Below are 54,070 nucleotides of genomic sequence, written 5' to 3'. Positions count from 1 at the left end.
TAGGAGGAATTGGCCGAACTGCAAAATCGGGTCAAGACGCCATCCCTGGAAAAAGAGGATGCCTCCGCAAAGCAGTCCAATCGCTGCGAAGAAGACGTCGTAGTCCCGAGCCAGGGCTGGTTTGAACGTCCGCATGAAATAGAGCAGAGCTCCGCCGACGGCCAACACGATGCCGACGATGCTGGCCCAGTTGAGACTGGCGTTAACCAAAACTCTGATCCCACTAGGGGCTCAGTCTACGAGGGGCGCCAGGGGCAGGTCAGAGTTTGCGGTCGAGACGGTCGGTCTGGCTCAGCAGGATCAGCGCGATGGTCGCGGGAACAACAACGATCACACCTCCCCAAACGAGGCTGCTCAGGAAGTTGGAGAGGGAGGGGGTCATGGGGTTGCTGCTGTCTGCATCAAAGCCGCGCTGATCCTAAGGAGCTATGTCGGCTTTCTACGATGACGGGACGATTTGCTTTGAGCTTTGTGACGCCGCTGCTGCTGCAGGTCCTGCCAGTTGTTCATCTTCTTCTTGGTCTGCTGTTGGCAGCCTGGACCCTGGCGTTTCTGCTTCGCATCGTGCTCACTTGGTATCCCCAGGTGGACTTGAACCAAGGCGCTTGGCCCGTGGTGGCCTGGCCGACGGAGCCTGTGCTGGCGCTCAGCCGCCGCGTGATCTCCCCGATTGGTGGGGTCGATGTCACCCCCGTGATCTGGGTTGGATTGATCAGCCTCGTGCGTGAGTTGCTCGTTGGTCAGCAGGGGCTTCTGTCTCAAATTCTGATGCACGCTCAGGCGGCAGCCTGAGTTCAGGGAAGCATCTCCTGCTCGACGAACTTGGTGTGGATGTCGCCGTTGATGAATTCAGGCCGATCCAGCATTTCGAGATGAAATTCCACCGTTGTCGGAATTCCGGTGACGGCACATTCGTTTAGGGCCCGTTTCATCCGGGTCATGGCGTGGTCGCGGTCTTTGCCCCAGACGATCAGCTTGCCAATCAAGGAGTCGTAGAAGGGCGGGATGTCGTAGCCGGTATAAACGTGGCTGTCGACGCGCACGCCTGGTCCCCCGGGGGGCAGCCATCCTGTGATTCGTCCAGGGGCGGGGCGGAAGTTATGGCGTGCATCCTCCGCGTTGATCCGGCATTCGATCGCATGGCCGGTGAGCTGGATCTCTTCCTGGTGCACGCTGATGGGTTCGCCACCGGCGATGCGCAACTGCTCGGCAATCAGATCAACACCCGTGACCATTTCGGTCACCGGATGCTCCACCTGGATGCGGGTGTTCATCTCCATGAAGTAGAAGCCCCCACTGCGATCAAGCAGGAATTCCACCGTTCCAGCTCCCTCGTAATTAATGCTGCGGGCGGCAGCAACTGCGGCTTCACCCATGCGCAGCCGCAGTTCTGGATCCAGGGCCGGGCTGGGGGCCTCCTCCAGCAGTTTCTGGTGACGACGCTGAATCGAACAGTCGCGTTCTCCCAGGTGCACCACATTGCCGTGGCGGTCGGCCAGCACCTGCACTTCCACGTGGCGGGGCCGGTCGATGAATTTCTCCATGTAGAGCCCAGGGTTGCCAAAAGCGGCTTCCGCTTCGCCTTGGGCCGCCTTGTACAGGCTTTCCAGTTGACTGGCGTCCGGCACGAGCCGCATGCCGCGTCCGCCACCGCCGGCGGTGGCCTTGATCATCACGGGATAGCCCATCTCCTCGGCAAGGGCCGCCGCCTGGTTCGTGCTGCTGAGCAGACCTTCGCTGCCGGGAACCGTGGGGACACCCACCGATTGCATCGTCGTTTTGGCGGTCGACTTGTCCCCCATCGAGCGAATCGCGTGGGGTGACGGTCCAACGAAGGTGAGGCCGTGATCACGGCACATCTCGGCAAACTTGTCGTTCTCGGCCAGAAAGCCGTAGCCGGGATGGATGGCGTCAGCGCCGCGGGAGGTGGCCGCCGCCAGGATGTTGGGGATGTTGAGGTAGCTCTTGCTGCTCAGCGCCTCGCCGACGCAAACCGCTTCATCCGCGAGCTGAACGTGGAGTGCGTCTTTGTCGACTGAGCTGTAAACCGCCACGGTGGCGATGCCGAGCTCGCGGCAACTCCGAATGATTCGGAGAGCAATCTCGCCGCGGTTGGCGATCAGCACTTTGCCGATGGGCATCCCGCAGCATCTTCAGGCCTGACGCCGGATCGTATCAGCGCCGACCGATCAAGCCGAAAGCAAAGACCCCGCCCGGTATGATCTGACGTCGACAGAGCCCGAGCGGTGAAGTCGACCACGCGGATGTGGTGGAATTGGTAGACACGCACGTTTGAGGGGCGTGTGGCTTCGGCCTTGCGAGTTCAAGTCTCGCCATCCGCACTTTTTCTCTTGGCCCGTCCCCGCGCAGCAGAACCTGGACCGGCCGTCGTTCTTGTTTCAAACGGTCCCGGTGAGCTGACCACATGGGTCCGCCCACTGGCGGAACGTCTGCATGCCAGCCTCCGCCTTCGTCCACGGTCCTCTACGGCCGCGGCGTCCTTGCATTTGGTCCTGGTTCCCTGTCCCAATGCCACCGGGCAGGAGCCCATGGCGGCAGAGCCCTGGGGCTTGTTTGAGCGCATCGTGCCGGCACGGCGTTTCTGGTCGCTGTTGTTGCGCCCGCAGCGGTACGGCCCCTGGCCCCGGCGGGGTGTGGTGGTGTTCCTGGGAGGAGATCAGTTCTGGACCGTTCTGCTCTCTGCTCGACTTGGGTATCGCCACATCACCTATGCCGAATGGGTGGCGCGCTGGCCGGGCTGGAACGACCGGATCGCGGCCATGTCGGAGGCGGTTCAGCGCCAGCTTCCGGTTCGTTATCAGTCCCGATGCCGTGTGGTTGGGGATCTGATGGCGGATTTGTCATCCTTCGCCCGTCGGGAGGATCCCCTGCCTGAAGGCCAGTGGGTGGCCCTGCTGCCGGGCTCCAAGCCGGCAAAGCTGTGCGTGGGCATGCCATTTCTGCTCGACACCGCCGACCGCCTGGCTCGATTGCAACCCGAATGCCGTTTCTTGCTCCCGTTGGCTCCCACCACAAGCGTGGCGGAGCTACTCCGTTTTGCCGGTGGATCCAATCCAATCGCTGCCCGTTACAGCGCTTCCGTCGCGTCGGTTGACCAAGAGGAGTTGGTCACCGAGTTGGTGACGGCGGCGGGGACGCGGATTCGTCTGTTGCAGCAGCATCCGGCCCACGGGGCCTTGAGCCAGTGCGCCCTGGCCCTGACCACCGTTGGTGCCAACACGGCCGAGCTTGGAGCACTGGCTGTGCCGATGATCGTGATTGTTCCCACCCAGCACCTTGAGGTAATGCAGGCCTGGGATGGTGGGCTCGGGCTGCTGGCGCGCTTGCCGGGCTTGCGGCGTCTGATTGGGGTCTTGCTGACCCTCTGGCGTCTGCGGAACAACGGTCTGATGGCCTGGCCCAACATCAGTGCTGGCCGCGCCGTGGTCCCGGAGAGGGTGGGGGCGATCACGCCGGAGCAGATCGCGCTGGAAGCATGCGACTGGCTGAATGCTCCCGAGAGGCTGGAGGGCCAGCGGCAGGATCTCCAGGCGTTGCGGGGGGATCCAGGGGCGGTGGCTGCCCTGGCTGCAGAGGTGAGGGCATTGCTCCCCCGCGAGCTCAGCTCTTCTTAGGCTGAATAGGCTGCTAAATCCGACGTCCATGACCCCGTCCAATCCGGTCGAACGCAGTGCAGAGGAGTGGAAGCAATCCCTGACGCCGGAACAGTTCCAGGTGGCTCGTTGCGGCGGTACTGAGCGTGCTTTCACCGGTGCTTATTGGAACAACAAGGCCACCGGGATGTATCACTGCATCTGCTGTGGATCGCCGTTGTTCAGTTCTGACGCCAAATTTGACTCGGGCACCGGCTGGCCGAGTTTCTGGGACGGTGTGAGTTCCGATGCGATCAGCACCAAACAGGATCTGACCCACGGAATGGTGCGCACCGAAATCAATTGCGCCCGCTGTGATGCCCATCTAGGGCATGTCTTTGCTGATGGCCCCGCCCCTACAGGCCAGCGCTACTGCGTCAACAGCGCATCTCTTGACTTCAAGTCGGCCTGATCGTCTCCCCGCCCTCCGGCTCGCTCACCAGGGGTCGTCCAGATCCTGGGTCCCGCGCTGAGGAGCTGAGTCTTCCATCGGTTCCACATCCAGGGGTTCACCGGACTGCTGAACAGCACGGCGGGAGGCTGGCATGGCGCGCCTGGGCGGCTGCTCCTGATATGCCGGCTCTTCCTGGTAGGGAGGCTGCTCCTGATAGGCAGGCTGCTCCTGATAAGCAGGTTGTTCCTCGTAACGCGCTGGTTCGTCGTAGGCGGGGGGTTGCTGCTGCTCGTAGGACCGCGGTCGTTCAGTGGAGCGGTCGTTTCTGACGTTGTCCCGCTCGTCGTACCGCGGCCGTTCCTCGTAGCGCCGCTCGTCATACCGCTGGGGCTCATCGAGGTAACGGCGTTGCTGCATGGCCTCCTGCCGCCGATCCTCCAGTTCCACGTATTCGAGTTCCGCATCAGTATCAAGCCTTTCAGCTTCTGAGGCCTGGAGGCGCCGTTGTTCCTGCTCCTGGGGTTGTCCAGAAGTGAGCTGGTTTTCCACGGGCACCAAGTTGACCCGATAACGCTCCCGCTCTTGCTCTTCCCAGCTGGGGCCACCGACTCCAAGTTTCTCCAGCACACCGCTGTTCAGCTGTTTCAGCTTGTCTTCGGCTCCCTCGTAAACAATGATCCGATCCGGGCCACTACTGACGATCTCCTCCACCGGCATTTCCCAGGTGCTCAGCACTCCTTCCCCCAGTAGGGGCACGCCGAGGGCTCCCATCACAAGGGTGGTCAGTTCTCCGGTTTCGATGTCGAAGGCGAAGCCGAGCACCCGACCCAGCTGCTCACCGGATTCGGTGATCACCTGGCAGTTAATGACCCGGCTGTATCGCTCGGGATTGAAGTTCTCACTCAGGGAGTCGGCGGAATCCACCAGGATCACGTCTCCCACCTGACGGATCCGGTCCAGCGGCATCCAGCGCGGCAGGCCGGGCAGAAAACGGGTCAGTGGATTGTCCCGCAGACCGACGGCGACCACCTCACGGCGGTCGATATCCACGATCACTTCACCGACCACCCCCAGGCGGCGGCCGGTGTCGCGGGTGATCACTTGGGTGCCCATCAGTTCAGAGCGCAACCAGAGGCGATCGCTGGGTACGCCAGTGGTGATGGCTTCAGTCGGGGAAGGGGTCGGGGTCAAGCGCGGGCCCTCGGCCATGGACAGTCAGGCCATTGTGGCGCAGGGGTTCCGACTGTCACGTTCAGGTTGCACAGCGAAAACGTCGATCGTTCAGGCGGCATCCGGCAAACCCACCACCTGGGTGTGGGCGCCGCGGGCCTGTGTCACTCCAATGGTGCGCTGGGCCGCGCCGATCATCGGGCGGCGATGGCTGACCACCATGAACTGTGCCGCCTCGGCCTGACGGGCGATCAGGGCGGCAAGGCGCTCCACATTGACGCCGTCCAGGAAGCTGTCCACCTCATCCAGGGCATAGAAGGGCGACGGCCGGAAGCGCTGCAGGGCAAACAGGAAGCTGAGAGCGGTGAGCGATTTCTCACCACCTGACATCGAGGCCAGGCGCCGTACGGTCTTGCCCTTGGGATGCGCCACCAGGGTGAGGCCACCTTCCAGAGGATCGTCCGGGTTCTCCAGCTGGAGGTGGCCATCACCATCAGAGAGCGAGGCAAAGATCTCGCGGAAATGGCCATCCACGGCGGTGAAAGCTTCCATGAAGGCGTCCTGACGCAGCGTGGCCACGGTTTCGATCCGCAGCAGAAGCTCTTCCCGCTCGCTGTTGAGCACATCGAGCCGCTCGTTCAGTTCGTTGAGCCTCTGTTCGAGGGCCTCAAGTTCTTCCAGCGCCAGCATGTTGACGGGCTCCAGCGCTTCCATGCGTTGCTGGATCGCCTGCAGATCGGCTTGTAAGGCCTCTAGGCCAGACAGTCGCAAGGCCTCCGGGATCTCAGGTCTGGGATCCGGCAGGGCCTGTTCCATCTCCTGGAGGCGCACCGCACCGCTGCGCTGCTCTTCGATTAACCCTTCCCGGTCTTCCTTGAGCCGTTCCAGATTCCACTCGGCCTGCTGCAGGGCCTGACGCTGCCGGCCCACCTCGGCTTCCGCGGCATCCCTGGCCCGGCGCTGGCTGCCAAAGCGTTCCTGCAGGTCGCTCTGCTGCTGCTCCAATTGTTGACGCTTCTGCTGAAGGTCGCTTTGCTGCTGGCGCCAGGCGCCATGGGCGCTGGCCAGGGCCTTCACAGCCTCCTGCAGCCGGGTCTCCTCTGCGGCCAGTGCCTTCTCCTGATCCCCCAGCCGTTCGATCGCCAGCTGTCTCTCGCGGCGGGCGTTCAGCAGCTGGTCCCGCTCGCTGCGGGCCGTCTCCAGCCGTTGGTCTGCGTCTTCCTGCTCCTTCTGTAGTTGGGCCCAGGCCGCGGCATCGTCATTGCTGCCGCTGTTCCGCTCAGCCTCATCCAGGGCTTGGAGCTCCACTGTCAGGGGGGCGAGCTCACGGCTGATCGATTCGAGCCGCTGCTGTTGTTCCGTCTGGTCCTGCTGCAGTTTGCTGAGCCTTTCAGCCCGCTGGCGGCTGCGCTCGAGCAGGGGACCGTGGTTCCGCCGGGCCGCATTGCGCTCGGCGATCAGAGCGGCTTGTTGCTGCTCGAGCTGGCGCAGCTGGGGTTTCTGCTGCTCCATCAGTTGCGCCAGCTTCGACTCCTCCCGCCGACAGGCCACCAGGGATTCACCCAGTTCCAGCAGGCGACGACGCAGGGGCTCGGCCTCGTCCTGATCACTGCTGCGACCGAAACTGAGGCTGCTGCTGCGCTGGGAGAAGCTGCCGCCGGTCATCGCGCCGCTTTTTTCCAGCAGCTCCCCATCCAGGGTCACAGCCCTGGAGCGGCCCAACTGTTGACGGGCGCTGGCCAGGTCGGAGAACACCTGGGTGTCGCCGAAGACGTAAGCGAACACCTGGTCGTACACCGGCTCGAAGCGCACCAGTTCCACAGCTCGACCGATCAGTCCAGCGCCGCTGTCCCCTCCCGGGCGTGCCCCCCTGGCAAAGGCGGCTGAGCCGCCCCCCCCGGGTGAGCGGATCTTGTTCAGGGGCAGGAAGGTAAGCCGGCCGGCACGGCGGCTCTTGAGCAGCTCGATGGCGCGGGCAGCGATGCGGTCGTCGTCGACCACCACCTGTCCGAGACGGGCCCCAGCCGCCACTTCAAGGGCGAGGCGATGGCGATCCTCCACCTCCCCCAGCTGGGCCACAGGGCCATGGATGCCATCGAGGCCGGCCTCCAGTAACAGGCGAAGGGCACCGGTGCCGCGGCTTTCCTGAAGGGCATCACGACGGCTCTCCAGACGAGCGATCTCCCGTTCCAAACGGGTTTGTTCCTGTTCAAGCCGGCTGCGGGTGCGCTGTTGGATGGCCAGGGAGTCGGCCGTTTGCTGGAGCTCCTGTTTGCCATCGGCAATGGCTTGAAGAAGGGTTTGCCAGGTCTCCTCCAGGGTCTCGAGTTGCTGCTGCACGGCGGCACCGTCGGAGCCGTCCTGCTGCTGTTCCTCGGTGAGCTCCTCAAGACGCTCCCGTTCCTGACGCAGCCGTTCCTGCAACTGCTGTTGCTCCTCCAGCAAGGGAGCGACGCTGCTCTGTAAGTCCTGACGGCGGCCACTGCGGCGCTTTTGTTCCTCCACCCAGGCGCCGGAGCGGCCGGCAACATCCGCCAGTCGGCGGCGGGACATCTCAACCGACGCCTCAGCGGCTTTGCAGTTGTCTTCAGCGGCGTTCAGGGCATCCTGATTGGGGTCGCGCTCCAGCTCCCGCGACTGCAGCTGCCACTGCTGGCGACGGGTGGCGAGGTCATGGCGCTGTCCCTGCAGTTTCTGGCCTTCGTCCTGGTGGAGGGTGGCCTGGCGTTCAAGTTCCCGGCTGCTCGTGTCGAGGCCAGCCAGTTCTGCCTGAACTGCAAGCAGTTGGTCTTCTCCCAGGGCCTTGACCTGCTCCTGCAGCAGTTCCAGTTCGGCCACAGCCTTGTTCAGTTGCTCCCGGCCACTGGCGATGGCCGCAGCGTCGCGCTGTTCCTGGGCTTCCAGAGCCTGTTGGCGCGTGGCCAGATCCTTCAGGGCTTGCTGGGCTGCCTCGAAGGCCAGCACCATTTCCTGGCGGCGTCCCAGCTGTAGCCGTTCCCTTAACTCCTGGTACTGGCGGGCCTTGGCGCAGTCCTTCTCCAACCGTTGGCGGCTGGTCAGCAATTCCTGCTCAATGATCCGGCAACGCTCTTGGCGCTCCTGCACGTCATCGAGCTTGCGGCGGGTCTGTTCGATCCGGGTGTCGAACAGGGCGACACCGGCCAGCTCATCGATGAGGCCGCGGCGGTCCCGGTTGCTCATTGAGACGATGCGGGTGACGTCCCCCTGCATCACCACATTGCTGCCTTCGGGATCGATCCGGAGTCGTCGCAACTGGGTCTGCAGCTGCTGCAGATTGCAGGACACTCCGTCAGCGCTGTAGCTGGAGCTATAGGAGCCACCCGGCATCACCCGCAGCTTGCGGGTCACCGTCCACTCGGTTTGCCCCGGTTGAATCCAGGGGCCTTCCGCCGGTGCGTCGAGGCCTTCCTCGGCGGCATCAGGTGACCAGTCGCTGAGATCGAAGCGAACACTGACGCTGGTTTCGGCGGCCTTGCCAGCCTTGAGCATGCCGCTGTTGACCAGGTCCGGTAAGCGGTCGGCCCGCATGCCGCGACTGGTGGCAAGGCCTAGGCAGAACAGAACGCCGTCGAGGATGTTGCTCTTGCCGGAACCGTTGGGTCCGGTCACAACGGTGAATCCCTCCTCAAGAGGGATTGTCATCGCTCCGCCGAACGACTTGAAGTGCGTAAGCCCAACCTGATTGATATGAACCAACAGGATCTGGGGCTGTCAGCAGGCCGAAACTAGCGGAGCTCACGAAAAGCTCAAGGGATCGTTAACGAGCAGTTTCCGTCGGCGATGCGTAGGCAGCCCTGAAGGTCGCCCTGGAGCTGCAGGGTTACGTCTGCATCCGTGGCGTTTGGAAGTTCGCCGCTGTAGCTCCCGGCATGGATCCGTTCGGCCCAGCCCCGGTTGCCCGAAACGGCGGCACTGCGTGGTTCCAGCCAGACCCGCCGATGTGGTGGCAGGGGAACCGCCGGTTGCCCCCCTGCGTTCGGGCGCGGCACGGTCGCGAGGCGCCAGGTTCTGCAGCTGTCCCCATGCTCAAGTAGCAGATCGATATGGCATCCGCTGGGGTCGTCCGGTGCTCCGGTGTGACGCAGTAGGGCGTATCGCGGCAAAGACTTTCCCTCAGCCTTCAGTCTCCCTACCCTTTTAGAGGTTTCTGCCACCGGTCTTTATGGCCTCGACACCGCCGCAGTCCAACGGCAGATTCGAGCATCACTTCCGTGAGCGGTTCGACAGCCTGCTCCCCACCATCCAAGAGCGTTGGCCGGATTTGGCCCATCACACCCTGGAAGCGACCCGGGGAAGTGTGGATGAGCTTGTTCGTCTGATCGAAGCGAATACAGGCCTAACGCCTCAAGGAGTGCGCGATCAACTTGAGGATCTTCTCCATAACGCGGGTGATCGCAGCCGCGACTGGGCCGACAGTCTTGACCCGCTGGAAGAGCAACTGGAACAGCTGCTGGATGAGTTGAACAGCACGCTGCGGCCAAAAATTGAGGCGCCTGTGCGTCAGAGACCGCTTCTGGCCGTCGGTGTTGCTCTAGGTGTTGGTTTGCTGCTGGGCAGCATGCTTCGTGGAGGACGGCGTTCCTGATGGCCGATCAGAACTCTCCGCGTGGATTTGGAGCAGCCGCCAGGGTCACGGCGCTGGCGGCGTCTGTCATGGACCTGCATGTGCGTATTGCTCTGCAGGAGGTGGATCGGGAAAAACGCCGATTGATCAGCGGTGGTTTGTTCCTCGCCATCGGAGGCACCGCCATGTTCCTGGCGTTGTTGGCGGGAGAAGCGTCGTTGCTGCTTTGGATTCAGGCCGAGTGGGGGCTGGATTGGATCCGCGCGCTGCTGACCCTTTCCATTGCCAATCTTGTGCTGGCTGGCATCAGTTTGCGCATCGGTGGGCAGGTTTTGAAGGGGCCTTTCTTGCCCCAGACGCTTGAGGGCCTGATGAAAACTGTGCGTGCGGTGATGGGGCGGGTCTGAACCGGCCCAGCGCGGTAGACGCATCGTCATCACTTCACCAGGCGATTAACGGTTAACGCACGGTTAATGCCAGGTTAACTTGTCTTGATTGTTCTTTTGTGATCGTTGCGCTTCCCCTTCAGGCGAAGGTTTCGGCAGGATCTTGTTCCTGATCAGCAATCCGATTCGCGTCTTGAGCTTGGCTCGGGACAGTCAACTCTTTTCTTGGTGGCCGGTCCCTGCGGATCTGGAAAGTCATCCGTCATCCAGAAAGCGGTCCAGGCTGATCTTTCTTTGTTCGGTGATGCACTGAGAGGTGAGTTTCTCGAGTCTATTTTGGATCGATCCGGTCGTGAATATGACGATTACAGCCTTGCTTTAGAGCAACATTCCTGTTTTCAGGCCAGTCATGTGAAGCGGTTATCGCGAGAGTCGGCCCTGCCATCTGGTCTATTGCTTCATCTTGATCTTTATCAAATTCTGCGGGGGATTGATGCGTCCTATTGGCCTAGGGGGCTGAAAAGAAAGGCACAGCGGCTTTCAAATGAGTCCGACAGATTGCCGAAACGATGCTTTGAAGATCTGCTCAAGCCTCGTCAAAATGATTTGATGATGCAAGCTTTTCTGGCCAAAAAACTGTTCCAACGTTTCACACAGGTTGCAGTTGCAACGGTTCATTGCAGCTTCGAGCGAAATGCCTCTCAGTTGGCGGCCCGCAAGCGTCGTTCAAGCGGCAAATGGATGAAATATTTTTCAGCCCCTGATCACATCGCCCGAGCGATTCATGCTGAGATTTATCGCTGCTGGGATAGCGCGTTGGACCAGATGTCACCCGTCGCCAATGTTTCGATCAATGTTGACTCCGATGATGGATTTTCTGTGAATGGAAGCTTTGTCTCCTACGACGACTGAAACCTGTGGGCTCGTGTTGTCGCATCAGCGAATGTCGTATTGCAACCAGCGGCAATCAATTCCGCCGTTGCTCACAGGAATCCGTCGCGATGCTTTGAGCCGTAGTGCACCCGTGAGCTTCGGATTGCCACTCAACAGCCAAAGCTGCCAGCCGGAGGCTTCTCGGCGTACAAATTGCCCCAGAGCGCTGTAGAGCGCATCGAGCTCCTGTTCGTCACCGATGCGTTGGCCATAGGGCGGATTGCACACCAGAACTCCCGGACCATCGGGCAGTGTTTCGTCTTCAAACGGGCTGGTGGAGATGCGGATGATTCCGCTCAGGCCTGCAGCCTCCACGTTGGCGCGGGCCTGATCAGCGATGGCGGGATCCGCTTCGATTCCAAGCAGGAGGGGGACTGTGAGGTCTCGCCGCCTGCGCTGCCTGGCGCGATCGACTTCTTTCTCCCAGAGTTCGGGCTGGAAATCGGCCCAGCCCTCGAGGGCAAAACGACGCTCCAATCCCGGTGCTTGCTGCAGTGCTGCCAGTGCCGCTTCGATTAAGAGCACTCCCGATCCGCAGCAGGGATCCACCAGGGGGCTGCTTCCGTCCCAGCCCGTCAGGCGAATCAGGCCGGCGGCCAGATTCTCTTTCAAGGGTGCGGCCCCCATGGCTGCCCTGTAGCCGCGGCGGTGCAGGCTCCCGCCACTGCCGTCGAGGCTGAGTTCGGCCACTCCGCGGCCAAGGTGGAGATGTAAGGAGAGGTCGGGGTCGTCGAGATCAATGGAGGAGCGTTCTCCCCACAGATCCCGTTGCGCATCCACAAGGGCGTTTTTGACCTGCAAGGCCGTGAAATGGCTGTGGTTTAGACCCGGTGCTGTTCCGGTCACATCCACCCGGAAGGTCATGGAGGGATGCAGCCAGCGTTCCCAGTCGAGGGCCTGGCGAATGCCGTCATAGAGGTCGTCCCGGCCCTGGCAAGGGAAGCTCGCCACCTGACGCAGCACGCGGAATGGCAGCCGAGCCTGCAGGTGCATCCTGTACAGACAGGCCATGTCTGCTTCGAAGCTGACGGCACGCCTGCCTGGCTTCACGGAATGGGCCCCGAGGTCGGTCAGTTCTTCGCTGCCGGCAGCCTCAAGGCCCTGGGGAAGAACTGCAACAGCAGATAGCCGGTTTGTTCGACCCAAGGGCGTTGTGCTCCAGGCCACCACTCCTGTCAGAATGACAGTGTCCGGCTTTGTCGGACTAGGTGATCCACACCAGTGTTTCGGACAGCGGTTCGATTCCGCTCAGCTCCATTCCCCCTTCTCGGGGCTGCAATGGTTTCGACGGGGCATGAGGAGGGTGACTGAAGCCTGCTCGGTGAGAGCAAACCCGTAACTGCGAACAACATCGTTCGTTTCTCCCGTCAAGCAGCCCCTGTTGCTGCCTGACCCTTAGGGGAGATGGGGTGAAGTCAGCCTTATCACCCAAATGACTCATGGGGGCTGGAAGGCCCCCTCAAACATTGCCCCAACAGGCGTTTCAGTCATTACGACTGAAGGTGAAAATTCGGCTGACGACAAATCGACGACAAATCTGCCATCGGTCTTGGCAGGTATGGAGCGCCACGAAGCACTGGCGTTCGTTTCCAAGCTCTATGACCACGCCAGAGCCGGACACAGCGTCTGGGGCGACAAGTTGCTGCTGCGCAAATTCCTTGGGCAGTGCAGCCGCACCAACAGTGCTGAAACACGCAACGGCTACATGCGCGAGCTGCGGCATTTCACACGTTGGCGTGAAGCCAACTATCCCGATCTGCTGCTTCGACAGATTGATCCCCACGTCATGCAGCAGTGGGTTGATGACCTGCGGCAGCGTGTTGATGCCGGTGATCTGAAGCCCAACAGCTACAACCGCAGAATCTCAGCGGTGTCTGCTTTTTATCGTTGGGCATCGGAGCCAGCGCGTTGCACGACAACAGGTGTTCCGCGGAACCCAGTGCCGCCACGTTGTTTGCTGGCGGCGCAGAAGACCACCAAATCAGTCAGCGAAGAAGACCTGGCAGCACTGCTATCAGTGATCGCACGATCATCTGTCGGCAACCTCAAAGCGCGCCGTGACTATGTGCTGGTCAAAGGCAGCTACCTGCTGGGGTGTCGCGTCAGCGAAATATCGAGGTTGAAATGGGGTGATGTTGAGCGTTTGAGCCATGGCGGCCAAATTCAACTGTTCGGCAAAGGTTCCAAATCAAGAGTGGTCCGCGTTAGCGGCGACACGATGGATTTGTTTGAGTCTCTGGGCCGCGGCGCACCATCCGACTTCATCTTCAAAGGGCAACGGCCAGGAACACACCTGACGCGCCAAGCAATCGCGTTTTCAATGCGGAAGTGGGGCAAGCTCGCTGACCTTGAGCTGCACCCGCACCGTTTACGGCACAGTCACGCGACACACGCTGTGCGCCGTGGTGTTGATGTGTTCACCCTGCAGAGCACGCTTGGGCATGCGTCGTCAGCAACCACCGGTCACTACGTTGCCGCCAACCCTGAAGACAGCAGTTCTCTTCGACTGGGTTGAGGGTTCTGAGGGAAGCACCCGCTTCCTTCAGTCGTAATCAGCCTTGCGTAAGCAAGACTGGGGCCAGTCTTTGAATAGCGACAATGAAACGAATTTTTCTGTTGTTGCCTTTATTGCTGGGTGGATTGTCTGCTTCGTCAAATGCTGAACCTACAGCTGATCAGCAATTGGTTGCCCCTGCCATAGAGCTGAAGCCTGTAGTGCATTTGGTGATCTCTCACTACCGTGGCAATGCAATGCACGGTTCTACTTCTTCCGTAGCAGTTCAAGTGTCTTCAATGGATCAATGCCAAGAGCAGGGAGCAAAAATAGAAAGTGAAAATACTAAGCATGTAAATACAGTTTTCTGGTGCGTCGAAGGAGTGAATTGAAAAGACTCTATCTATTGATATTTTTTCTGTTTTTGTCTTCGGGCTTCATTCCTTCAAAAGCTAATTTTGGAGACGCAGATTTTCCTGCTGGTTCGTTTGAAGGTGGTCCGAAGAGTTACCACGATGCTTGGTGCAGGAAAATCAAGCAGGAATGCCGGGTAAGATTTCAAGGTTCAGCGATGTGGGTAGAAGGGCAAGGGGGTATCTATCGAGATCAATATCTCAGCTACCGCTATGAAAAAGAGAGTAGAGAGTTTTATAATTATATTCACTACATAGACGATGCTGGAAGAGAGCGTGTGGCTTTATTCCTTTTCGCTAATGTCGACGCGCAGCGAGAGTTTATAAAATCATTTCTTCGTTGGAAGAAGCAAGCTGGCCGACCAACGCCCAATCTCAGGCTCCCTGCTAGCCAGGGTCCGCAAGACACACAAGGTCGCGACAAGAGCTATGGCGTCCCGATGAACCCATACGAACGACCCCCGATTACTGACTGGAAAGAAAAGACAACCCCATAGTCCAGTCGTAATTGATAATGCGTCAAAAAAACCGGGAAGGTTGTTGATGCCTTCCCAGAGTTGCCCACACTCGTAAATGCAGGGGTTAATCTCCTGCGCTAACAGTCTAAAATTGGTTGTACTTAGTAGTCAAATCGTGTCACTTTCTGTGCTCGGTGAAGCTGTTATGCGCGAGCTGAAGCGTGACGCGCAATTTGATAATCGTCAGCCTTGTATGCAACAGGATGATGATGTGACCAGCGCACCTGATCCGCTGTCAAATCCACAGTCACGTCGCACACCAACGGAGGTTCACTATGTCGCTTGAAACCGACATCCAAACGGCCTACGAAGAGCAGGAATCTGTTGAAACTGCAGCACGTGCGCTTGAAGCTCGTATCCGCAGGATTGACGGTGCTGCAAGGCTTATGCCAGGGCGTGCCTACGGTAAACCTATTGACCGTGACGCCATTGCAAAGTCGCTGACCCTTCGCAGTTTGATTGCGCAAAAAGATCGTCATCTTGCTGCCTATTTGGGAATCTCAATCGACACACGTAAGGCTGATGCTGAGATTGAAGCGGCCAAAATGCGGGCTGAACGGTTGCGCTTAGAAACTCAGCGTTTGCGTGAAAAGAACCAGGCTGTTGCGCAAGAGCGCCAACACCGTCAATCACTTGCACCGTGGCAACGCGGTTACCGGAGCTTCTGATCATGCTGAGCCGCCCCCATCCTGTTTTTGGTGACTGGTGTTATTGCCAGCCCGGAGACTCACAGCGCCTGCTGGATCGCCAGCTCAGCTACCGCGACGCTGCCCTGAAAGAAGATCCCAGCTTTTGCGGTATGCCGCCTGAATTTGAGCAGTGGTGCAAAACCAGCTGGCTGCCAGCCAACCTTGGGCGTGATTTTTACCGTAAGCAGGCTGAAACTCACATCCAGGGCCTAGCCAGCAAGATCAGCAACCTGCAGAAGGAGATTGAAGAGCGTGCTGGCAACTTGCTTGATGAACGTGACCGGATGATTCAGCAACGTATCTGGCTGCAGAACGAACTCGACAACGTTGGTGCTGGCTGAATGATCAGTTCTGAGCTGCAGCAGCTGTCTGCCGCGTTTGCGGAGACTACGGAATCAATGGTTGATGACGGCAGTTTTGCCAACGCAGCGTGTGATCTGATTCCGCTGCAGATGACGTTGCTGCACTACCTCCAGCGCGAAATCATCACCAACCACCTGCTGCGCGTTGAACCCGACTGGCCATGGGCAAAGCAACCAACGAGACAATAAAAACGCGCGTTGCTGCCCTTAAGGGATTGATCCTTAGCGGCTCTTCCAACAGCACCTGTGTCGAACATGCGGCACAACAGTGGGGGTTATCGCGTCGTCAGTCGTATCGCCTGCTGAAACGGGCATGGTCTGAAGTCCGCGAAGACTTGAACGCCACTGGTGTTGATCGTCAGGAAATGCTCTGCTGGACCATTCACCAGTTGATGGCCGCTGCTGGTGAAGGCGTCAAAAACAAGCAGCCGTCCGTCACTGTTGGCGCTTGTCGCGAGCTTGATGCGCTGCTGGGGTTAGGCGTCAATAGCTCACAACGTGGTCGTTTCGGCTGGCGGCGCTGACTTCCCGTAAAGCGTGTTGCGACCGTTTAGTTCAAAACCGATAAATCAATCTTGCTCGCATAAGTTATATCCACTTTTAATCCTTTGTTTGTCGGCAAGCTTAGGGTTATTGCTTGCCCATACCGCCATTGCAGGATTGGAGTTAAGATAGTCTTCCCAGCAATTTTTTTTCTTTGCTGCTGTCTTTGTCTGGCCAAGCCTTGAGGGAAGATTTTCTTTGGTGTTTGTGCTTTGGCTTTCTCCGGAGAATGCAGCTTCAATTTCATTGAGATCCCGTTCCTCTCCTAAAGCAAGCCCAGTAACAAGTGGTAACTCAGAGAGTAATCTTTTGACAGGCTTGCGATTGATGAAAAAGAAATTGTGGGCAATCTTTTCCCCTTTTTTGTTGTATCCAACAATTGTGAAATAACCTTCAAATTCTTTGCCTGCATCGGCTCCAGCAATTGCTCCACCAATTAGTCCACCTAAGAGTCCTATAGGGCCAAGCAATACTGCCCCTCCTATCGCGCCTGCAGTGGCTCCGCCAAGGCCACCTGCAACACCTTTGCCTGCATCGTAATCAGATGCCTTGCCAACATTCCACTGCGATATCAGGTCTGTGGGGGTAAAGCCCGCAGGGCTGCTTACCCCCTTCCCGCTTACTGAGATCTGGCATTCCATGTCTCCGCATAGAGCGTCATAAGTTCCTGCCAATGCGGTTCCAGTTCCCAGGAGAAGAAGGGTGGTGGCAGCAAGAATTTTCTTTTTCATTTGCTTGGCCTTCCTTTTGATTGATCGAGCATAAGACTTTGAACTATTCTGGTAAGTTTTATTGCTTTGACTTGAAATTAAGGTCTATCTATGATTTTGTTTTTGTCTTTGCTACCCTTTGAGCTGCTCCTGGACTGGCTTGACCATTTCGTGACCGAGGAAGAGCAGGACAGGCTGATGGGTTGGCACCTGGGGGTGAGCCTCTAGTCCTTTTGGGGGATGAAGTCCGCTGAATAAATCACACGGTTGGGGGAGGTGATTCACGGCTGGAACGGAGATGTTGTGTATGGGCGATTCCCTCCAATTGCACAAGATAAATGATCAGCGAAAGTCAAATCCATTTTGCATCGACAGCGTTTAACTGTCTTCAGAGAAAAGGCTCATCTTTTTTTCAGGAATTCATAAAGATCAATTTCGATAAAATTTCCGAGCTAGAGGTCCAGATTGCTAGCGACGAATCAAGCTTTCGCGGTTACAGCCTTGAAAGAAAAAGAATGATGATTAACACCTTTGCAGTTGGAATGCTCTATATTTCAACCTTATCCGAAGAGGATAAGAGTTGTATCGGCCAGGCGTCGCAAAAGCAGCTCATGCTTGAAAAAAAAAGAATTAAGAGTGCAATTTATCTTTAGCGCTGCCGCATGTGCACCTCAAGTCTAGAGAGTCGTCGAGCAATCATTTACAGCCAGAGACCCTCTCACCACGTTCTCACTCAACTCACCACTCAGGCCAATGTTTAGATAGGAAGTAGTCTGCATTATGGAAAAAAGGGGTGCAAGCCCTTCCTTTTTAAAAATCAAATGCAAGCTAAACGACAGTATTTTGAGCGTATCAAACTTCTCACTCAGGCAGGCAAGCACCTTGAGGCTCAAGCCCTTTATGAGCAGTTGATTGATCGTAGAAGCGAAGAATCTGCCATTCAAACTAGCTAGGTCGCCATGACTGATGGAGCAAAAATCTAGGCTGGTTGTTAAACAGAACGATTAAACCAGTGAACTTTTGATTGAGGCCATCCATTTTCCGATAAAACCTCACACACACCACCCCCTCAGCAGTGATGGGGTTTTTTCTTGCTTACCCAGAGCGGGGAAAACTCAACGCAGTTACGTCATGACCCATGACCTGCCGCTTCCACCGTGGCTAGTACTTCAGAAGTTCAGCTGCTCAATGGGCCTAATGAAGCCAACCACCCTTCTTGGAACACTGATCCTGCTCAGCACTTGGAGCAGTGTTGGCGCCACTGAGGCAGGAACATATTCCGTTCAAAAAGCTGACAACAGCATCGAGCAACGCATTGCTGCTGCACGGAGTGACGACGGCTGGTCGCACCTGTTGAAGGCAAAGCTGCACAAACCGCTGGAGATCGCTGCCTGGGGTAACGGACGCGGACGTGGCTGGGCTAACGGCGGTGGCTGGCGCAATGGTGGCGGTTTCGCTAATTCCGGTGGTGGTTTCGCTAACGCCGGTGGTGGTGGCTGGCGCAACGGTTCAGGTGCCTGGGGCAACGGTGGCGGGCGACGTGGCTTTGCGAATTGGTAGAGCTGCAAGCCAACTCCACCCCGTCAGCAATGGCGGATTATTTTGGGCAAGATAGTTAATTAGAAAATTCAAATCAAGTCTTTCTCTCAGGTACTAGATACGTGTCTGTTCTGAATTTCATCAAGGCAACTATTTTAGTTGCTGTCAACACGCTTTCTGATGGTTGTCTCTGGATTGTCCATTAAATTTTGCCTTTGCTGAATTAAAGACATGACTTCGGTGTTGACGCATTCTCCTACTACAGGATTTCTATGCCACATTCCAGGACGTCCGGATTCTGATCCGCTAGAGATGTATCGCATATCTATTGACCAACGAAGTTGGTTGCTTGAGTTGATAAGGCTGCGGTGAAGTGTGTATTGATCAAATAAAATTAAATCACCGAGGATCGTTTTCGTCTTGATGGGTTGTAAATCGCGTCGCTCATTTAGAACTTCTTTCATGATTTCATCCTTGACTTCTGGTCCACTTTCTCCGCGTCGATGTTCAAGCCATCCTAAGCTTGTACTTCTAGGCATTATTTCAATTCCACCATTGTGACTATCTGTAGAGGTTAATGGAATCCAGGCGGTCACAACACAAAGATTGCTCTGTCCCGGATCGGTGGCTCCATAGTCCTGGTGCCAGGGGACAGTCGTAAAAGGGCTAACGCCGTATTTGCTTGGATATTTAACTCTAATGTTGTGAATTGGACTCAGCTCGCTTTTGCTCCAGCCTGTATTGGCCTCCAGTACGCCTTTTATTTCTTGAGATAATGCAAGTTTATATACAGATGGAAGGCAAGGTAGATTCTTCTGCAGAGAAAGCTGGAAGTCTGAGATGCAGTTTGAGAATTGCTTGGCTTGTCGATCAATGTCATTAAAAACCAAGCCCTTCTTGGGTGAACCTTTGATTGTCATCCATTCAGATAGTTCTGCTTTAATTTCCTGGATTAGATTCTTGGGAATTGCGTTTTTACAGTGACGCCATCCAAGGGGGCCTAATGGTGATTCAGTTTTAAAGTGCATCAGCCATTTTCGTTGAAGCCACATTCGAACCATAGCGACTGGACTGGCTTGGCCATTTCTTGGCGGTGGAAGAGCAGGACAGGTTGATGGGGCTGCGCACCTACTTCGCCCCGCTGTAATGGCAATCACGGCCTGGATCTTTAGGCTTGGTTGACGGCACCGCAGGCTGCCGGTGTGATCCACATCGAAATTTTAATTTTTTGTGGCTTTTATCCTCTGTGCGTAGCTAAATAAAAGTTGGCATCTTGAGGATTTTTGTCTATTAATTGGATATGCGTTGGATTTTAAGATGACTCTCCGAAGCGTTTTGCTTGATGACACATGGACGCCAAAGATCAGAAACATAATAAATAGTGATTTAGATATTGAGTTGATTTCATATTACTTTTCAGACGTAAATTCCAATAACTTAGGCTTTGAGGAATTTGCAAGGGATGTTATAAGCGAAGTTGATGCAGCGCTGGATTTAGACTTTGTTGAGGCTCCTGCTAATGACAGTACTACGATTGATTTTTATATTAGGGACTGGACTGGCGCTGATGGCGATACTCTCGGCTTATGTACATGGTATGGAAGTGGCTACATAACATCTGAAACATTTGTAAAGCCTATAGCTTCTTTGAATCATAGGCATAATAGTTATAATACTTTTGTTCACGAGTTCGGTCACGCACTTGGGTTGGGTGAACCTGGCTTTGACGCAAGGTGGGATCAAGATGATACGGCTATGTCATATAATTCAAATGTTTATGGTGAATATCGAACTTCATTCGCGCCTGCCGATTGGAGTGCGCTTGAATCCTTGTGGGGTGTTGAAGATTTTATTTTAGTCGGAGATTCAAATGCAAATACTCTTCAAGCTCAATATGGTGCAGTTCATGCAGATTCCATTGATGGCAGCGATGGAAACGACACATTGCGTGGTTACGGAGGTGGTGACTACCTCATCGGTGGTAATGGCAATGACTTAATGGGTGGCAACTTCGGTCGCGACACCTTGGTTGGTGGTGCTGGCAATGACGAGATGAACGGTGGTCAGGGTGGTGACGACATGTCTGGAGGTCCTGGAGCAGACATCGTTCGTGGTGGTGCTGGCAAAAACACAATTAGTGCTGGTGCTAACGATGGTGCTGCGGACAAGGTCTATGTCCACGCTGATTCGGTCTTGTATGGACGCCCCACAGACGGCAGCTTTGCTGACTTACTGAATGACCTAGAAGCTAATGATCGGATTTATATCCATGGCGTTGAGGGCAGCCAGCTGAGTTTCCAGATGGCATCACTCCCCAGTAGTAGCGAACAAGGTGTTGGCATCTTTGCCAATGGAGCCCTTGAAGCAGTCGCCACTGGCGGGCTTGGAGTGGATCAGGTCATTGCAATGACGGAAGGCGGATTCTTCTAGTCGTCATCTAAGGACGGTCGGGAAGCCTGATGCCAATTGGCTGAAAGCAAAAAAAGATCCTTCGGGGAAAAGCAGGGGGCGCTGATGTTGTCGCTATCCATCTCTCGACAAAACATTTGTCCCGTTAGCAATGGCGATATTTTTCATTGTTCACCCAGTTGAGGGATGCGAACCCCTGAATTCAGACGGAACAATCAATCGAATGGGGGAGTTGGTTTCCAGCTGAAACGGCGAGGTTTTGTTTAGAGACAAGACGATCCATGTTTGGTTTTGAACTGGCTATCGCTGCTGCCATCTGGACGCCACTAACCGTCTTCGCCTGCAAGTGGATTGCTGATGCATGATGCCTGACCCCAAAAAGGACATCGAGCGCCTGCAGCGAGAAATTGATCATGCGCGGTCCGATGCAGATCGTGCATTTAAGGGAGAACCACCCAAGCCAGTTCTCTACAGACAGTCAAGCCTCGGGCTGGATGCAGTGCTCACAGGCGCGGGAATGCTCGTGGTCCTGGGGCTGTCGGTAAGCCTGGCTAGCGAACTCACCAAGGATCAGGTGACCGCACTAACGGCCGGGAGTGTTGGAGCTGCGGGCGGCCTGGTCATTGGATACAGCGTTGGCCGTAAGAGGCGTAGCTCGTGGAGGTAAGCCGCAGAAGGCTCGTTGATGGGCTCGATTCAGATTCCAAGTCGCCCTGGCTCAGTGGCTAGGGAGTGGGGTTTTCCTTTTGCTTCTTCCCGTCGACCTTGTTCTTCGAGTTTGCGAACTCCGTATGTATGGCGACTTCATCCTTTGATGAAACGGCTCTAGTTCTTCTTCTCCAATGGATCCAGCTCGAACAGGACTGCTCCATCCCTGCTGAGCACCCTGGTTTTCCTGCCGATCATCCTGGAGATCCTCGTTACTGATTCAAAGGCAAGCTCCAGCGAAGCTTCAGTCGTGTGGAGGTGCCATTCCAAAAAAGGGTTCAGTTCTTCGACTCGGAACTGTCTTTCTGACATGCCCGTCAGTCGCCCTCTATCAGGACTCTTGTAAGGGTTCCCCCTGGGAGATGGAACTGGAGTTGAGAGTCGTTTCGTCAACTCCCTCGGACTTCTGCTCTGCTCTTGTCAGTCTCTCCACCAGGCTGAGGGTGTCATTGGGAGACAACTCGCCGTCATTCCCCCACTTGAGACTCGACAGGTCTGGTGGGCACATGAGGAAAAGAGAACTGTTCTAAGGAAGCTATGGGTGCTGAGATGCCTATTGCTGCAATGCTCCCCGAAGATTCACGGAAGAAATTCTGAATTGAGTGCCTTGGTGATACCAAGAGCGCATCAGCCTCAGTGCTGACGAGCATGAGCTTCAGGGATGGAAGGGAGGAGTGGTCTGCAAGCTCTGGGCATCGTCTTGCAACACATGGGCTGACCCCTGAGGTGAGTCAACCCATGTGTTGCAAGACGATGACGTAAGCACTTTTGCTCCCTGGACGTGGGGTGCTGAGCGACTAGGTTTCATCGGTCCTTATATCTGTAGGCGCCCTCTCGATCGCATAAGGCCCTGTGTCTGCCGCCGTTGGGAACGCCAATCGATGACTGACCGCACCTTCAGTATTTCTTGCGCACTGCGCGAAGCGCAGCTGCAGCGCCTGGAAGCCTCTCTGGCCTCCAAGGCGGCCGCCAAGCCTCAGGCGAAGACAGAGGCACCCAAAGACAAGGACGTGAACACACGCGACTGATCGCAACAGTCCGAACGCATCGCTTGATCAGAACGGCATATTGAGTGGCATCCGGTGCTTGCCGGTGTCCTCAATAGATGTGCTTTGGCGACACTGCTCTCGATCGTGTTGGGTGTTGCACTGGCGTGGGGGATCACGCGGGTGATCATTGGCCTGAGCGATCGTGCTCGCCGTCGCAAGCGTTCTGCAGAGGATTGAAGCTGCTCATCAGAGCCCGCAGCAAAAATGGCGCATGATGTGGGGGAAGCAGATGAGCCTTGTGACGACCAAGACGAAATCCTTGTTCAGCTGGAAGTACGCGGGGATCCTGGTGGGGATGAAGCTGGGGATCGTTGCAGTTGTCCTGGGGCTATCCCGTGTGGGTCTTGTCCCCGAGTGGTTTCCGCCTTGGGGATAGTTACAAACAACCCCGGTTGGTATCGAATTTCGCTGAATCGTCTGGCCTCACTGGCTTATTTGTGTTGCGTCCCGGACTCATGCACCTAGCTCGGGACACGGACCCATGTCAGCGGCAACTGCTGGGTCCGCCTGTCTAGCGCGATTGGCTGGGCTTAGGGAGTTCGCTTCCGTCGGCGGAAAGACTCAGTGATCCAGTCGTCCAAGGGTTCAAAAGTGCGTTCTGATCATCCTCTGGGGAAGCAGGGAGGACTGACGTCGACATCCATTCATGAATGGCCTGACACTTTGGTTAAGGCGGCTCAACCAGAATGCCGACCAAGATTGAGTTGATGGAATCGAGTTTGGAGCCAATCGAAAATCTGAAAAGTTGAATAAGAATTTCACGCACGCCGTTGTGATGACATTTTCTTGTTTGTTGGCTCGTGTCGTCATCTTTTTAATCATGGTCATAGTTGTTACAGGCTGTCTTGTTGGGTCTCTTGGCTGGCTTGTCGTTTGTGATCTCGATTTTGGATCAGAGAATCGTTGATGTTTTGTTTGAGTTGGGTAGAGCCTTCAGGGTCGAAAAAGAATGAATTGCTACGGCTGATGGTTCAAGCCAGTGGGTGTTTGACCTGCACCTCTTCTATTGGAGGCTCGCCCCGGGGTACCCCCGCGGCGTCACCATCCAGTCATCCTCGGCACGGCTGCTGCTGTTCCCGATCAGAACCAAGGTGAGCATGTCCACCGATTCAGGCTCTAAGCGTTCAAGGCAGGTGAGCTGATGTGATTCCTCAGCGCGGCCCAGCTGCCGCGCCAGCATCACCGGTGTGGTTGAGGGGCGGTGTTTCAGCAGGATATTTTTGGCTTCCCCCAGCTGCCAATCCCTTCCCCTGGAGCGTGGGTTGTAGAGCGCAACGACAAAATCTCCCGCTGCGGCTGCTTCCAAGCGCTGCTTGATCACAGTCCAGGGCGTAAGGCGATCGCTGAGGCTCACGCTGCAGAAGTCATGCATAAGTGGCGCTCCCGCTCTGGCGGCGGCCAGCTGGAATGCTGAAATTCCGGGATGCACAGTGAAGCTGGGTCGGTCCTGCTCAGGTTGCTGAAGCAGCAGCTCCAGAGCTAATCCCGCCATTCCATAGATCCCGCTATCTCCAGAGGAGATGAGAGCAACCTTGGCGCCCTGTTGTGCCAAGCGCAGTGCTTCGGCACAGCGGTCCCATTCCCGGGTGAGCTGACCGTCGAACCGAATTTGATCCGGACGTCTTAGGGGCTCCAGCAGATCGAGGTAGAGGCTGTACCCAACCCAGGCGCAGCATCGCGATAGGGCCGATTTGGCGTCTCCGCTGAGCAGGGATAGATCTCCGGGACCACTGCCGACGAGGTGCAGTTCGCCCCGACCCGGTGCGTGGGGTAGCGGAGCTTCGGCAATGGCCACCGTGACGGCGCCCTGTTCTCCCGGAGCGGGATGGCTGATTTGCTTTGGCTGGATCAGAACACCTTTGTCGCCTGCAGCCAGTAACGCCGCTGCTTCTGACACTGAAGCTGTTCCCATTTCCCTGCGCACGACCTCGGAGGGGTTCGGCACGTCAATGGAGGCCAGCGTTTGCTCTGCAAAGGTTCGGAACGGCCATGCCCTGGTCTGGCTCAGTTGTTGCAAGGCTGGTTCATCGGATTTCCGCTCTGCGCTGGCGATGCCGGCGACAGCCTCCTTCGCCAGCCCGGCTGTTGCTAAAGCCTCGGTAATGGCCTTTTCGACCAGGGACAGACTGGTGTTGCGCTCGCAGCCGATGCCGATCCAGAGCGTTGCTGGATGCCATTGGCAATCACCCTGAAGGCGCGCTCCGATCACAAGGTCAGCGGCCTCTGACGCCACTTTTTCGAGCAAGTGCTGGCTTTCGGGGCATTGCCAGGCGGAACATCCACTGTTCTGATGAATGCTGATGCTGAATCCCTGGGCTTGCCGCACCATCAGAGTGCGCCAACCCGCCACCGACCCCCTGCGTCTCCAGCCCCAGCCTTCACCAAAGGCATCCAGGGGGAGACGTCCTTCATGGGCGCAGGCGCCAGTGATCACGGCCTGCCCTCCCAGATCCATGGCGATCTCCCGCGCGCGTTGTTCAGCACCTGCGGAATGGCCTCCCAGCAGCGGGATGATGAAATCCCCTTTCGGGTCGAGAACCAGAACGGCCGGATCCTGCTCCTTGCTTTGGATCCGCGGTGCGATAAGGCGTGTCACCGCGCCCACGGCACCCACAATCAGCACGACGTTCTGCGCCATCCAGTGCTCATCAAGAGCAGTATTGATGTTTTGATCGGCCGCCTTGATCCGGTCAATGTGGCCGCGCAGCAGCAATCGCTCCAAGAGCGGCATGGCGCTGGGGGAGAGTCCTAGGCCCAGAGCAGGTACGTCGGGTGTTGGGTTCAGGGCAGGGAATCCGGGTCAGGGCTTGCGCAAGCGGCCATCACTGTTGAGCAGCTCACGCGCTGATCCTCCCAGGCTGCTGCTCGGCATCAGCTTGGCTTCTGTCTTGGCCTGCTGTTCGAGCGATTCGGTTGGCTTTTCCGCAACCGGTGGATTGTTCTCGCTGGTGTTCATTGGAAGATCGTTGTCAGCGGGCTGCTCCTTGGTCGGTGTTGGCTGGCTGGCCTCTGCCGTGGCTTGGTCCTGAGCCAGGGGCGACTGTGGGGTCTCGTGATCGCTGTTCTCGGGGGCGATGGGATCGGTCTCTGTCTCTGCTTCTGTCTCTGTCTCGGCCTCGATCTCGACTGGCGCCAGTTGTGGTGGCTGTTCTGCTTTCTGTGGAGCCTCTTTCGGTTGTTCGACCGTTGTTTCCGGCATCTCTGGCTCAGGTGATCCGCTTAAGCGGGCGAGTTGGCTCTCATTGAGGCGCGATCGCATCCAGCCCGGCTTGGGACCTGATGGAGCCTTCAGGTGAACCAGCTGATTGTTGAACACGGGTGTGATCGGCTCGCCCAGCTCATTCAGAAGTTCCATCTGAATGTCGTGACTGCTTGCGCCATTGGATCCTATGAGCCACAGGGCCTCCTGGTGATCAACCAGAAAGCTGTCTCCATCAATGCTGATGCGTAGACGCCAGCGTCCATCCCCCTCACGCAGGTTTTGGAGCGGAGCATTCCAAAGGAGCCAGTCCACCAGAAGTGGTTGCAGGCCTTGTTCTCCAGCGGGTGGAACAGGAACCAGCCAGGGTGAATCCCGGTCGGGTTGCGTGCCCTGAAGTTTTTGCCAGAGGTGGACGCGGCCCTGGATGGAGGCCCCTGGTGACTGAACGGCCTCCCCCCAGGGATAAGCAGCCCATGCGCTGAACCTGTGACTGCCCGCTTCCAGATCGTCAATGCGGACCGTCAGGCGGTTGCCATCGCTATCGCTCAGCCGTAGGGGAGAACGGTCATCGATCTGGATGGCGATGTGGGGGCCCAGACCCAGTTCGGGGTCGTTGTTCAGGGGCCAGTCATCGATCTCGAAACTCAGCTCAAGCTCTTGCGTCGCCACGATGGTGTCGTTGCTTGGATTCACCAACCGCAGGGATGGACGGTGCCGTTGCAGCTCCTGCCGCAGCTGTTGCACCGCCCCTGGTGGGGCAACCTCCTGGAGCTTCCCGCTGGGGGTCGAGCTCGATAGGGGCTTCGCTCCGGTGCCGACATCGCGGTTGAAGAATCCAGGTCGTGCATGAACTGGCAATCCGGCGCTCAGCAGCACCACAGCTGTCAGCAGAACAGCCCATATCGACTTCAGGCCAGGGCGAAGCATTGGGCATGAACAGATCTGATCATTCTGAACAATCAGCCCTTCAATGTCACAGTTTTAGTTATTTAAGGAGAATATTTGCGGGAAATTGTATTGCTTACTGGTTGAGATCTTCATTGTTTGACTGATTCTCGGCCTTCTGCAGACGCCTGTCGCTGACTGGCCCGCCATGGGATTGAACCTTTGTAACTCAGTTCCCTTTAACCCCCACCTCCGCACCTATGCTTCCGCCAGCGGTCCCCTCTGTGGGGCCCCAGCTTCAGTGCAGTCAAGGGGTTTCGGCTCCCTGCCTCACTGACGCCCTGACGCTGATTCCCTGTGGATTGGTGTCCGGGGCCCCGGTGGATTCCGATTCGCCGGAGGGGTGGCCCACCACCTCGAATCCCGTCCCTCGAGGAACGACTCGATGACCATCAGCCCACCAGAGCGTGGGAGTGACGCGAAGAGCCAGGTCGAGAAGGTTGACAATCCTGCAACCTTTGAATTGTTCGGTAAACCCGGACATTTCGACCGCGCCCTCGCGAAAGGTCCCAAAACCACCACCTGGGTTTGGAACCTTCACGCCAACGCTCACGACTTCGACGCTCACACGAGCGACCTGCAAGAGGTCTCTCGGCGGATTTTTTCCGCGCATTTCGGCCACCTGGCCGTCATCTTCATCTGGCTCAGCGGTGCCTTCTTCCACGGCGCACGCTTCTCCAACTATTCCGGTTGGCTTGCCGACCCCACCCATGTGAAGCCAAGCGCCCAGCAGGTCTGGGCTGTCTTTGGCCAAGACATCCTCAATGGAGACATGGGTGCCGGGTTCCAAGGCATCCAAATCACCTCAGGCCTCTTCCAGATGTGGCGGGCCTGGGGCATCACCAGTGAAACCCAGCTCATGGCTTTGGCCATCGGTGCTCTGGTGATGGCCGGCCTGATGCTCAACGCTGGTGTTTTCCACTACCACAAGGCAGCGCCAAAGCTGGAGTGGTTCCAGAACGTTGAGTCGATGCTGAACCACCACCTGGCAGGTCTGCTGGGTCTCGGTTCACTGTCATGGGCAGGCCACCTGATCCACGTCTCGGCTCCTGTCACCAAGTTGATGGATGCCATTGATGCCGGCCAGCCGCTGGTTCTCAATGGCAAGACCATCGCTTCGGCTGCAGACATTCCGCTGCCGCACGAATTCTTCAACCAGGATCTGCTGGCTCAGCTGTACCCCGGCTTCAGCGCCGGTGTCGGTGCCTTCTTCTCCGGTAACTGGGCTGCCTACAGCGATTTCCTCACCTTCAAAGGTGGTCTAAATCCTGTGACGGGAAGCCTTTGGATGACGGATATCGCCCATCACCATGTGGCGATCGCCGTGATGTTCATCGTTGCCGGTCACATGTACCGGACCAACTGGGGCATCGGTCACTCCATCAAGGAGATCCACGAAGGCCAGAAGGGCGATCCCCTGCTGTTCCCTGCCACCAATGGTCACGACGGACTTTATGAGTTCATGACCACTTCCTGGCATGCCCAGCTGGCGGTCAACCTGGCCATCGGCGGCTCAGTGAGCATCATCGTTGCTCAGCACATGTACGCGATGCCTCCGTATCCGTACCAAGCGATCGACTATCCGACCCAGATTGGTCTCTTCACACACCACATTTGGATCGGCGGTTTCCTGATCGTTGGCGCCGGCGCTCACGCTGCCATTGCCATGGTGCGCGACTACGACCCCGCGAAGCACATCGACAACGTGCTCGATCGGGTTCTCAAGGCTCGCGACGCGATCATTAGTCACCTCAACTGGGTCTGCATCTGGCTCGGAGCCCACAGCTTCGGCCTGTATGTCCACAACGACACCATGCGTGCCTTGGGTCGTCCCCAGGACATGTTCAGTGATTCGGCCATCTCGATTCAGCCGATCTTTGCTCAGTGGATTCAAAACGTGCACGCCGCAGCTGCCGGTAGCACCGCTCCTAATGCCCTCGCGGGTGTGAGTGAAGTGTTCAACGGCTCGGTGGTCGCCGTCGGCGGCAAAGTCGCCGCGGCTCCCATGCCGCTCGGCACTGCCGACTTCATGGTCCACCACATTCACGCCTTCACGATTCACGTGACGGTGCTGATCCTGCTGAAGGGTGTCTTGTACGCCCGCAGCTCCCGTCTCATCCCTGATAAGGCCAACCTGGGCTTCCGCTTCTCCTGCGATGGTCCTGGTCGTGGTGGTACTTGCCAGGTCTCCGCTTGGGACCACGTGTTCCTGGGCCTGTTCTGGATGTACAACTCCCTGTCAATCGTGATCTTCCACTTCTCCTGGAAGATGCAGAGCGACATCTGGGGAACGGTGAATGCCGACGGCTCCGTCGCGCACATCACCAATGGCAACTTTGCTCAAAGTGCCATCACCATCAATGGCTGGCTGCGTGACTATCTGTGGGCTCAGGCCGTTCAGGTGATCAACAGCTATGGCTCGAACACGGCTGCCTACGGAATCATGTTCCTCGGCGCTCACTTCGTGTTCGCCTTCAGCCTGATGTTCCTCTTCAGTGGCCGCGGCTACTGGCAGGAGCTGATCGAGTCCATCGTTTGGGCTCACAACAAGCTGAAGGTGGCTCCCGCCATCCAGCCCCGTGCTCTTTCCATCATCCAAGGCCGTGCCGTGGGTGTTGCCCATTACCTCTTGGGCGGAATTGCGACCACGTGGGCCTTCTTCCACGCCCACATTCTTGTGGTCGGCTGACCTCACCTGACCTCTCCCTCTAATGGCAACGAAATTTCCTTCGTTCAGCCAGGGTCTGGCCCAGGACCCGACAACCCGCCGTATTTGGTACGGGATCGCCACGGCTCACGACTTCGAGAGCCATGACGGAATGACGGAGGAGCGCCTCTATCAGAAGCTCTTCTCCACCCATTTCGGTCACCTCGCGATCATCGGCCTGTGGGTTTCGGGAAACCTGTTCCACATCGCCTGGCAGGGCAACTTCGAGCAGTGGGTCGCCGACCCCCTGCACGTGCGCCCCATCGCTCACGCAATCTGGGATCCCCACTTCGGTCAAGGCGCCATTGACGCCTTCACCCAGGCGGGTGCTTCCTCCCCGGTGAACATCGCCTACTCAGGCCTGTATCACTGGTTCTACACAATCGGCATGACGACGAATGCCGAGCTGTATCAGGGTTCCATCTTCATGATGATCCTGTCGGCTTGGGCCCTCTTCGCCGGCTGGCTGCATCTGCAGCCCAAGTTCCGTCCTTCCCTGGCCTGGTTCAAAAACGCTGAATCGCGTCTGAACCACCATCTGGCTGTTCTGTTCGGCTTCAGTTCCATCGCGTGGACCGGTCACCTGGTTCACGTTGCGATCCCCGAAGCCCGCGGTCAGCACGTTGGATGGGACAACTTCCTCAACGTTCTGCCTCACCCCGCCGGTCTTGGACCCTTCTTCACCGGTAACTGGGGTGTGTATGCCGAAAATCCCGATTCTCTGAATCAGGTCTTTGGTAGTTCCGAAGGTGCCGGCACCGCCATCCTCACCTTCCTTGGTGGCTTCCACCCTCAGACAGAAGCTCTCTGGCTGACGGACATCGCCCACCACCACCTGGCTATCGGTTGCATCTTCGTGATCGCCGGCCACATGTACCGGACCAACTTCGGTATCGGTCACTCCATCAAGGAGATCCTTGAAACCCACAACCCTCCCCAGGGCACTCCTGGTGATCTGGGTGCGGGCCACAAAGGTCTCTACGACACCATCAACAACAGCCTGCACTTCCAGCTTGGTTTGGCTCTCGCCTCCCTTGGCGTGATCACCAGCCTCGTTGCGCAGCACATGTACTCGATGCCGTCGTATGCCTTCATCGCGAAGGACTACACAACCCAGGCAGCCCTGTACACCCATCACCAGTACATCGCCATTGCGCTGATGTGTGGTGCCTTTGCTCACGGTGCGATCTTCTTCATCCGTGACTACGACCCCGAAGCCAATAAGGACAACGTCCTGGCTCGGATGCTCGAGCACAAAGAAGCGATCATCAGTCACCTGAGCTGGGTCTCCCTGTTCCTCGGATTCCACACCCTGGGTCTCTACGTCCACAACGATGTGGTCGTTGCCTTCGGTACCCCCGAGAAGCAGATTCTGGTTGAGCCCGTTTTCGCCCAGTTCGTACAGGCCGCCTCTGGCAAGGCCATGTATGGAATGGACGTGCTGCTCTCCAATGCCTCCAGCTCCGCCAGCCTTGCGTCCCAGAACATTCCTGGCGACCACTACTGGCTTGATGCCATCAACGGCAACACCGATGTCTTCCTGCCGATCGGCCCTGGTGACTTCCTTGTTCACCATGCCATCGCTTTGGGTCTGCACACCACCACCCTCATCCTCGTGAAGGGTGCCCTGGATGCTCGCGGCTCCAAGCTGATGCCCGATAAGAAGGATTTCGGCTACTCCTTCCCCTGCGACGGCCCCGGCCGTGGCGGTACCTGCGACATCTCTGCCTGGGACGCCTTCTATCTGGCAGTCTTCTGGGCCCTGAACACCGTGGGTTGGCTGACCTTCTACTGGCACTGGAAGCACCTGGCGATCTGGTCTGGCAACGTTGCTCAGTTCAACGAATCCAGCACCTACCTGATGGGTTGGTTCCGTGACTACCTGTGGCTCAACTCCTCCCAGCTGATTAACGGTTACAACCCGTTTGGAAGCAACAACCTGGCCGTCTGGGCCTGGATGTTCCTCTTCGGTCACCTGGTATGGGCTACCGGTTTCATGTTCCTGATCTCCTGGCGGGGTTACTGGCAGGAACTGATCGAGACCATTGTCTGGGCACACCAGCGCAGCCCCATCGCCAACATGATGGGTTACCGCGACAAGCCTGTGGCTCTCTCCATCGTTCAGGCTCGTGTTGTTGGTCTCGCCCACTTCACGGTCGGCTATGTGCTGACGTACGCAGCCTTCCTGATAGCTTCGACTTCAGGAAAGTTCGGTTGATTCTTTCCTGATTCAACCGGCGACGAGTCGTTCCTCGTTTCACTTATCCCCATCCGGTTATCCGGGTGGGGATTTTTCTTGTGGGAATCTCATTCAGTAGGAATTTGGTTACTGATCATCATCTGATTAGTGATTGTTGGCTAACTTGCATGAAATCTTTTTTGGTTCACATCTGATCCCTAAAACCGCGCCATCGTCTGTTCTGTTGCCCTGTTGCGACCGGTTATTCAACAGTGCGGAGGAGTGTGCGCGGTTGTGGAGGCAGCTTGGCTGTGATTACAACATCGTTCAGGTGTCGCCAGGCCCCCTTCGTGGACGTCTAAGGGTCGACCATCAGGATGGAATCCTGCTTGTTTCGATGCAAGCAGATCAGGCGTTGTTGGTGGAGGGCACACGTCACCCTCGCTGGTTGCCATTCACGATTGAACATACGGACAACTACAGCGACCACCGTCATTTTGGTGAGTCGTTGGCTCCGAATGCCCTGGCTGGATTCAACACCAAGATGAAGGAGACATTGATGAGAACGTCTCCAGGTGGCAATCGGATTGCAGCTGCTCTTGTCGATCGTCGTCGCATTGACACCTGGGTCGAACTGATGGGTGCATCCGAGATTGCCAATCGAATGGAGCACAACAACACAGCCATTCTTCCCCCAATGGTTCATCGCAAGTTGCGTCAGTTGATGGTGCTTCCCGCCTGGCAGGGTGCTGATGTGCCACAGCCTTTCCAAGCTGATTTTCTTGAAGCGCAGCTGATCGAGTCTCTTTCGCCAGAGACTTCAGCTCTTCTACAGCCTGTGCAAAAAAACCATCACACTGATCTTGTGCAGGAGTTGGTTCGCTTTTCCTTTCGATCGAGCATGACGCCCATCTCACTGAGCTCGGTGTGTCAAATGTTGTTCACCACCAAGACAACACTCACCGTGAGTTGTCGTGAAATGTTTGGTTATGGCCCGATGGCATTGATGCGTCGTATTCGGTTGCAGCAAGTGCACGAAGCGCTGTCCAATCCTGATCTCCAGCAACGGTTGGGTTGTTACACCGTCCAGCAGACCGCCGAGCATTTTGGCTTTGCTAGTCGGAATCACTTCGCAAGTGCCTATCGAGATCTCTTCGCGGAGACTCCGCGCACAACCTTGTTGGCGTCCCGCTGAAAGGTCAAGGGAACTTGCGTTGAACTTTTTCTGTCCTTTTGGTCCTGGCTCTGCCTAGCCTCTGCTGTCGGATCAAGACCAGGCTGATCGTGGATGAATGGGAGCTTCTGCTGCGGAACGTTGGTGAGTGGCGCGGCTGGTTCGACACCATGGACCGATCGTTGCAACGAACCAAACGTCAGCCATCTCTGCTCACGCTTCAACCGGCGCTCTCCGGGATCGCTCTTCATCTGACGTTGCTGTTCTGGCCGGAGGGGTCGGGATCTCTCCTGCAAACTCCCGCCGGCGAGCCTGAAAAACGGATTGTTCAAAGCTTCATGCGCGTTGATCCCGATATGGGTGTCTTCGCTACGGGCAGCTTTTCCAGAGGCACGCTGCAGCGTTCCAACTGGAGCACGCTCTATGCCGAATTCGGTTTTTTGCACAACGAACGGCGCCATCGCCTGGTTCTGCTTTGGGACAGTGCAGGGCAGTTGGATCGGATCGTTTTGATCCGAGAGTTCCTTGTCGGGAGTTCAGCGGTCGAGTGTCCACCCTTGGAGGCCAATCAACTTATGGGGGACTGGGGTTGCGATATCAACTCCCCAGGAGATGGCCTTCGGCTTGAAGCGGACGATCTTGAGCAGTGGGTCTTCTTGCCCGACGGAGGTGCGTTTCTGGCGCCGCTGCAGATTGATCCCAACCAGACGTTCAGCATCGAAGCGCTTTGGTTGTCGAGTCCGACGCGTCTCGAGCGAATTGCGCGTCGTTATGCAATCAACGGTGCGCTGACGTCGGTGGATCATCAGCTGCTTACCCGTTGACCTCTTCCCCCTTAGGGGGTGTTGCTCAATGGCTCTCGTTCACCCCGTCTTTGATTGCTGAAAGCAATGTCGAGCGTGCGGAGGTAGGTGTGCAGTCCTGCATCCTGGATCGGCAGCACATAGGCGTCTGCGCCGGACTCATTGTGGTGTGAGTGCCAGTAGCCCGGGGGTGTCACGAAGGCTGCACCGGTCACCCAGTCTTCCCGGTGACCATTGCGGATCATTCCGTTGGCGTCCAGTTCGGTGCCAATCATCGTGTAGCACCCCGGTTGGCAGGCCACCGCAAAATCAAGAGCGATCGACTGGTGTCGATGCGGGCGTTGGATCTGACCTGCGGGGAGAATTCCCAACATGGCCCACAGGGTGTGAGTGACGGTTCGTGTCTGAGGAAATGCGTCGTTGCCTAACAGCACACTCACCCGATTGGCGTTGGCTCCTCGAGGATTTTTGGCGATGGCATCCAGCTCAGCGCGAGCATCTTGATGGCTGTAAAAGCAGGGTTGAAACACCGGCTTCACGGTGGTCACGCCCAGATAACGAAGCAGGGGGGCATCGTGCACCCAGTAGAGGCCGGCGCGACCCTTGCTGCTATGGATCGCTTCCCCGCCTGCCGGAAGGACGAACGTATCTCCTGCGCTCCAGTGAAAAACCTGACCACAGGCTTCGGTTTGCCCACGGCCTCGGGCAACGAAGAACAGTTGACTTGTTGCATCCGCATTGGTGCGGAGTGCTCCTTGATCCAGTCGAATGAAATTGCCGCAGAGGGATGGACCGGTGGCCGGGCCCTCGCAGTGCAAGTCGGCACTCAAATCAAGAGATTGAAGGGCCGTCCCGGTCTCATCAAAGAAACTGGCTGAAAAGCTCCGGTAGGGGATCGTGCTGATCAGCCCCTGCTGCAGGGGATTGGCCGCTGAGGCGTAGTCGAAGAACTGCGCCTGGGAACTGGTTGCCGTCGTTGCCCGCGGGGTGATGGTCATCGTTCCTTCCAGCAGCAGAACCATTGGATCGAGGCAGCACCCTACGCGGTGGGCATTCGATCGCGTTTCAACAGCAGGTAGACGGCAGGGACTGCAAACAGGGACAGCAAAGAGGCCACTAGCAGTCCACTGAAGACCACGGTGCCGATGCTGATACGGCTGGCGGCTCCCGTGCCCCGGGCGAGCAGAAGAGGCAGGAAACCCGCCAAGGATGTGACCGCTGTCAGCAGGATTGGGCGCATCCGGTTCACGGCAGCGTCGATCACGGCTTGGCGCAGTTCCAGGCCTGCTGCAAGCCGTTGGTTGGCGAATTCCACGATCAAAATTCCGTTCTTGGCCGCCAGGCTCACCAGCACCAGGAGTCCCATCTGGCCGTAGACATCCAGTGGAAGGCCCCGCAATTTCAAGCCGATCAGAGCTCCGAGCAGAGCCATCGGCACCGTCAGCAGAATGATCAACGGATCGACGAAACTCTCGTAGAGCGCGGCCAGAAGCAGATACACCACAGTCACACCAAGGGCGAACAGCACCCAGGTCACCTGCGCAGCCCTTTGTTCTTCCAACGCAAGGCCTGTGAAGGCCAACCCGATGTTGCTGCCTCCAATCCGATCTCCTGCCTGGGTTAGAGCGTTGATGGCTTCACCGCTGCTGACCATTGGAGCGGGGATGGCGGTGATGCGGATCGCCCGGTTGAGTCCGAAATGGCGAATGTTGTTGACGCCCTCCTCCCGGCTCAAGCTGGCCACTGTTGCCACGGACACAAGCTCACCGCTGCGATTCCGCACCATTAGGCCGGTGAGATCTTCGGGGCGACGTCGCTCGCGGCCATCCAGCTGCAGAACAATCGAGCGGATCCGACCGCCGTCGAAGGTGTCGTCGATGTAGCGGCCACCGAAGGCTGTGCCGATTTCCCGCAGTGTTGCGCCGTAGTCGAGGTCGAGAGCGGCCAGTTGGTCGCGATCGAGCTCCAGGCGCCAGCGGGGGAAACTGGCATCAAAGCGGGTGCTCACCCGTTCAAAGCTTTCTGTTGCTTGAGCCGTTTGGATGAACTCTTGGGCGACTCGGCCGAATTGCTCCAGGCTTAATTGGCCGCCGCTGCGGTCCAGCAGTTCAAGAGAGAGTCCTGATTCACTGCTGAAGCCCCGCACTGCCGGAGGGGTAATCAGCACGACCCTGGCATCGCCGACCCGTTGCTGAATCTCGCGGTTGAGTCGGCGTTTGATGGCGCCACTGCTCTGCTCAACGCCGGGCCGATCCTTCAGGGCTTGCAGTCGCAGGTAAAAGGACCCTCGGTCTTCTCCGCTCTGCCCGAACGAACTGCCGGCATAAAAGTTGCCGGTGCGCACCAGCGGTTCTTCGCTGACGACGCGCCGGATGTCGTCCATCACGGCCACGCTGCGCTCGAGGCTGGCGCCGTCGGGAAGGGTGAAGTAGCCGCGGATCTGACCTTGGTCGTCATCGGGAATGAAAGCTGTCGGCATCACCGCCAACCCTGAGGCTGTGATGACAAGGCCGCTCAGCAGCACACAGGCGATGAGCCGCTTTCGCTGCAGCCAGTGCTCGAGGTGCTTCGCGTATTGGCATTGCAGTGTTTGCATTCCCTCCCGAAGCCAGCGGCTGAGCTTGCCGATGGCCCCAGGAAGACGTCCACCACCTGGACCCAACACACGGGCGCAGGCCATCGGGGTGAAGCTGAGCGCATTCAAGGTGGAGAACAGAATCGCTCCGCTGATGGCCAGGGCGATGGGTTGATAAAGGCGTCCAATCGATCCAGGAATGAGCAGCACGGGAAGGAACACGGCTGCCAACACCAATGAGGTGGCCACAACAGCAGTCGCCAGCTCAGCCATTGCGTCTTCCGCCGCCTGTTCGGGGGGGGTGCCCTGTTCGATGCGTCCGGCGATGTCTTCGCTTACGACGATGGCGTCATCCACAACGATCCCGGTGGCCAGCACCAGCCCAAACAGGATCAGGCTGTTGAGGTTGGAACCGCTCAGTTTCACAAGGCTGAGGCTTCCCACCAGCGCCACCGGAACGGCAAGGCCCGGGATCAGGGCGAGGCGCCATCGGCCCAAAAACAGCACCAGCACGACCAGCACCAGCAGCACGGCATCGCGCAATGTGATGAAGGTGCGATCGAGGTTGGCCTCAACCGTGTCGGCCACATCAACGATCATCGAAAGCTCGATGCCCGGCGGGAAGCTCGGTCCCAACTGCTGCAACTTGCGCTTGATCGCCCTGCTCACCTCCAGGGCATTGGCCCCGTCACGCTGGTAGATCCCCACGGCGACGGAGCGCTCCCCGTCCAAATTCATGGCCTCTCGTCCGTAGTTGCGCTGTCCGAGGGCAACCCGTCCCACATCCTTCAGTCGCAGCAGCCCGCCGTTGTCCAGCCGGCGCAACACGAGATTCTCGAAATCCGACCTGCTGCGGAGGCGCCCCTCCGCTTCTACCGGAAGGCTCAGCAGCTGGCCCGATGGAACAGGGGCCGCGCCAATGCTGCCAACGGCAGCCAATACATTCTGTTCAGCCAGGGCTCGGCTGACATCGCCAAGGGTCAGGTTGGTTTGTTCGAGGCGTTGCGGATCCAGCCACAGGCGAAAGGAGAGTTCACTGCTGCCGAAGATCTGCACATCGCCGATGCCTGGTGTGGTGAGCAGTGCGTCGCGCAGGGTCTGGTCCAGCCAACCTGTGAGAAAAGTCGGGACGTATTGATCGGGTGGGTGGCTGAACCCCAAGATCATCAACAGGTCTTCCGAGGAGCGACGCACCTGGAGTCCCTGGCGCGTCACCGCTTGAGGCAACCGGCGGCTGGCGAGGTTGACCTCGTTCTGCACCTTGATGGCATTCAGCTCGGGATCTCCCGCGTTGAATCGCAACGAGATGCTGGCGCCGCCTTGCCTGCTGGTTGAGCTGATGCTTTCGACCCCTTCAAGGCCATTCAGCTGTTGTTCCAACACCCGTGTCACGCTCTGCTCCACCACCTCTGGCGAAGCCGCAGGGAAGCTGGCGTTAACGCTGACGCGGGTGGGCGCGAGTGGCGGAAGATCCTCTAGCCCCAGGCCGAACAGCGCTGTGCAGCCCGCCAGAAGGATCAGCAGGCTGCAGACGACCGTAAGGACCGGCCGTCGGAGAAACGGCTGGGAGATCGACCGCACCTGGACGTCTCAAAAGTGTGTGGATCTTGGCAGGAAAAATCCCCCGGTTGCCTGCGGGGCAAGCAACCGGGGGATGAATGGTTTGGGTGAAGGGCTCGGGTGAATGAATTCAGCCGACGCTCCAGACACCAGCAGCGATCTTGAACAGATCCTGAACGTGAACGGTGTTGCAGAGGAACCAGGCAAAAACGGCGCCGCCGCAGCCACCAAGCCAGAACCCACTGGTGAAGTCGGACCAACCTGTGCGGGTGAAGAGGTCGGCGGGAGGATTCTCAACCGTGACGTCTGCCGGGGGGATGTTGGGTTGCTTGCCGGGCTGGTTGTACAGCAGGAACAGCAGGCTGAGGATGTGAACAGCACCAATGGCGGCCAGGAGACCGGCGGTTTGCTGATACTCGGTGGCACGCAAAGGGCCACAGATGGTGAACGGGCCGAAGAGCAGATAACCGAACGCTGCGCCCGTTTCCAGGCCACGGAAGTTCGGGGAAATCCCAGGGCGGTACAGGGGCAGGTTGTTGATCAGTCCCTTGATGAAATAACCGCTGTTGACGGGGGTCGCAAGATTGCCGACGCAGGGATCAGCAGCAGGAGTGACAGTCATGAGTTACGAGTGCTGAGGGGTTGAAACGATCCGCAGTTCGCGGTCACTCGGCAGCGGTGATCACTCGACCAACAAGGACGATGAACACTGCGGGAAAAACGATTCCGGTGATGGGCACAAAAATCGCAGGCAGCCAGGCAGCAGCGAAATCTCCAGTCATGTCGAGGCCAAAAGCTTCGCAGCTACTGTAAGGAGGTCCGATCTGACGGCCTGCTTTAGGTCGCACCGGCGACATAAAAGTTCAATCCGCATGCAGAACGTTCTCCTCCCTGGTGCCGTCGTCCTGCTCACGGTGGTGCTCTGGTTGCGCAGGAAACCGCTGAAGCCGATGCTCTCCAGCACCGATGCCAGTGGTGTTGCGCAGCTCAACCGTGCCCAGCTGGAACTGGTGATTGAGCCTGCATCTGTGGGGGATGTCGCTGATGATTCTTTGGAGTCTTGGACGGCACCAACAAGCGAGCTGGAGCGTCTTGCTTTGCAGCGTCGCTTGAAAGCTGATATGGAGGCTGGGCCAGAGGAACGGTTGCGTGCCGTCCGTTTGGCGGCTCGATGGGGGCATCGTTCGGCGCTCCCCATGCTGCGCCAAGCGCTGCGGGACAGTGATCCACGTGTGGTTGAAGAGGCAGCAGCAGCGATCGCACCTTTTCGCTCTGCTCCAGCTGCTGTTTCGATCCGTCAGCCGGCTCGGCCACCTCGCAACGTTTCACGGATGCGGTAGATCGGCCTGCCCTGGCTTTCGTGATACGTGCGGATCAGCAGTTCGCCAAGGAGTCCGAAACAGAAGAGTTGAATTCCAGCGAGTCCAAGGACAACGGCCAGCGTGAGCAGAGGGCGGTTGGCGATGTCGCCACCCATCACTTTGATCGCCAGTAAGTAGGTGCTGGCAATCAAGCTGGCGGCAATCGCCAGCAAGCCCCCGAAGCCGAACACATACATCGGTCGGGTCAGGAACCGCTTCATGAACCAGACGGTGAGCAGATCCATCAACACCCGGAAGGTGCGGTCGATCCCGTACTTGCTGCTGCCGAACTGACGGGCACGGTGGTTCACCTTGACTTCGGTGATCCGTGCGCCCTCGATGAAGGCCAGGGCTGGAAGAAAGCGATGCAGCTCTCCATACAGCCGCATATCTGCCAGCACCTCCCGTCGATAGGCCTTTAGTGAGCAGCCGTAGTCATGAAGTCGCACGCCGGTCACCCGTCCGATCAAACGGTTGGCCATCCGGGAGGGCAATTTGCGTTGAAGCGCGGCGTCCTGGCGCTGATGGCGCCAGCCACTCACGAGGTCATATCCCTCTCGCAATTTGGCCAACAGCATTGGGATGTCGGCTGGATCGTTCTGAAGATCTCCATCCAGGCTGACGATGACCTCTCCACCAGCAACGTCAAACCCTGCTGCCATGGCTGCGGTCTGCCCATAGTTCTTGCGCAGCAGCACGGCCACCACTTCAGGTACGTCGCTGCTGACTTGTGCCAGCACCTCTGCGGTGCGGTCGCTGGATCCATCGTCGACAAGGACCAGTTCAAATGTCTCACCGGCTGGACGCAGTGCCGAGATGAGCTGGTTAACCAGATGGGGAAGGCTTTCCTCTTCGTTGTACAGCGGCACCACCACCGAGAGATTCAGAGGTGCACTCATGCCGGTCGCGCTGCGAGTCGCTCAACTTAAGCAGGGTCCCTGCCGATCTTGCTGACAGCGTCAGGAGAGATGGGATCCGTCATGGCAACGAACCACACGACCTGCGCTGCGAAATTCAGCTCGGTAATGGCAAGCGACCGGGTGTCGGTCGCGGCTGTGGAGACTGTCGATGCCGATTCCATTGCGCCCATGGGCCTGGCCTGAGCTGTGGCGATAGCGGCCATCGCCGAGATGAAGCCCCACATGGGTGCAGCGCCGGCGTGTGCCGAAAAACAGCAGATCTCCCGGTTTCAGCAGGCTGTAATCGTCGGGAAGAGCAGCAATCGGTTGGCAGAACCGTTCTTGTTGGTAGGCGTCTCGCGGAATCCAAATGCTTTGGCTGGCGAAGGCCATTTGCATCAGGCCGGAACAATCCATGTCCGGCTCGGTGGTTCCGCCCCACAGATAGGTATTGGGCTGTTGCTGGGCGGCTTCGCTCCAGGCGAGCACGCCAGGCAGCCTCCGTTCAACTTCCGACTCGCTCAGCGGCGACGGTCTCCAGGGTGAGCATTGCTCAGCTCGCCCCAGGACAGCCTCAAGGTCCAACCAGCAGCGGTAACCATCCTCCAGCAGCTGCACGGCGATCCTGTTGCGCTGCTTTTCCAAGATGCGAAAGCGGCGTCCACGACAGGCCTGCGTGGTCAGATTCTCGCCATTAGGTCGTGCATAACCATTGACGTCCTCACACAGCTGCCAGCTGGAACCTGTCTGAATCAGGTCTGGGGCCAGCAGGGTGCCTAACGTCGCCATGGCCCAATCGAATCGCTATGGCGTTCTACCGTCCCGATCCCGTCATGGCGGCTCGGCTTGAGACGGCACTCGATGCGCTCGATGCAGACGGCCGTCCGGGGCTGCGCAACAGTTTGGCGATCACCTGGGTGCGGTACACCGATGCTGCACCGGAGGCTGGTCAGGGGTGCGGCGCCTCCTGGAATCAAGACCGGATCCTCTATCCGGCCAGCGTGGTCAAACTTTTTTATGCCGTCGCCGTTGAGCAGTGGTTGCAGCGCGACCTGATCCCAGACGGTGATGAACTGCAGCGCGCCGTGCGCGACATGATCGCCGACTCCAGCAACGATGCCACTGGGCTCGTGGTTGATCTGCTTACGGGCACCACCAGCGGCCCTGCACTCCATGGCGAGCGCTGGGAGCTCTGGACCCAGCAGCGTCGCTTGATCAATGCCTGGCTGCAGAGCTTGGCCTGGCCAGAGCTGGAGGCGGTGAATTGCTGTCAGAAGACCTGGGGAGATGGTCCCTATGGCCGGGAGAAAATCTTCTATGGAGCCGACAACAGCAACCGCAATGGCTTGTCCACCGTCGCGACAGCCCGGATGTTGGAGGCCGTCATGACCGGTGCGGTGGTGTCGCCGCCGGCATGTCGTCGGCTGCAAGGTCTGTTGCAGCGCTCGCTGGATCAGCAGCAGCGGCGTGCCGATCCTGAGAACCAGGTGGATGGGTTTCTCGGCGAGGGCTTACCCGAGGAAACGCAACTGTGGAGCAAGGCCGGTTGGATGAGTCAGGCCCGTCATGATGTGGCTTGGTTTCAGGCTCCCGATCAGCAGTCACCGACCTTGCTGGTGGTGTTCACAACGGGTCCTGATCGCGCCAGGGATGCATCCCTTTTGCCGGAGTTGGCACGGCAACTCAGCCAGTTCACCAGCTCCGAGGAGCGGGTGAATTAAGCACATGAGCTTGGAACGGAGAGGGAGGGATTCGAACCCTCGACAGAAGTTGCCTCCTGTAACTCCTTAGCAGGGAGCCGCTTTCAACCACTCAGCCACCTCTCCAGCGGCGCACCCAGAGTACCAAGTGCTGGGCAGTTGGTCAGACTTCCACGCGGGGCAAGCGTCGTTTGAAACCGCAGAGGATTTCCCAGGGAATCGAACCGCAGTGATCGCTCCAACGTTGAGGGCTCAATTCAAGCTCGCCGTCTCGACCAAGCAAGGTGACGATGTCGCCTTCTTTCAGTTTGGGTGCATCGGTGGCATCAATCAGAAGCTGGTCCATGGTGATGGCCCCCACCTGCGGGAGCAGGTGATTCCGATGTATGGCATGAATGTGTCCGCTGAGAGACCGCAGAACGCCATCGGCATAGCCCAGGCCCACCACCGCTAGTCGGGAGGGGCGCTGCGTGACGAAGCGATGGCCGTAGCTGACACCTGTTCCGGCAGGGACTGCACGGATGAGGCTGACCCGGGCACGTACGGCCAGGGCGGGTTGCAGGGGAATGACGTCGCTCAGGTGGGCAGCTGGGGCATGGCCGTACAAGGCCAGGCCGACGCGGACGAGGTCGTGGTGCAGCTCACGATTGAGCAAGGTTCCAGCGGAGTTGGCTAGATGGCGGGTGATGCTGTCGCCCTCTTGTGGCACGGCCGACAGCATGCTGACGAAGCGATCCTGCTGGATGCTTGTCAGGGAATCGTCGGGTTCGTCTGCACAGGCCAGATGGCTGTAGATACCCACCAGATTCAAATGTTCCAGGCTTTGAAGCCCCGCTGCGGTCTGATGACTGTCGCTGAGGGAGCAGCCCAGCCGTGCCATACCGGTGTCGATCTTCAGCTGCACGTCGAAACGTCGACCACTGTCGGCTGCGAGCGCGTTGCACAGCTGGGCATCGCTGAGGCTGCTCAGGGTGGGCATCAATCGCCAGTGCAGGCAGGTGTGTAGATCGTCCGGTTCGTGGAGGTTGCTCAGCAACAGCACCGGTGCCTCCAGACCAGCCCGGCGCAGCTCGAGGCCTTCCTGCAGCGTCGCCACACCAAGGCTGGAAGCTCCCCCTTGAAGCGCTGCACGCGCAACGGTTTCAGCGCCATGGCCATAGCCATCGGCCTTCACCACCGCCATCAGTTGGGTGCGAGGGCCGAGGTGCTGGCAGAGAGCCCTGGCGTTGGCCCGAATCGCTGCAGGTGAAACTTCCACCCAGGCGCGCTGACGTGGATTCAGCTCCGGAATCACAGGCAGTGCTCGGCGCTACCGAGACGGCTTCACATCGCCGATAGCATGAAGCTTATTGAGTGAGCTGGCATGGGCCAGGTTCTCGTTCTCAATGCGTCCTATGAGCCGCTCAATATCACCACCTGGAGGCGGGCGGTGGTGATGATGCTGAAGGGCAAGGCCGAAGGTCTGGAACATGACCCCTGTCGGCAACTGCGTCAGGGCACCCACCTGCCGACCGTGATCCGATTGCGCCAATACGTACGGGTGCCCTTCCGCCAGCTGCCCCTGACGCGTCGCAATGTGTTTCAGCGGGACAACCACACCTGCCAGTACTGCGGCAGTCGTGACGATCAGTTGTCGATCGACCATGTGATGCCACGAAGTCGTGGAGGCGGCGACACCTGGGAAAACGTGACAACAGCCTGCCTCAGCTGCAATGTGCGCAAGGGCAACCGAACGCCAAAGGAGGCGGCCATGCCTCTGAGCCATGTGCCGCGCCGTCCGGCCAGCAGCCTCAGTTTCGAGGCTCGGCGTCAGATCCATTCAGGCCATCACCAGGAATGGGCGAAATACGTCATCGGTTCTTGAACGTCAGGCGTCGGTCTGTTCGCTCAGGGCTTCGAGTTTCTGACGTTGTTCTTCGGCGATGCAGGCACCGATCAGGTCCTCTAATTGGCCCTCCAGCACAGGCTCCAGCGTGAAGTTCCGGCCCAGCCGGTGATCGGTGGTTCGGTTGTCCTTGTAGTTGTACGTGCGGATTTTTTCGGAGCGGTCTCCACTGCCGACCTGAGCGCGTCGTTTGCTGCTTTCCCGTTCCGCAGCAGCAGCTTGTTCCCGCTCCAGCAATTTGGCCCGGAGGATTTCCAGGGCCCGTTCCCGGTTCTGTAACTGGGAGCGTTCCTGGGTGCAGAACACGCGGATGCCCGTGGGTTTGTGGAGGAGGTCCACGGCGGTTTCCACCTTGTTGACGTTTTGTCCCCCTGCACCACCCGAGCGGGCGGTGCTGATCTCCAGATCCTTTGGATCAAGCTGAACTTCCACCGCATCGGCTTCCGGCATCACCGCCACAGTGGCGGTGGAGGTGTGAACCCGCCCCTGGGATTCCGTAGCCGGGACGCGTTGAACCCGATGGACCCCCGCTTCAAATTTCAGTTGGCTGTACACGCTGTCGCCGCGCACCGAAAGGATCAGCTCTCGAAACCCTCCCAGGTCGGCCTCCGTGCAGCTCATCGGCTGCACCGCCCAGCCCACCTTCTGGCTGTAACGCTCGTACATCCGAGCCAGATTACCGGCCCAGAGACAGGCCTCATCGCCTCCTGCACCGGCTCGAATTTCGAGCATCACACTGCGCTCATCGCGGGGATCCCGCGGTAGTAGAGCCAGGGTGAGTCGCTCCGTCAGCGTTGTGTGCTTTTCCTGGAGGCTGACCAGTTCATCCTGGGCCAGTTCCTCCATCGCGGCATCACCGCGGCTGTCTTTGAGCAGCTGACGTGCTGAATCCCGCTCGTTCTCGAGCTTTTTCAGTTCCTCAAAATCGAGCACAAGCGGCTCAAGCCTTGATCGCTCCCGCGCGATCGATTCGAGCCGCTTTGGGTCAGCGGCCACATCAGGATCAGCCAGCTGCCGCTCGAGGTTGCGGAAGCTGGCTGTGGCCGTTTCCAGCCGAGAAAACAACGTCGAGGCGTCCATGCCCCGTGCTCACCCTCAGGCCTTGGACTCGGCCTGGGCTGGTTCGGCACCTTTCTTTTTGGTGCCCATGCCGTACTTCTTCATGAAGCGGTCCACGCGTCCCTCGGTGTCGAGGATCTTCTGGGTGCCGGTGAAGAAGGGGTGGTTGCCGCTCCAGACGTCGACATGGATCTCTGGCTGGGTGGCACCAGTGGTCATGACCACTTCGCCGTTGCAGATCACCTTGGCGTCGGGATACCAGGTGGGGTGGATGTCGGGCTTTGGCATTGGTAAAAAATCAGCGCTTGGAGAACTGAGGAGCCTTACGTGCTTTCTTGAGACCGTACTTGCGACGTTCCTTGGCACGGGGGTCGCGGCTCAGGTGACCTTCCGTCTTGAGAGGCTTGCGGTTGTCAGCGGAAAGCTCACAGAGGGCGCGGGCTGCACCCTGCTTGATGGCGCCTGACTGACCTGTAAGTCCACCGCCGTGAACATTTACCAGAATGTCGTATTCGCTAGTGAGGCCAAGGGTCTCCAGGGGAGCTTTGACCGCTGCGATGTACGAGGGGTTGTAGTTCAGATAGTTGTCACCGGGACGACCATTGATCGTGATCGTTCCATTGCCAGGAACAAGGCGTACACGGGCGACTGAGGTCTTACGGCGACCAGTGCCCCAGTAAACGACGGAGTTGCTGCTCATTTGGCGGATGCGGAGGGGTTGAGCTGGAGAGGCTGGGGCTTCTGAGCCGCATGGGGATGCTCGGTGCCCTTGTAGACCTTGAGCTTGCGGAACATCTGGCGGCCCAGAGCGTTGTGAGGAAGCATGCCTTTGATGGCCTTCTCCACAATCCGCTCTGGAATCCGTTCCTGCAGAGCCTCAAAGGTTTCAACCTTCATGCCCCCGGGACGTCCGGAGTGACGGCGGTACAGCTTCTGCTGGGGTTTTCTGCCGGTGACTTTGATTTTTTCGGCGTTCACAACGACGACAAAATCACCGGTGTCCAGATGGGGGGTGAAGCTGGGGTTGTTCTTGCCGCGAAGCACGGCGGCTACCTCAGTGGCAAGGCGGCCGAGGGTCTGATTCTCAGCGTCCACCACGTACCACTGGCGGTCGATCGAATCAATCGGGGGGAGAGAGGTCTTGTTCATCGCGCCGGCATGCCGGTTCGGTTATGTCCCGCCTGTTGCAGCGGAACTGGGCAAAGGGGGTCGGTCCAGAGCTGGACCTGACGGGGCTCAAAGATCGAGCTTACTCTTCAGCCCTCCAGCTCCTTCGAGTTGGGCAGCACTCCGAGTAGAGGCCCGTTTATCCCGGCGTTGAGGGTGGATCCGGAGGTGGATCGCTCTCAGCCAGAAAAAACCACGGTTGACAATCGTACCAGCCGGCTTTTGTGAAGATGGGCTCGGCATAGCCAGCACGAAGCAGGCAGAGGCCGGATGCGGGCGCTGACTCCTTCACCTCGTGGCGTCTTCGCTCTCGCCAACGATCCTCAAAGGCGGTAACGCTGAGACGCTGTTCGCCGACCGCCACCAACTGGGCCATCAACAGTCGCACCATGCCGTACAGGAAACCACTGGCCTGAATTTCGACCCGGAGAAGATCGCCATCACGCTCCACGAGAACCTCCTGCACCGTTGTTCGGGCATGGGCGCGACGGCTGCCTGCCTTCATGAAGGCACTGAAATCGTGCATGCCAAGCATCGTGTTCAGTGCGTCCCGCATGCGGGACGCATTCAGTTTGTGCTGGTAGCGGTGCCAGCTCCACGGACTGAGAAACAAGTTGGGACGTCGACCGTTGTAAATCGTGTACCTGTATCGCCGGTATGTGGCCGAATAACAGGCATGCCAATCGAGCGGACGGGCGACGGATTCGCGCACACGAATCGTGCTCGGGAGGCGTCCGTTCAAGGCGGGGGCCCATTTGTGAGCCGGGATCGGACCATTGCAGTCGAAATGCACGACCTGGCCTGCAGCATGAACACCGGCGTCAGTTCGGCCTGCAGCGAAGCTCTGCACAGGCCGATGCGGATCAAGCTGTGCAATGGCATCCTCAAGCACGGCCTGAACGCTGCGACCGTTGCTTTGACGCTGCCATCCACAAAACGAAGAGCCCTCGTACTGAAGACTGAGCGCAATCCTCTGAAGGGACGGTGACTCAGGACCTGCAGACGAGGGTTCGAGGTTCAAACGTCAGGACTGACGTGAGGTGTGATCAGACCAGTTCAATGATGGCCATTTCGGCGTTATCACCACGACGGGGAACAGTCCGGGTGATACGGGTGTAACCACCTTTGCGATCGCTGTAGCGGTTGGGGGCCTTGTCGAACAAAGCGTGGACAAGCTGCTTGTCGTAGATGTATCCCATGGCCCTGCGGCGGGAGGCGAGGCTGCCGTCCTTTGCCAGGGTGATCATGCGCTCGGCTTCGTCGCGAAGCGCCTTGGCCCGTGCCTTGGTGGTGGTGACCCGACCTTCCCGAATCAGCTGGGTGGTCAGGGCGCGCAGCATTGCCTTGCGCTGGTCAGCTGGGCGTCCCAGCTGAGGAACTCGGCATTGATGACGCATGGTTCTGTCGGTGACGAAGACGAAAAAGGACGTTCAGGCCGTGCTGCAGTTATGCAGAGGTGCGGCTCTGGGGGATGGAGATGCCGATGCGCTCGAGGGCTTCGATCACTTCATCAGCGGATTTAGAACCGAAGTTCTTGATCTCGAGCAGATCCTCATAGCTGAAGCCCATCAGATCAGACACGGAGTTGACCTGAGCGCGCTTGAGGCAGTTGTAGGCACGAACCGAAAGGTTCAACTCTTCCAGCGGAATCTGTGCTTCTGCCGAAGGCTCCGGCTCAGCAGGGACTTCCTCAACAAGAGTGACCGTGGCCAGCGGCTGGAACAGCTCGATCAGTTGATTGGCTGATTGAGCGAGGGCGTCGTCAGGGGTAATGGAACCGTCAGTGACGATCTCAATCCGAAGGCGCTCCCGTGCTGAACCGCCTTCGGCAACGGCGGTTTCATCGATGGTGAAGTTGACCCGGGTTACGGGCATGAACACCGCATCGATCTGGAGCAGATCAATCGCACTGGTTTCTTCGTTGTAACGATCAACAGGGCGATAACCGACGCCGCGTTCCACATGAACTTCCAGCTCAAGGCTGTGTCCATCGGCCACAGTCGCGATCGGACGATCGGTGTCGACCACCTGGACCTGGGAGGAAAACTGAAGGTCGCCGGCCTTGACTTCGGCAGGACCAGCCACAACGAGGCGGCCGATCTCGAGCTCGCCAGAGCGGCTGTTGACAGTGAGCTCCTTGCAGTTCAACAGGATGTCGAGCACGTCCTCACGAACACCAGGCACCGTGGCGTATTCGTGATTGACTCCTGCAATACGAATCGCGGTCACGGCACTGCCTTCGAGCCCACCCATCAGCACGCGACGCAGCGCGTTGCCCAAGGTCGTGGCCTGGCCACGTTCAAGCGGACCAATCAGGAACACACCCGATTGGGCGCGATCCTCGGATACCTGATGCTCAATGCGATCAATCTGGTACTGCAGCACTGTCTGAATCGGGGTAAGTGGAGAAACCGGACGGAAATCAGGTCGGTTCAGACGCGGCGGCGCTTAGGCCGCCGGCAACCGTTATGAGGCAAGGGGGTGACGTCACGGATGAGCGTGATTTCTAGGCCAGCAACCTGGAGAGCGCGGATGGCGGTCTCGCGTCCTGATCCAGGACCTCTCACCAGAACTTCGATTTGGCGCATCCCTTGATCAAGGGCACGACGGGCCGCTGCTTCTGCAGCCGTTTGAGCAGCGAAAGGGGTTCCTTTGCGGGCACCTTTGAAGCCACTCGCACCTGCGGACGACCAGGAAATCACTTCACCGGCAGTGTCGGTGATCGAAACGATGGTGTTGTTAAAGGTGCTCTGGATATGAGCAACACCGTTGGGGACGTTGCGTTTGGCCTTCTTGGGCCCGGATTTTTTGACGGTTTTTGCCATGGCCGAATGCAGTCAGGGTTAAGGACGTTGAGGGCTTACTTCTTCTTGCCGGCCACAGTTTTCCGCGCGCCGCGGCGGGTCCGAGCGTTGGTGCGGGTGCGCTGTCCGCGAACGGGAAGGCTCATGCGATGGCGACGGCCACGAAGGCAACCAATGTCCTGCAGGCGCTTCAAGGCCATGCCTTCCTGCCGGCGCAGGTCACCTTCAATGGTGTATTCCTCCATGGCATTCCGGAGCTTCTGAAGATCTCCGTCCTCGAGATCTTTGACCCGGATGTCAGGGCTCACACCGGCTTTGGCCAGAATGGCCTGCGAGCGGGTGAGACCAACTCCGTAGATATAGGTGAGGGACACTTCAACCCGCTTGTCGCGGGGAATGTCAACGCCGGCGATCCGTGCCACGGTTGTTCAATTGAAAAGGACAGATGCCTCCGAGATCCTGGAGGCGAGGATGTTCAGAACAGCGGGGGATCAGCCCTGACGCTGTTTGTGCTTGGGGTTGGCGCAAATGACCATGACCTTGCCGTGGCGACGGATCACCCGGCACTTGTCACACATTTTCTTGACTGAGCTGCGCACCTTCATGAGGCGTGGCTCTCCAAATTTCCAAACGGCAACGTTACCATGCGGGTCAACCAAGCACTAATTCGATCCGCTTGGTGATCTCCTCGACAGAGCCCTGGGCGGGGACGGACACCAGCAGCTCCTTATCGCTGTAGAAGCTAATTAGAGGTGCTGTCTTCTCCCGGTACACCTCCAGGCGGTTGCGGATCACAGCTTCGTTGTCGTCGGCGCGACCCCGCGACAGCAGCCGTTCAATCAAAACAGCGTCATCGAGCTCCAGCAGAACCACGGCTTGGATGGGTTGCTTGAGTTCGGCGAGAAGTGGTTCCAGCGCTTCAGCCTGGGGGACTGTGCGGGGAAACCCATCAAGAAGCCAGCCGTCCGTGGTTAAAGCCTTCATCTGGCTTTCCACGATGGCCAGCACCAGGGCGTCACTGACCAGTTCGCCACGGTTCATCACCGCTTCAGCTTCTTTGCCCAGTTCGCTGCCTGCTGCGACTTCGGAGCGCAGCAGATCACCCGTCGACAGGTGCTTCATGCTGTTGGCATCGCACAGGCGAGCAGCCTGGGTGCCTTTGCCGGCTCCAGGAGGACCAAGAAAGAGCAAGCGATTTTTCATGGTGACGTAATCGTGAAGTTGAGAGAACAGAAGGTGCGCTGCTCAGCAGCGCTCACTGGCGAACGAGCCCTTCGTAGCGCTGCGAAATCACATAGGTCTGGACTTGCTTGGCCGTGTCGATGGCCACGCCAACCAAGATCAACAGCGAAGTGGCTCCAAGGCCTTGGAAGGTCTGCACATTGGTGGCGCGTTCGACGCCAGCTGGAATGATCGCGACGGCGCCGAGGAACAGACCACCAAGCAAGGTGAGACGGTTTTGGACGCCCGAGAGATATGTGGCGGTGGCGCTGCCGGGGCGAACGCCTGGAATGGCGACACCCCCGCGTTTCAGGTTCGTGGCAATGTCAGCGGGATTAACGGTGAGTGATGCGTAGAAATACGAGAAACCCAGGATCAACGCAAAAAATGTGAGCGCATAGGGCCAGGGGTTAGCGGCTCCAGGGTTCAGGGCGCTGGCTGCGCGGATCAACAACTCGCTTTTGGTCAGATTGGCGATGGTGACCGGAAGAAAAATCAGGGCCGAGGCGAAAATGATCGGCATAACCCCACCAGCGTTCAGCTTGAGCGGTAGGTAGCTCTGACGGGTGGGGAGAACGCCTGCTCCACCCACCTGGCGCTTTGCACTCACGATGGGGATCCGGCGCGCTCCCTCCTGCACGAAGATGATTCCGACGATCGTGGCCAGGAACACCAGCACCAGAACAACGATGCCAAGAACGGTGTCGCGGTCACCGGTCTGAGCGGCTTCGATCGTCGCACCAAGCGTGCGAGGCAGTGTTGCGACGATGTTCAGGAAAATCACAAGGGAAGCGCCTTGGCCAATGCCCCGCTCTGTGATGACTTCACTAAGCCACATCACCACCATTGACCCGGTGACCAAGGCAAGCGCTGTCTGCACGACAAAGACCACTTCGCTCAGGCCTTCCACGGCGTACTGGCGCAGGATCATTGCGAAGACCACGCTCTGGACGAGACCCCAGCCCAAGGCGACATAACGGGTGATCTGGGCGATCTTTCTCCGACCTGCCTCACCTTCATTCTTCTGCAGATCCTCCAACTGAGGCAAAGCTGCGGTTAGCAGTTGGAGGATGATCGAAGCATTGATGAATGGCAGGATCCCCAGGGCAAAGATGCCCAAGGTGGAAATGCCACCACCGGTGAAGATGTCCAGGAAGCCGATCAGTTGTCCGCCCTGATCGATGAACTGCTTGAACGCTTCTCGATCAATTCCTGGCATTGGGATGTAGATCCCAAGACGCACCAACAGCAGCAGCCCGAGCGTGGTGAGCACGCGACTGCGTAGCCCAGGGTTGGTGATCAGCTGGCTGATCACTTCGGAGGCGTTGGGGTTGCGACCCCGACTGACGAGCATGTCTGGAGGAAAGTGAAGTTGGGCGAAAAGCCAAGAAGCCGCCCGTGGATCGAAATCCAGCGGACGGCTCAGACCCTAGGGCTGACTGGGGGACGAGCCCCCGTTTAGTCGAGGGTTTCGCAGGTGCCGCCTGCAGCTTCGATCTTGGTGCGGGCGGAGGCGGTGAACGCTGAGGCCTGAACTGTCAGCTTTTTGGCTGTCAGTTCGCCATTACCGAGCATCTTCAGCGGATGCTTGGGGCTGGTCACAATGCCGTCCTTGACCAGGGAATCCAGGTTGACGGTGCTGCCCTCGTTCACGTTGTTCAATGCCGAGACATTGAGCACAGTGAAGTGCTTGGGATTCACCAGGGGGAAGTGCTTCAGCTTCGGTACCCGGCGGTACAGAGGCATCTGGCCACCTTCGAAGCCTGGACGAGTGGGGCGGCCAGAGCGGGACTTTTGACCGCGCATACCGAAGCCGCAGCTGGCACCCTGACCTGCGGCGATGCCGCGACCTTTGCGCAGTTTGCGGCGACGAGCGCCCTTATTGGATTTGAGGGAATCGAGTCGGAGAGTCATCGGGAATCAGGAGTAGATCTGCTCGAGGGAGATTCCCCGTTCCTTGGCCGTCTCCTTGTGGGTGCGGAGAAGCGACAGGGCCACCATGGCAGCCCGGGCATTGTTCAGGGGTGTCTTGCTGCCCAGGCGCTTGGCCAAGACATTTTTGATGCCGGCGAGTTCGAGCACCGTGCGGATGGATCCGCCGGCGATCACACCAGTACCAGGGGCTGCAGGGCGAATAAGCACGCTTGCTGCACCATCGCGACCGTTGGAGAGGGTCGGGATGGAGTTGTGACGGGTCAATGGCACTTTGACGAGGTGCTTTTTGCCGTCGGCAACACCCTTGCGGACGGCGCCGATCACATCACCAGCTTTGCCGACACCAACGCCGACTTGGCCTTTTTCGTTGCCGACGACGACGATGGCGCGGAAGCTCATCTTTTTGCCGCCTTTCACGGTCTTGGAGACGCGGCGGATTTGCACCACACGCTCCTGCCATTCGGAGTCGCGCTCTTGGCCGCGGCGACCGCCGCGACGGTCTCCACGACGACCATCACGGTCGCCACGACCACGGCGTTGCTCCTGTTGCTGCTGCCCTTCGGCTGCCGCTGGAACGTCGGCCGCACCCGGTACGGCGTTGGGATTGGATTGGGGGGAGGAATCTGTCATGGGTTAAGCAGGAATCAGAACTGAAGGCCCGCTTCCCGGGCGGCGTCGGCAAGGGCTTTAATCCGGCCGTGGTACAGATTGCCGCCACGGTCGAACACCACCTGCTGGATGCCTTTGGCGATGGCTCGCTTGGCCACCAGTTCGCCAACGGCGACGGAGGCGTCGCAGCTACCAGCAGGAGCCTTGAGACCGGTACGCAGCTCTTTGTCGACGGTGGACGCAGAGCAGAGAGTGCTCTGGGCCGCGTCGTCGATGACTTGGGCGTAGATGTGATTGTTGGAACGGAACACTGCCAGCCGCGGACGGTCTGGGGTGCCAGTGATGTGGCGGCGCAGACGCCGGTGGCGTTTCTGCGTCTGTTGTTTGCGGGAAAGTTTGGACATGGTGGGTGAAAGGAAGGAACGTCAGGACAAGGCTTATTTCTTGCCGGACTTGCCCGCCTTGCGCAGGATGTGCTCGCCCTCGTACTTGATGCCCTTGCCCTTGTAGGGCTCGGGGGGACGGACGGCGCGGACCTTTGCGGCTTCGTTGCCCACCAGCTCCTTGTCGATGCCGGAGACGATCACCCTGGTGTTGTTTTCCACCTTGAAGGTGATGCCTTCAGGGGCCTCCAGCTCCACGGGGTGGCTGTAGCCAGCACTTACCACGAGGGTTTTGCCTTTGACCTGGGCACGGGAGCCCACGCCGACGATCTCCAAAGCTTTGCTGTAGCCGTTGCTGACCCCTTCGATCATGTTGGCGACCAGGGTTCGGCTCAGGCCGTGGCGCTCTCGGGAGATGCGCTTGGTGCTCGTGGGTGAGACCACGATGGAGTCGTTGTCCTGACTGACGCTGACGCCTTCAGGAAGGGTGCGTTCCAGTTCACCCTTGGGTCCTTTCACCTTGACGGTGAGTCCGTCGAGGGAAACCGTGACCTTCTCAGGGACGGGAACGGGGTTTTTGCCGATTCGTGACATGGTTCAGCTCCGGATCAGTAGACGTAACAGAGCACTTCGCCACCGACGCCCTCACGGCGGGCGTCGCGGTCGCTCATCACACCCTTGGAGGTGGAGATGATCGCCACGCCCAGTCCTCCGAGGACTTTGGGCAGGCCGCGAGTGTTTTTGTAGATGCGGAGACCGGGCTTGCTGACCCGCTGCATCGAGCGGATGGTGGGCAGCCTGTGCTTGCCGCTGTACTTGAGGGCGAGCACCAGTTCGGTGCGAACGCCTTCACCCTGCTCGCTGATTTCGGAGATGAAGCCCTCCTGCTGCAGCACCTTGGCGATGCTGCGAGTCATCCGCGAAGCGGGGATCTTGGTGGTTTCGTGACGTTTCTCACTCGCATTGCGAATGCGGGTGAGCATGTCGGAAATGGGGTCGTGGTTGGCCATAGGTGTCGACGGGGAGGGCTCAGTTGCTCTGGAACGGCATTCCCATCTCGCGGAGGAGGGCCCGGCCCTCTTCGTCCGAACGGGCGGTGGTCACGATGGTGATGTCCATGCCCCGGATTGCATCGATCTTGTCGAAGGAGATCTCAGGGAAAATGATCTGTTCGCGCACCCCAAGGGTGTAGTTGCCGCGCCCATCGAAACTCTTGGGGCTGACCCCGCGGAAGTCGCGGATGCGAGGCAGCGCCAGGTTGATCAGGCGCTCGAGGAAGGCGTACATCCGATCACCACGGAGGGTGACGGCACAGCCGATCGGCATGCCCTGCCGAATCTTGAAGCC

At 58.4% G+C, this 54,070-nt stretch carries 63 protein-coding genes and 2 tRNA genes (2 of these 65 cut by a window edge); 28 read left to right on the top strand and 37 right to left on the bottom strand.

The features are described from left to right. Positions 1-210 carry the beginning of a Ycf66 family protein gene (locus FZZ92_RS11000; protein WP_226398625.1) on the bottom strand. It extends 705 nt beyond the left edge of the window, so only the first 210 of its 915 coding nucleotides appear in the window; its start codon is at positions 208-210; the stop codon falls past the left edge of the window. A 49-nt stretch (positions 211-259) separates the two neighbouring features. Continuing rightward, complete coding sequence (gene psbX / locus FZZ92_RS10995; protein ID WP_115022502.1) at positions 260-382, bottom strand: photosystem II reaction center X protein; 123 nt, start codon at positions 380-382, stop codon at positions 260-262. A gap of 62 nt (positions 383-444) precedes the next feature. Here psbX and FZZ92_RS10990 point away from each other — a divergent pair, with 62 nt between their 5' ends. After that, the gene (locus FZZ92_RS10990) at positions 445-792 is read left to right on the top strand and encodes a YggT family protein (protein ID WP_226423229.1); all 348 of its coding nucleotides are present in this window, start codon (positions 445-447) and stop codon (positions 790-792) included. 2 nt (positions 793-794) lie between these two features. Here FZZ92_RS10990 and accC read toward each other — a convergent pair whose 3' ends face one another. Then, positions 795-2,141 carry an acetyl-CoA carboxylase biotin carboxylase subunit gene (accC, locus tag FZZ92_RS10985; RefSeq protein WP_226423228.1) on the bottom strand — a complete coding sequence of 449 codons (1,347 nt, stop codon included), beginning with the start codon at positions 2,139-2,141 and terminating at the stop codon, positions 795-797. A gap of 119 nt (positions 2,142-2,260) precedes the next feature. Between accC and FZZ92_RS10980 the strand changes: the two genes are divergently transcribed. The 3 genes from FZZ92_RS10980 (at position 2,261) to msrB (ending at position 4,065) form a co-directional block, all read left to right on the top strand. Then, positions 2,261-2,342, top strand: a tRNA-Leu gene (locus FZZ92_RS10980). Between the two features lie 9 nt (positions 2,343-2,351). After that, a complete protein-coding gene (locus FZZ92_RS10975) occupies positions 2,352-3,635 on the top strand; it encodes a glycosyl transferase (RefSeq protein ID WP_226398623.1) in 1,284 nt (427 codons plus the stop codon). A gap of 28 nt (positions 3,636-3,663) precedes the next feature. Then, positions 3,664-4,065, top strand: a complete 402-nt coding sequence (gene msrB, locus FZZ92_RS10970) for a peptide-methionine (R)-S-oxide reductase MsrB (protein WP_226398622.1) — start codon at positions 3,664-3,666, stop codon at positions 4,063-4,065. Between the two features lie 24 nt (positions 4,066-4,089). Here msrB and FZZ92_RS10965 read toward each other — a convergent pair whose 3' ends face one another. The 3 genes from FZZ92_RS10965 to FZZ92_RS10955 form a co-directional block, all read right to left on the bottom strand. Continuing rightward, positions 4,090-5,238 (bottom strand): PRC-barrel domain-containing protein, encoded by a 1,149-nt coding sequence (locus tag FZZ92_RS10965; protein WP_370631282.1) that lies wholly within the window; start codon positions 5,236-5,238, stop codon positions 4,090-4,092. Between the two features lie 90 nt (positions 5,239-5,328). Next, positions 5,329-8,934, bottom strand: a complete 3,606-nt coding sequence (smc, locus tag FZZ92_RS10960) for a chromosome segregation protein SMC (protein ID WP_226423226.1) — start codon at positions 8,932-8,934, stop codon at positions 5,329-5,331. Between the two features lie 50 nt (positions 8,935-8,984). After that, entirely contained in the window at positions 8,985-9,341 is a 357-nt protein-coding gene (locus tag FZZ92_RS10955; RefSeq protein WP_166017741.1) for a hypothetical protein, read from the bottom strand. A gap of 59 nt (positions 9,342-9,400) precedes the next feature. Here FZZ92_RS10955 and FZZ92_RS10950 point away from each other — a divergent pair, with 59 nt between their 5' ends. The 3 genes from FZZ92_RS10950 to FZZ92_RS10940 all read left to right on the top strand — a co-directional run bounded on the left by FZZ92_RS10950 (position 9,401) and on the right by FZZ92_RS10940 (position 11,100). After that, positions 9,401-9,823: a YqjD family protein gene (locus FZZ92_RS10950; RefSeq protein ID WP_115093108.1), complete on the top strand. Its 423-nt coding sequence runs from the start codon at positions 9,401-9,403 to the stop codon at positions 9,821-9,823. Beyond that, entirely contained in the window at positions 9,823-10,209 is a 387-nt protein-coding gene (locus FZZ92_RS10945; RefSeq protein ID WP_166017742.1) for a phage holin family protein, read from the top strand. The genes FZZ92_RS10950 and FZZ92_RS10945 overlap by 1 nt, the downstream gene beginning before the upstream one ends. A gap of 204 nt (positions 10,210-10,413) precedes the next feature. Further along, entirely contained in the window at positions 10,414-11,100 is a 687-nt protein-coding gene (locus FZZ92_RS10940) for a hypothetical protein (protein ID WP_226423225.1), read from the top strand. Between the two features lie 24 nt (positions 11,101-11,124). On the opposite strand, the gene FZZ92_RS10935 is transcribed toward FZZ92_RS10940, so the two are convergent. Beyond that, the gene (locus tag FZZ92_RS10935) at positions 11,125-12,267 is read right to left on the bottom strand and encodes a class I SAM-dependent RNA methyltransferase (RefSeq protein WP_226423224.1); all 1,143 of its coding nucleotides are present in this window, start codon (positions 12,265-12,267) and stop codon (positions 11,125-11,127) included. Positions 12,268-12,679: 412 nt separating this feature from the next. Here FZZ92_RS10935 and FZZ92_RS10925 point away from each other — a divergent pair, with 412 nt between their 5' ends. The 8 genes from FZZ92_RS10925 to FZZ92_RS10890 all read left to right on the top strand — a co-directional run bounded on the left by FZZ92_RS10925 (position 12,680) and on the right by FZZ92_RS10890 (position 16,121). After that, positions 12,680-13,636, top strand: a complete 957-nt coding sequence (locus FZZ92_RS10925; protein WP_226423223.1) for a tyrosine-type recombinase/integrase — start codon at positions 12,680-12,682, stop codon at positions 13,634-13,636. A gap of 83 nt (positions 13,637-13,719) precedes the next feature. Next, on the top strand, positions 13,720-14,007 hold the full coding sequence (locus tag FZZ92_RS10920; RefSeq protein ID WP_226423222.1) for a hypothetical protein: 288 nt from the start codon (positions 13,720-13,722) through the stop codon (positions 14,005-14,007). A 14-nt stretch (positions 14,008-14,021) separates the two neighbouring features. After that, positions 14,022-14,525, top strand: coding sequence for a hypothetical protein (locus FZZ92_RS10915; protein ID WP_226423221.1), 504 nt, complete (start codon positions 14,022-14,024; stop codon positions 14,523-14,525). A 136-nt stretch (positions 14,526-14,661) separates the two neighbouring features. After that, a complete protein-coding gene (locus FZZ92_RS10910) occupies positions 14,662-14,832 on the top strand; it encodes a hypothetical protein (RefSeq protein ID WP_226423220.1) in 171 nt (56 codons plus the stop codon). Then, positions 14,822-15,214, top strand: coding sequence for a hypothetical protein (locus tag FZZ92_RS10905; protein WP_226423219.1), 393 nt, complete (start codon positions 14,822-14,824; stop codon positions 15,212-15,214). Before FZZ92_RS10910 ends, FZZ92_RS10905 begins: the two co-directional genes overlap by 11 nt. 2 nt (positions 15,215-15,216) lie before the next feature. Next, positions 15,217-15,576 (top strand): hypothetical protein, encoded by a 360-nt coding sequence (locus FZZ92_RS10900; RefSeq protein ID WP_226423218.1) that lies wholly within the window; start codon positions 15,217-15,219, stop codon positions 15,574-15,576. Beyond that, positions 15,577-15,786, top strand: coding sequence for a hypothetical protein (locus tag FZZ92_RS10895; protein WP_226423217.1), 210 nt, complete (start codon positions 15,577-15,579; stop codon positions 15,784-15,786). Next, positions 15,759-16,121, top strand: a complete 363-nt coding sequence (locus tag FZZ92_RS10890; RefSeq protein ID WP_226423216.1) for a hypothetical protein — start codon at positions 15,759-15,761, stop codon at positions 16,119-16,121. Before FZZ92_RS10895 ends, FZZ92_RS10890 begins: the two co-directional genes overlap by 28 nt. A 45-nt stretch (positions 16,122-16,166) precedes the next feature. On the opposite strand, the gene FZZ92_RS10885 is transcribed toward FZZ92_RS10890, so the two are convergent. Beyond that, a complete protein-coding gene (locus tag FZZ92_RS10885; protein ID WP_226423215.1) occupies positions 16,167-16,871 on the bottom strand; it encodes a hypothetical protein in 705 nt (234 codons plus the stop codon). Positions 16,872-17,188: 317 nt separating this feature from the next. Here FZZ92_RS10885 and FZZ92_RS10880 point away from each other — a divergent pair, with 317 nt between their 5' ends. Both FZZ92_RS10880 and grrA read left to right on the top strand, forming a co-directional pair. Continuing rightward, on the top strand, positions 17,189-17,503 hold the full coding sequence (locus tag FZZ92_RS10880) for a hypothetical protein (protein WP_226423214.1): 315 nt from the start codon (positions 17,189-17,191) through the stop codon (positions 17,501-17,503). A 544-nt stretch (positions 17,504-18,047) separates the two neighbouring features. Next, positions 18,048-18,410 (top strand): GrrA/OscA1 family cyclophane-containing rSAM-modified RiPP, encoded by a 363-nt coding sequence (gene grrA, locus FZZ92_RS10875; protein ID WP_226423213.1) that lies wholly within the window; start codon positions 18,048-18,050, stop codon positions 18,408-18,410. A 134-nt stretch (positions 18,411-18,544) separates the two neighbouring features. On the opposite strand, the gene FZZ92_RS10870 is transcribed toward grrA, so the two are convergent. Next, positions 18,545-19,417: a phytanoyl-CoA dioxygenase family protein gene (locus FZZ92_RS10870; protein ID WP_226423212.1), complete on the bottom strand. Its 873-nt coding sequence runs from the start codon at positions 19,415-19,417 to the stop codon at positions 18,545-18,547. A 289-nt stretch (positions 19,418-19,706) separates the two neighbouring features. On the opposite strand from FZZ92_RS10870, the gene FZZ92_RS10865 reads away from it, so the two are divergent. From FZZ92_RS10865 to FZZ92_RS10850, 4 genes are all read left to right on the top strand, one after another. Further along, positions 19,707-20,819: a hypothetical protein gene (locus tag FZZ92_RS10865; protein ID WP_226423211.1), complete on the top strand. Its 1,113-nt coding sequence runs from the start codon at positions 19,707-19,709 to the stop codon at positions 20,817-20,819. Positions 20,820-21,162: 343 nt separating this feature from the next. Beyond that, a complete protein-coding gene (locus tag FZZ92_RS10860; protein ID WP_226423210.1) occupies positions 21,163-21,465 on the top strand; it encodes a hypothetical protein in 303 nt (100 codons plus the stop codon). Between the two features lie 922 nt (positions 21,466-22,387). After that, a complete protein-coding gene (locus FZZ92_RS10855; RefSeq protein ID WP_226398168.1) occupies positions 22,388-22,534 on the top strand; it encodes a hypothetical protein in 147 nt (48 codons plus the stop codon). Between the two features lie 54 nt (positions 22,535-22,588). Beyond that, positions 22,589-22,732 carry a hypothetical protein gene (locus FZZ92_RS10850; RefSeq protein ID WP_226398169.1) on the top strand — a complete coding sequence of 48 codons (144 nt, stop codon included), beginning with the start codon at positions 22,589-22,591 and terminating at the stop codon, positions 22,730-22,732. Positions 22,733-23,558: 826 nt separating this feature from the next. On the opposite strand, the gene cobJ is transcribed toward FZZ92_RS10850, so the two are convergent. Both cobJ and FZZ92_RS10840 read right to left on the bottom strand, forming a co-directional pair. Further along, the gene (gene cobJ / locus FZZ92_RS10845; protein ID WP_226423209.1) at positions 23,559-25,286 is read right to left on the bottom strand and encodes a precorrin-3B C(17)-methyltransferase; all 1,728 of its coding nucleotides are present in this window, start codon (positions 25,284-25,286) and stop codon (positions 23,559-23,561) included. Positions 25,287-25,355: 69 nt separating this feature from the next. Next, complete coding sequence (locus FZZ92_RS10840; RefSeq protein ID WP_226423208.1) at positions 25,356-26,684, bottom strand: hypothetical protein; 1,329 nt, start codon at positions 26,682-26,684, stop codon at positions 25,356-25,358. Positions 26,685-27,087: 403 nt separating this feature from the next. Between FZZ92_RS10840 and psaA the strand changes: the two genes are divergently transcribed. From psaA to FZZ92_RS10820, 4 genes are all read left to right on the top strand, one after another. Further along, positions 27,088-29,391, top strand: a complete 2,304-nt coding sequence (psaA, locus tag FZZ92_RS10835; protein WP_166017663.1) for a photosystem I core protein PsaA — start codon at positions 27,088-27,090, stop codon at positions 29,389-29,391. 22 nt (positions 29,392-29,413) lie between these two features. After that, a complete protein-coding gene (psaB, locus tag FZZ92_RS10830; RefSeq protein WP_166017519.1) occupies positions 29,414-31,627 on the top strand; it encodes a photosystem I core protein PsaB in 2,214 nt (737 codons plus the stop codon). Between the two features lie 358 nt (positions 31,628-31,985). Beyond that, entirely contained in the window at positions 31,986-32,783 is a 798-nt protein-coding gene (locus FZZ92_RS10825) for a helix-turn-helix domain-containing protein (RefSeq protein WP_226423207.1), read from the top strand. Positions 32,784-32,872: 89 nt separating this feature from the next. Then, the gene (locus tag FZZ92_RS10820; protein WP_226398173.1) at positions 32,873-33,586 is read left to right on the top strand and encodes a DUF3598 family protein; all 714 of its coding nucleotides are present in this window, start codon (positions 32,873-32,875) and stop codon (positions 33,584-33,586) included. Positions 33,587-33,597: 11 nt separating this feature from the next. Here the strand turns inward: FZZ92_RS10820 and FZZ92_RS10815 are convergent, their stop codons facing one another. From FZZ92_RS10815 to FZZ92_RS10800, 4 genes are all read right to left on the bottom strand, one after another. Beyond that, complete coding sequence (locus FZZ92_RS10815; RefSeq protein WP_226423206.1) at positions 33,598-34,563, bottom strand: cupin; 966 nt, start codon at positions 34,561-34,563, stop codon at positions 33,598-33,600. A gap of 41 nt (positions 34,564-34,604) precedes the next feature. Then, positions 34,605-37,721, bottom strand: a complete 3,117-nt coding sequence (locus FZZ92_RS10810; RefSeq protein WP_226423205.1) for an efflux RND transporter permease subunit — start codon at positions 37,719-37,721, stop codon at positions 34,605-34,607. A gap of 109 nt (positions 37,722-37,830) precedes the next feature. Further along, positions 37,831-38,322 carry a photosystem I reaction center protein subunit XI gene (locus tag FZZ92_RS10805; RefSeq protein ID WP_115022755.1) on the bottom strand — a complete coding sequence of 164 codons (492 nt, stop codon included), beginning with the start codon at positions 38,320-38,322 and terminating at the stop codon, positions 37,831-37,833. 43 nt (positions 38,323-38,365) lie between these two features. Continuing rightward, complete coding sequence (locus tag FZZ92_RS10800; RefSeq protein WP_006851672.1) at positions 38,366-38,482, bottom strand: photosystem I reaction center subunit VIII; 117 nt, start codon at positions 38,480-38,482, stop codon at positions 38,366-38,368. Between the two features lie 90 nt (positions 38,483-38,572). Here FZZ92_RS10800 and FZZ92_RS10795 point away from each other — a divergent pair, with 90 nt between their 5' ends. Further along, entirely contained in the window at positions 38,573-39,040 is a 468-nt protein-coding gene (locus tag FZZ92_RS10795) for a HEAT repeat domain-containing protein (protein ID WP_226423204.1), read from the top strand. Here the strand turns inward: FZZ92_RS10795 and FZZ92_RS10790 are convergent. Beyond that, positions 38,998-39,960 carry a glycosyltransferase family 2 protein gene (locus FZZ92_RS10790; protein ID WP_226423203.1) on the bottom strand — a complete coding sequence of 321 codons (963 nt, stop codon included), beginning with the start codon at positions 39,958-39,960 and terminating at the stop codon, positions 38,998-39,000. The genes FZZ92_RS10795 and FZZ92_RS10790 overlap by 43 nt on opposite strands. Before the next feature lie 60 nt (positions 39,961-40,020). After that, the gene (locus FZZ92_RS10785) at positions 40,021-40,749 is read right to left on the bottom strand and encodes a C40 family peptidase (protein WP_226423202.1); all 729 of its coding nucleotides are present in this window, start codon (positions 40,747-40,749) and stop codon (positions 40,021-40,023) included. 17 nt (positions 40,750-40,766) lie between these two features. Between FZZ92_RS10785 and FZZ92_RS10780 the strand changes: the two genes are divergently transcribed. Beyond that, positions 40,767-41,681, top strand: coding sequence for a serine hydrolase (locus FZZ92_RS10780; protein WP_226423201.1), 915 nt, complete (start codon positions 40,767-40,769; stop codon positions 41,679-41,681). Positions 41,682-41,697: 16 nt separating this feature from the next. On the opposite strand, the gene FZZ92_RS10775 is transcribed toward FZZ92_RS10780, so the two are convergent. Both FZZ92_RS10775 and alr read right to left on the bottom strand, forming a co-directional pair. Next, positions 41,698-41,786: transfer RNA gene (locus FZZ92_RS10775), tRNA-Ser, on the bottom strand. Positions 41,787-41,823: 37 nt separating this feature from the next. Next, entirely contained in the window at positions 41,824-42,954 is a 1,131-nt protein-coding gene (alr, locus tag FZZ92_RS10770; RefSeq protein WP_226423200.1) for an alanine racemase, read from the bottom strand. A 69-nt stretch (positions 42,955-43,023) separates the two neighbouring features. On the opposite strand from alr, the gene FZZ92_RS10765 reads away from it, so the two are divergent. Next, positions 43,024-43,524: an HNH endonuclease gene (locus tag FZZ92_RS10765; RefSeq protein WP_115093359.1), complete on the top strand. Its 501-nt coding sequence runs from the start codon at positions 43,024-43,026 to the stop codon at positions 43,522-43,524. 3 nt (positions 43,525-43,527) lie between these two features. On the opposite strand, the gene prfA is transcribed toward FZZ92_RS10765, so the two are convergent. From prfA to rplE, 18 genes are all read right to left on the bottom strand, one after another. Beyond that, positions 43,528-44,625 (bottom strand): peptide chain release factor 1, encoded by a 1,098-nt coding sequence (gene prfA, locus FZZ92_RS10760; protein WP_226423199.1) that lies wholly within the window; start codon positions 44,623-44,625, stop codon positions 43,528-43,530. A 15-nt stretch (positions 44,626-44,640) separates the two neighbouring features. Beyond that, complete coding sequence (rpmE, locus tag FZZ92_RS10755; protein WP_115022769.1) at positions 44,641-44,892, bottom strand: 50S ribosomal protein L31; 252 nt, start codon at positions 44,890-44,892, stop codon at positions 44,641-44,643. A 10-nt stretch (positions 44,893-44,902) separates the two neighbouring features. Further along, positions 44,903-45,304, bottom strand: coding sequence for a 30S ribosomal protein S9 (gene rpsI / locus FZZ92_RS10750; protein WP_115022771.1), 402 nt, complete (start codon positions 45,302-45,304; stop codon positions 44,903-44,905). Next, complete coding sequence (rplM, locus tag FZZ92_RS10745) at positions 45,301-45,753, bottom strand: 50S ribosomal protein L13 (protein WP_115022773.1); 453 nt, start codon at positions 45,751-45,753, stop codon at positions 45,301-45,303. The genes rpsI and rplM overlap by 4 nt, the downstream gene beginning before the upstream one ends. A gap of 157 nt (positions 45,754-45,910) precedes the next feature. Next, positions 45,911-46,792 (bottom strand): tRNA pseudouridine(38-40) synthase TruA, encoded by an 882-nt coding sequence (gene truA, locus FZZ92_RS10740; RefSeq protein ID WP_226398183.1) that lies wholly within the window; start codon positions 46,790-46,792, stop codon positions 45,911-45,913. A gap of 25 nt (positions 46,793-46,817) precedes the next feature. Beyond that, positions 46,818-47,168 carry a 50S ribosomal protein L17 gene (gene rplQ, locus FZZ92_RS10735; RefSeq protein WP_006851925.1) on the bottom strand — a complete coding sequence of 117 codons (351 nt, stop codon included), beginning with the start codon at positions 47,166-47,168 and terminating at the stop codon, positions 46,818-46,820. Positions 47,169-47,217: 49 nt separating this feature from the next. After that, positions 47,218-48,156, bottom strand: a complete 939-nt coding sequence (locus FZZ92_RS10730; protein ID WP_115022776.1) for a DNA-directed RNA polymerase subunit alpha — start codon at positions 48,154-48,156, stop codon at positions 47,218-47,220. A gap of 47 nt (positions 48,157-48,203) precedes the next feature. Continuing rightward, positions 48,204-48,596 carry a 30S ribosomal protein S11 gene (gene rpsK, locus FZZ92_RS10725; protein WP_006850182.1) on the bottom strand — a complete coding sequence of 131 codons (393 nt, stop codon included), beginning with the start codon at positions 48,594-48,596 and terminating at the stop codon, positions 48,204-48,206. Positions 48,597-48,631: 35 nt separating this feature from the next. Beyond that, complete coding sequence (gene rpsM, locus FZZ92_RS10720) at positions 48,632-48,997, bottom strand: 30S ribosomal protein S13 (protein ID WP_115022779.1); 366 nt, start codon at positions 48,995-48,997, stop codon at positions 48,632-48,634. A 69-nt stretch (positions 48,998-49,066) separates the two neighbouring features. Beyond that, positions 49,067-49,180 carry a 50S ribosomal protein L36 gene (rpmJ, locus tag FZZ92_RS10715; RefSeq protein ID WP_006850859.1) on the bottom strand — a complete coding sequence of 38 codons (114 nt, stop codon included), beginning with the start codon at positions 49,178-49,180 and terminating at the stop codon, positions 49,067-49,069. Positions 49,181-49,226: 46 nt separating this feature from the next. Beyond that, a complete protein-coding gene (locus FZZ92_RS10710; RefSeq protein WP_226423198.1) occupies positions 49,227-49,778 on the bottom strand; it encodes an adenylate kinase in 552 nt (183 codons plus the stop codon). A 52-nt stretch (positions 49,779-49,830) separates the two neighbouring features. Then, positions 49,831-51,150, bottom strand: coding sequence for a preprotein translocase subunit SecY (gene secY / locus FZZ92_RS10705; RefSeq protein ID WP_115022783.1), 1,320 nt, complete (start codon positions 51,148-51,150; stop codon positions 49,831-49,833). A gap of 104 nt (positions 51,151-51,254) precedes the next feature. Then, entirely contained in the window at positions 51,255-51,710 is a 456-nt protein-coding gene (gene rplO / locus FZZ92_RS10700) for a 50S ribosomal protein L15 (RefSeq protein ID WP_226423197.1), read from the bottom strand. A gap of 6 nt (positions 51,711-51,716) precedes the next feature. Then, positions 51,717-52,361: a 30S ribosomal protein S5 gene (gene rpsE / locus FZZ92_RS10695; protein WP_011363379.1), complete on the bottom strand. Its 645-nt coding sequence runs from the start codon at positions 52,359-52,361 to the stop codon at positions 51,717-51,719. A 14-nt stretch (positions 52,362-52,375) separates the two neighbouring features. Then, entirely contained in the window at positions 52,376-52,744 is a 369-nt protein-coding gene (rplR, locus tag FZZ92_RS10690) for a 50S ribosomal protein L18 (protein ID WP_115022787.1), read from the bottom strand. Between the two features lie 33 nt (positions 52,745-52,777). Then, a complete protein-coding gene (gene rplF / locus FZZ92_RS10685; RefSeq protein ID WP_115022789.1) occupies positions 52,778-53,317 on the bottom strand; it encodes a 50S ribosomal protein L6 in 540 nt (179 codons plus the stop codon). A 14-nt stretch (positions 53,318-53,331) separates the two neighbouring features. Further along, positions 53,332-53,733: a 30S ribosomal protein S8 gene (gene rpsH, locus FZZ92_RS10680; protein ID WP_006850769.1), complete on the bottom strand. Its 402-nt coding sequence runs from the start codon at positions 53,731-53,733 to the stop codon at positions 53,332-53,334. A 19-nt stretch (positions 53,734-53,752) separates the two neighbouring features. Next, positions 53,753-54,070: the 3' portion of a 50S ribosomal protein L5 gene (gene rplE, locus FZZ92_RS10675; protein WP_115022791.1), read on the bottom strand. 222 nt of this gene lie beyond the right edge of the window; the window shows 318 of its 540 coding nt (coding positions 223-540); its start codon lies beyond the right edge, outside the window — the gene reads right to left on this strand; its stop codon occupies positions 53,753-53,755.

Origin of the sequence: Synechococcus sp. MU1611 (assembly GCF_020514255.1) — a bacterium.
GTDB lineage: Bacteria > Cyanobacteriota > Cyanobacteriia > PCC-6307 > Cyanobiaceae > Parasynechococcus.
The sequence above is the reverse complement of the archived record's forward strand: the minus strand, read 5'-3'. Positions and strand labels throughout refer to the sequence as shown.

What these genes read in the sequence shown, in the direction of transcription:
- FZZ92_RS10855 (WP_226398168.1), top strand. Translation starts at nt 22,388, where the DNA reads ATGACTGACCGCACCTTCAGTATTTCTTGCGCACTGCGCGAAGCGCAG.
- FZZ92_RS10895 (WP_226423217.1), top strand. Translation starts at nt 15,577, where the DNA reads ATGATCAGTTCTGAGCTGCAGCAGCTGTCTGCCGCGTTTGCGGAGACT.
- FZZ92_RS10890 (WP_226423216.1), top strand. Translation starts at nt 15,759, where the DNA reads ATGGGCAAAGCAACCAACGAGACAATAAAAACGCGCGTTGCTGCCCTT.
- msrB (WP_226398622.1), top strand. Translation starts at nt 3,664, where the DNA reads ATGACCCCGTCCAATCCGGTCGAACGCAGTGCAGAGGAGTGGAAGCAA.
- FZZ92_RS10795 (WP_226423204.1), top strand. Translation starts at nt 38,573, where the DNA reads ATGCAGAACGTTCTCCTCCCTGGTGCCGTCGTCCTGCTCACGGTGGTG.
- psbX (WP_115022502.1), bottom strand. Translation starts at nt 382, where the DNA reads ATGACCCCCTCCCTCTCCAACTTCCTGAGCAGCCTCGTTTGGGGAGGT.
- rplR (WP_115022787.1), bottom strand. Translation starts at nt 52,744, where the DNA reads ATGTCCAAACTTTCCCGCAAACAACAGACGCAGAAACGCCACCGGCGT.
- rplM (WP_115022773.1), bottom strand. Translation starts at nt 45,753, where the DNA reads ATGAACAAGACCTCTCTCCCCCCGATTGATTCGATCGACCGCCAGTGG.
- FZZ92_RS10900 (WP_226423218.1), top strand. Translation starts at nt 15,217, where the DNA reads ATGCTGAGCCGCCCCCATCCTGTTTTTGGTGACTGGTGTTATTGCCAG.
- FZZ92_RS10840 (WP_226423208.1), bottom strand. Translation starts at nt 26,684, where the DNA reads ATGCTTCGCCCTGGCCTGAAGTCGATATGGGCTGTTCTGCTGACAGCT.
- rpsK (WP_006850182.1), bottom strand. Translation starts at nt 48,596, where the DNA reads ATGGCAAAAACCGTCAAAAAATCCGGGCCCAAGAAGGCCAAACGCAAC.
- FZZ92_RS10710 (WP_226423198.1), bottom strand. Translation starts at nt 49,778, where the DNA reads ATGAAAAATCGCTTGCTCTTTCTTGGTCCTCCTGGAGCCGGCAAAGGC.
- FZZ92_RS10880 (WP_226423214.1), top strand. Translation starts at nt 17,189, where the DNA reads ATGATCAGCGAAAGTCAAATCCATTTTGCATCGACAGCGTTTAACTGT.
- rplO (WP_226423197.1), bottom strand. Translation starts at nt 51,710, where the DNA reads ATGACTCTCCGACTCGATTCCCTCAAATCCAATAAGGGCGCTCGTCGC.
- FZZ92_RS10950 (WP_115093108.1), top strand. Translation starts at nt 9,401, where the DNA reads ATGGCCTCGACACCGCCGCAGTCCAACGGCAGATTCGAGCATCACTTC.
- secY (WP_115022783.1), bottom strand. Translation starts at nt 51,150, where the DNA reads ATGCTCGTCAGTCGGGGTCGCAACCCCAACGCCTCCGAAGTGATCAGC.
- rpmJ (WP_006850859.1), bottom strand. Translation starts at nt 49,180, where the DNA reads ATGAAGGTGCGCAGCTCAGTCAAGAAAATGTGTGACAAGTGCCGGGTG.
- FZZ92_RS10925 (WP_226423223.1), top strand. Translation starts at nt 12,680, where the DNA reads ATGGAGCGCCACGAAGCACTGGCGTTCGTTTCCAAGCTCTATGACCAC.
- rpsI (WP_115022771.1), bottom strand. Translation starts at nt 45,304, where the DNA reads ATGAGCAGCAACTCCGTCGTTTACTGGGGCACTGGTCGCCGTAAGACC.
- FZZ92_RS10885 (WP_226423215.1), bottom strand. Translation starts at nt 16,871, where the DNA reads ATGAAAAAGAAAATTCTTGCTGCCACCACCCTTCTTCTCCTGGGAACT.
- rplQ (WP_006851925.1), bottom strand. Translation starts at nt 47,168, where the DNA reads ATGCGTCATCAATGCCGAGTTCCTCAGCTGGGACGCCCAGCTGACCAG.
- psaA (WP_166017663.1), top strand. Translation starts at nt 27,088, where the DNA reads ATGACCATCAGCCCACCAGAGCGTGGGAGTGACGCGAAGAGCCAGGTC.
- FZZ92_RS10805 (WP_115022755.1), bottom strand. Translation starts at nt 38,322, where the DNA reads ATGACTGTCACTCCTGCTGCTGATCCCTGCGTCGGCAATCTTGCGACC.
- FZZ92_RS10765 (WP_115093359.1), top strand. Translation starts at nt 43,024, where the DNA reads ATGGGCCAGGTTCTCGTTCTCAATGCGTCCTATGAGCCGCTCAATATC.
- FZZ92_RS10945 (WP_166017742.1), top strand. Translation starts at nt 9,823, where the DNA reads ATGGCCGATCAGAACTCTCCGCGTGGATTTGGAGCAGCCGCCAGGGTC.
- rplF (WP_115022789.1), bottom strand. Translation starts at nt 53,317, where the DNA reads ATGTCACGAATCGGCAAAAACCCCGTTCCCGTCCCTGAGAAGGTCACG.
- FZZ92_RS10905 (WP_226423219.1), top strand. Translation starts at nt 14,822, where the DNA reads ATGTCGCTTGAAACCGACATCCAAACGGCCTACGAAGAGCAGGAATCT.
- rpmE (WP_115022769.1), bottom strand. Translation starts at nt 44,892, where the DNA reads ATGCCAAAGCCCGACATCCACCCCACCTGGTATCCCGACGCCAAGGTG.
- FZZ92_RS10790 (WP_226423203.1), bottom strand. Translation starts at nt 39,960, where the DNA reads ATGAGTGCACCTCTGAATCTCTCGGTGGTGGTGCCGCTGTACAACGAA.
- FZZ92_RS10860 (WP_226423210.1), top strand. Translation starts at nt 21,163, where the DNA reads ATGCCTGACCCCAAAAAGGACATCGAGCGCCTGCAGCGAGAAATTGAT.
- FZZ92_RS10785 (WP_226423202.1), bottom strand. Translation starts at nt 40,749, where the DNA reads ATGGCGACGTTAGGCACCCTGCTGGCCCCAGACCTGATTCAGACAGGT.
- accC (WP_226423228.1), bottom strand. Translation starts at nt 2,141, where the DNA reads ATGCCCATCGGCAAAGTGCTGATCGCCAACCGCGGCGAGATTGCTCTC.
- FZZ92_RS10825 (WP_226423207.1), top strand. Translation starts at nt 31,986, where the DNA reads ATGCAAGCAGATCAGGCGTTGTTGGTGGAGGGCACACGTCACCCTCGC.
- FZZ92_RS10800 (WP_006851672.1), bottom strand. Translation starts at nt 38,482, where the DNA reads ATGACTGGAGATTTCGCTGCTGCCTGGCTGCCTGCGATTTTTGTGCCC.
- FZZ92_RS10870 (WP_226423212.1), bottom strand. Translation starts at nt 19,417, where the DNA reads ATGCACTTTAAAACTGAATCACCATTAGGCCCCCTTGGATGGCGTCAC.
- cobJ (WP_226423209.1), bottom strand. Translation starts at nt 25,286, where the DNA reads ATGCCGCTCTTGGAGCGATTGCTGCTGCGCGGCCACATTGACCGGATC.
- prfA (WP_226423199.1), bottom strand. Translation starts at nt 44,625, where the DNA reads ATGGACGCCTCGACGTTGTTTTCTCGGCTGGAAACGGCCACAGCCAGC.
- FZZ92_RS10865 (WP_226423211.1), top strand. Translation starts at nt 19,707, where the DNA reads ATGACTCTCCGAAGCGTTTTGCTTGATGACACATGGACGCCAAAGATC.
- FZZ92_RS10990 (WP_226423229.1), top strand. Translation starts at nt 445, where the DNA reads ATGACGGGACGATTTGCTTTGAGCTTTGTGACGCCGCTGCTGCTGCAG.
- FZZ92_RS10815 (WP_226423206.1), bottom strand. Translation starts at nt 34,563, where the DNA reads ATGACCATCACCCCGCGGGCAACGACGGCAACCAGTTCCCAGGCGCAG.
- FZZ92_RS10780 (WP_226423201.1), top strand. Translation starts at nt 40,767, where the DNA reads ATGGCGTTCTACCGTCCCGATCCCGTCATGGCGGCTCGGCTTGAGACG.
- rpsH (WP_006850769.1), bottom strand. Translation starts at nt 53,733, where the DNA reads ATGGCCAACCACGACCCCATTTCCGACATGCTCACCCGCATTCGCAAT.
- rpsE (WP_011363379.1), bottom strand. Translation starts at nt 52,361, where the DNA reads ATGACAGATTCCTCCCCCCAATCCAATCCCAACGCCGTACCGGGTGCG.
- grrA (WP_226423213.1), top strand. Translation starts at nt 18,048, where the DNA reads ATGAAGCCAACCACCCTTCTTGGAACACTGATCCTGCTCAGCACTTGG.
- psaB (WP_166017519.1), top strand. Translation starts at nt 29,414, where the DNA reads ATGGCAACGAAATTTCCTTCGTTCAGCCAGGGTCTGGCCCAGGACCCG.
- FZZ92_RS10920 (WP_226423222.1), top strand. Translation starts at nt 13,720, where the DNA reads ATGAAACGAATTTTTCTGTTGTTGCCTTTATTGCTGGGTGGATTGTCT.